Below are 57,671 nucleotides of genomic sequence, written 5' to 3' on the forward strand. Positions count from 1 at the left end.
CCCCATCAGAACTTCAACCTGCCGTAACTTCACAACAATATCTTCAGGTTTGGGGCGCTTGATAGCCATCTATGGTCCTCCGGTTTCCTAACTATAGGCGTGGACCACTTCAAAGGGGGAGGCTCAATTGAGTTTATCTTCATTGGTTTGGTCCAAGATAAGTAGAAGAAATTTATGTTTGAGAATGCAGTTTACGGCAGAAAATCAATTGATAACAACTAAGTGGGCTGGCTTGTCACCAATTGGAAGCACAGCCCAAGTTAGTTGCTTTACGAAAGTGCTCTAAGTCTGCATTTCGCTTTGAAGCTCGGCGAGCAGTTCTTCCAGTAGGCCCATACCGGCATTCCAGCCTTGGTTCATGCCGCCGATGGCTGCCTCGAAGCAGGCGATCTCGGCCTCTGTGGCGTCATGGGGAACCCATGTGAGGCACATTTTGGTTTGGTCGCCGTCTTCCTCGAAGGTAACGGTGGTCAGCAATACACGAGGCCAGTCCTGCATCATCGGGCTGGCAATCACATTCCAGTCAGCGTCAGACGTTGCATGCAGCCATACCAGTTTTGAAGGTTTTGAGACCTCTGTATATTCAACGCGTTGGAAGTTGGAATTGTCTCCCCACTTCATCTCATGCAGCCACAGGCCGCCTTGTTTGACATCCAGCTGGTGGACGATGCTTTCCACGTTAGGGCCGTACCAGCGCGAAATAAGATCCGGCTCGGTCCATGTACGCCAAACCAGCTCGCGCGGGGCGTTAAAGGTGCGTTCCAGTACATAGGTTGGTAGTTCACTCATTCCAATTCCCTCCTCAACTCTCGGATTTCTTCAATTCCTCCAGAAGATCATCCAGCTGATCGAAGCTGGACGACCAGAACTTGCTAAACTCTTCCAGCCATTTTACCGCCTCACGCATGGGCTCAGCTTTGAGCCGTGCCGGGCGGCGTTGCTTGTCTATGGCGCGTTCAACCAACCCTGCCCGTTCCAGAACCTTCAGATGCTTTGAGACGGCAGGCTGGCTCATGCAAAATGGCTCAGCCAGCTCGTTGACCGATGCGTCTCCATTGGCGAGCCGGGTCAGGATTGCACGGCGCGTAGGATCGGCCAGTGCTGCAAACACGGCATCAAGGTTTTCTGGTTGGGGTGTCTGGTTCACCTGTTGCATAACCGTATGGTTATATAATAATTGAAATTGGTCAAGCCCAAAGTCTTGAGAGTGTGTCAGAGCAAAAGAAAACCCCGCCGTCCTGATGGAAAGCGGGGTTTCATATCTCGTGATAACGCAGGAGACTAGGCCAGCTCTTCACTGCGTTTTTTGGCAGCTGCAACAGCGCGGGAAAGGAGTGGCGGCATACCGTCCTCTTCGTTCATAAGTACATCGAGCGCCGCGGCTGTGGTGCCATTTGGAGATGTCACATTGATGCGCAGCTGGGTAGGGTCGTCGCTGGCATCTTCTGCCAGCTGTCCTGCTCCGCCAACGGTGGCTTTAGCCAGTTGCATCGCCAGTTCTTCCGGCAGCCCTTGCTCTGCGCCTGCTTTGGCGAGGCACTCGATCAGGTGGAACACATAGGCAGGTCCAGAGCCGGAGACTGCCGTCACAGCATCCATCTGACTTTCGTTTTCCAGCACAACGGTCTTCCCGACAGCGGCGAGCAGTTCCTGTGCCATAGCCAGATTGCTTTCCGAGCAATGGCTGTTTGGAATGAGTGCGGTAATGCCGCGTCCAATAGCTGCCGGTGTGTTTGGCATGGCGCGGATGATCGGACTGCCCTCACCTACCAGGGAAAGAAGTGTGGTCAGGTTTGTGCCTGCTGCAACGGAAATGAAAACGGTGCTGCCACCGCCTAGCGCGACGACCTGAGGGGTTGCATCCCCCATCATCTGTGGCTTCACAGCCAGAATGCACACTGCGGGAGCTGCTGGCAGTTGCTTGTTCAGGCTTAGGCCGTGATCTTCCAATGACCTCAGCCAGTCAGATGGATAAGGATCAATCACAGTTGTGCTGGAAGGCAGAACGCCTGCTTCCAACCAGCCCTTCAGCATGGCTGAGCCCATCTTTCCGCAGCCAAGCAAAACGAGGCCGTTTGTGTTTATCTGTTCAATCTGACTAGGCTTCGACATCGATTAATTTCCGTAAGTCGCTAAATTCAAACGCGGGTCATCCAGTTCCAGCGGGAACTTACGCGGAACCAGACCGGATTGGAACCAGTTCACGAACGTGTAGATGGAATAGACGGGCAATCCGGTGAGTTTGCGGATGTCGTTGGCGTAGGGCACCATATTGGTGCATTCCAGAACGATGGCGCCAATGCCTTCGTTTTTAGTTACCAATTCTGCGGCAGCGTCCAGCAGATCCAGACGGGCATCTTCAAAGTTGATGGCGTCATAGTCATCCAGCACTTCGCGGGTGAAGTTGCGCAGACCATCTGTGCCCACAATCACCGTATCTTCGGGCGCGCCTGCCGCTTTCAGGTGCTCTTTGGTCAATGTTTCTTTGGAGATGGTGATGACGCCGACGCGCTTGTTCTTCGGCAGAAGCTGCTGCACGCCTGGGATTTGCATCAAGGAAGACGTTGCGACGGGCACGCCAAGCGCTTCCTTCACCTCGTCCTGAATGAGAGCCAGAAAACCGCAGTTGGTGGTGATGCCATCGCAGCCTGTCCGCACCAGATCGCGGCCAGCTTCAACAAACAGATCCACCAGCTCACGCGGATCATTGCGCACCACCTTGTTTGGGGTCGCACCGCGGACCACACGGTAATGCACTGGAAACGGCCATGTCTGGGCATTGCCGATGTCGCCGTAAATGCGCGGGAACTTGGTTTCCAGCATGAGAATGCCGACTGAGGCACCAAATACGGTCTTGCCTCCATACTCAACGGACATAATTCAAAACCTCTTCTATAAAATTGGAGGGCAAAGCAGGTTAAGTGTTGGGGACCTGCGACCTGCTTTGCTTTTGGTACTCGCGTTAATCTGCTGGAACGTAGAGCTGCGAATAGGCGATGCGCACGGCTTCGGTGGCCTCGTCGCGGCGGCGTTCAATATGGTGGCGCATGGTGGAAACGGCTTTGTCTTCATCCCGGTTGATCAGGGCGGTCAGCACCACACGGTGGGCCGAAAGCTGGGCTTCCTCCTGCGTAGAAACAGGTGTCTTGCCGCGCAGGTATTTCAAGTCGACAAGACGGATGTAACGCACGCGGTCATTCAGGTTTTCCAGAATGCGGACCAGCTCGTTGCTTTGAGACAAGGCAGCGATGCGCATGTGATACGCCTCATCCATGCTCAAAAGCTCCATCGGGTCTTCGCAGCTGTCGTAGTCCGGTTCAGTGGACTTCAAAAACTCCATCAGGTCCTGAAGTTCTTCATCACTGGCTCGGCGGCAAACAAGGCGGACAATCTCCGTCTCAATGGCGACACGCGCTTCATAAAGGTCGAGAATAAGCTTCGGGCTCAGGGGGCGGCAAAAGAAACCGCGGCCACTCTGGAACGTGAGGAAGCCTTCTGCCACGAGTCGATTCAACGCCTCGCGCAGCGGTGTCCGGCTTGCGCCCAACTCTGTGGATAACGCGCTTTCGTTGATACGGGCATCCGGCTTAAGTTCGAAATAGGCCGCCATTTTCCGTAGTTTTTCGTAGATGCGGTCCACGTTGCTATCAGCTTTTGTCATTCCAAAATCGCTCTCAATCCTGCCGTCGCAGGCCCCAAAAATTGGCTCAGCACTTACCACGTCATAGATGAACTGTACATTCCATTTGACCTGCGCTCAATATTGAATATGGTACTGTATACAATTTTGAGTGCAATCGATTCTGCATTCTTCGGGTTTAGTAAATTGCCTGCTTAACAGGTGGGACGGGTCTGATAGGTGACACTGTGACGAATAAGATGAATGGTGCAGAAGCCATGGTAAAAATGCTGGAGGCGCAGGGCGTCCAGCACATTTTCGGTCTTTGCGGCGATACAACACTGCCGTTTTATGACGCGATGTATAAGCTTGATCACAAGATGACCCACGTTTTGACCCGTGATGAGCGCTGCGCCACTTACATGGCCGATGCGTATTCACGAGTGACCGGACGTCCGGGTGTGTGTGAGGGGCCGTCCGGTGGTGGCGCAACCTACATTTTGCCGGGTCTGATCGAAGCCTCTGAAAGCTCTTATGCTGTGCTTGGCATTACGACAGACATTTCTGTTGGGTCCTACGGCAAGTACCCACTGACTGAAGTGGATCAGGAAGCGCTGATGCGTCCGCTGACCAAGTGGAACACCGTGATCAAGCGCGCTGACCACATTCCGCGGATGGTTCGTAAAGCCTTCCGTGCCATGACAACCGGTCGCTCCGGTGCTGCTCATCTCGGCCTGCCCTACGACATTCAGTATGATGCGGTCGATGCCTCTGACATCTGGGCAGATCAGCAGCTGACGTCATATCCAGCTTACCCTCAGGCCCCTGCACCAGGTGCTGCTGAAGCCGCGGTTGATGCAATCCTGTCCGCCAAAAAGCCGCTTATTGTGTGCGGCGGCGGTGTTGTGATTGCTGGCGCGATGGAAGAGCTGGAGCGTCTGGCGTCCCGTCTCGATATTCCGGTTGCAACGTCTATCTCCGGTCAGGGTTCACTGGCTGAAACCCATCCAAACTGTGTGGGTGTAGTCGGGTCCAATGGCGGAACAGACGAGACATGGGAAGCCATGGCCAATGCGGACCTTGTGGTGTTCATGGGGGCTCGTGCCGGCTCCACCACCACCTCCCGCTGGGAAGCGCCATCTGCCAAGACCCGTGTGGTTCACTTCGACAACGACCCGATGGTGATCGGTGCGAACTACGAAGTGGAAGTTGGCGTTGTTGGTGACCTCAAGCTTTCCCTTGCGCAGGTCAACGCTGTTCTCGATAAACGCGATCAGGGCGCTGACACTTTCGGCGGTGCAGCTGCTGTTGCAGACATCAAGAAACGTAAGTTCGAGATCTTCAACAAACTGGCTCAAAGCGGTGAAGCGCCAATCCGTCCTGAACGGGTGATCGATGCGATGATGAAGGTGTTGCCGGTTGATGCCACAGTGATCTCCGATCCGGGCACCTCCTGCCCGTACTTCTCTGCTTATTACCAGCTGCCGCAGTCTGGTCGTTACTTCATCACCAACCGCGCGCATGGCGCATTGGGTTACTCGCTCTCTGCAGCGCTGGGTGCATGGTATGGCCGTCCAACCAGCAAAGTGGTTGCCATGATGGGTGATGGCTCCTTCGGCTTCACCTGTGGTGAGCTGGAGACTGTGTGCCGCTCCCGTGCGCCAATCACGTACATTGTGTTCTCTAACTCCAGCTACGGCTGGATTAAAGCGAGCCAGTATGCAGACACAGATGCGCGCTACTACAATGTAGACTTCAACCGCACTGATCAGGCCGCTGTTGCCGCTGCTTATGGTGTGAAGAGCTGGCGTGTCGAAAATCCTGATGATCTGGAGCGTGTACTCAAAGAGGCAATCGAACATGACGGTCCAACGCTGATTGATGTTGTGACGCAGCCTCTTGAAGAAGCAAACGCCCCTGTACGTCGCTGGATGGGATAAGAGCCATGAACGCTGCACAAAAAATTATCGGCCAAAAGATCGTTGGGATGGATGTCTGGCACGTACAGCTGCCAGTGAACGCCCGCCGCGACCATGGCATTGGTTCTGTTGAACACGCCGTTGATATTGTCATCCTCCGCTTAACGGCGGAGGGGGGCGAAACCGGTTGGGGGGAAGCCTCGCCGTGGTCTGTCTTCACAGGTTCTGCAGAAGCCACCTTTGCGGCGCTCGACCGCTACATCCGTCCGCTTGTTGTTGGCCGCACCATTGGTGAACGCGCCACGATCATGAAGGACGCCCAAAAGGCGGTTGCTCATTGTACTGAGGCGAAAGCAGCTCTGGAAACAGCACTGCTCGACCTACAGGGCCGAATCTCTGATTTGCCTGTCTGGGCGCTTCTGGGTGGCAAATGCCGCGATACGATCCCTCTTTCCTGTTCTATTGCTGATCCTGATTTCGATCGTGATTTAGCATTGATGGAACGTTTGAAAGAGGATGGTGTGCGCATCATCAAGCTCAAAACCGGCTTCAAAGGCCATGAGTTTGATATGATGCGTATGGAGCGCCTACGCATGAGCTATCCTGAGTTTTCCATTCGCGTGGATTATAATCAGGGTCTGCACCACGATAGTGCCCTAGCGTGCGTTCGCGACATCGCAAGTTTTCAACCAGATTTTATTGAACAGCCAGTTGCGCATAACCTTCGGGAACTTATGGCTACTATCCGAAATTCCATCGATGTGCCGCTTCTTGCAGATGAAAGCATCTTTGGGCCAGAGGATATGCTGACTGCGATTAATATGGGGATAGCTGACGGTGTTTCAGTCAAAATAATGAAGAGTGGAGGCTTGACTCGGGCCCAAACTGTAGCTCGCATGGCTGCAACCGCTGGTATGAGCGCCTACGGTGGTGACATGTTTGAATCCGGCCTCGCCCACCTTGCCGGAACGCATATGATTGCTGCAACGCCAGAAATCACTTTAGCTTGTGAGTTTTATCAGGCAAAATACTTCCTAGTAGAAGACCTTATGGAAACGCCATTTGAAACGAGTGGCGGCGATGTGATCGTTCCGCAAACGGCAGGCTTGGGAGGCCGTCCGGATCTGGAAAAAGTTGAACACTACGCGATTTCCAAAAGTGCGGTTATGGGGGCTGCATGAATAAAAATAATGTCGTTGTCATCGGTGCAGGGATCGTTGGTGTATCAGCAGCTTTATGGTTGAAGCGTGAGGGTCATGATGTGACCCTCATCGACAAGGGTGAGCCCGGCATGGGCGCGTCCTTTGGCAATGCGTGTGTTCTGGCCAGCTGCTCCGTGGCGCCAGTCACTGCGCCGGGTCTGATCCTGAAAGGCCCAAAGCTTCTGCTGGATCCAAATTTCCCGCTGTTCCTGCGTTGGAGCTACCTGCCGAAGCTGGCGGGCTGGCTGGCACGTTACCTGTCACACGCAACGGATAAGGAAACCCGCCGCATCGCGCAGGGGCTGACGCCGATTGTTGGTGACAGTGTGGACCAACACCATGCATTGGTGGACGGGACCAGCGCTGCAAAGTGGCTGCAGGAAAGCACCTACAGCTTTGCCTACAACGACAGAGCCGCCTTTGAAGCAGACGCATACACCTGGGAACTGCGCCGCAAAGCCGGATTTGTGCCGGAATTGATTGAAGGTGACGCCGTTCACGAGATGGAGCCAATCCTTGCCAAAAACATCAAACTGCTGGCGTTGATGCGTGATCATGGGTTCATTCAGGACCCAGGTGCGTATGTTCAGGATCTGGTGCAGATCTTCACGGAAATGGGCGGCACGTTTGTGCAGGCTGAAGTGAAGGATTTCGATCTGTCGGGCGGCTCGATTTCAGCCGTCATGACTGACAGAGGACGTTTTGAGTGTGATCGTGCCGTTCTGGCAACTGGCGTCTGGTCCAAGCCTTTGATGAATAAGCTTGGCATCAACGTGCCGCTGGAAGCTGAGCGCGGTTACCATATTTTATTCAAGAACCCGAGCGAGCAGCCGAGCCAGCCAATCATGGTCGCCTCCGGCAAGTTTGTGGCAACACCAATGGCACAGGGATTACGCTGTGCTGGTGTTGTTGAGTTTGGCGGGCTGGAAGCTGGTGCTTCCAAAGCTCCTCTGGCTCTACTACGGAAAAAGGTTCGCGAGAGCTTCCCGCATCTGGAAGCATCAAGCGAAGAAGAATGGTTGGGCTTCCGCCCTGCGCCATCGGACAGTCTCCCCCTCATCGGTGAAGTGGGCAAAAGCGGTGTTTATGCAGCGTTTGGGCACCACCACATCGGCCTGACGGGCGGTCCAAAAACCGGGCGGCTGGTCTCTGATCTGATCAGCGGTAAACGCCCCAATAACGATATAAGTCCTTACGATCCGCAAAGATTTATTTGAGGGCATCACTAATTTTCTTGGAGGAGAGAACATATGAAGAAGTCTAGTCTACTGGTCACCTTGAGTGTTTCCGCTATGGCGTTGGGGGCAACTGCTGCTTCTGCGGAAAAGTGGGACCTGCCAATGGCATACTCAGGGTCCAATTTCCATTCAGTAACGGGTGCAGAATTTGCAGCATGTATTACGTCTGGCACTGGTGGTGAAATCGAAGTAACCACTCATCCGGGGGGCTCCTTGTTTAAGGGCGGCGACATCAAGCGCGCAGTTCAGACAGGTCAGGTGCCAATCGGAGAGCGTCTGCTTTCCGGTCACCAAAACGAAAATGCCTTGTTCGGTGTGGATTCCGTTCCATTCCTCGCAACATCTTTTGATGATGCGGCAAAGCTTTGGACTGCTGCAAAGCCAGCGCTTGAAAAGGTTCTTGGCGAACAGAACCTGACCCTGCTGTATTCTGTGCCATGGCCTCCTCAGGGTCTGTACTTCAAAAATGCAGTCAACTCTGTTGCTGACATGGAAGGCATTAAATTCCGCTCTTACAACACCGCAACTGCGCGTCTTGCTGAGCTGACAGGCATGCTGCCAGTTTCCATTGAAGCAGCTGAAATCTCTCAGGCGTTTGCAACCGGTGTTGCTGACTCCATGGTCTCCTCCGGTGCAACTGGTTACGATCGTAAAGTTTGGGAAAGCCTCAACTACTTCTACGAAGTGGATGCATGGCTGCCACGCAACTACATGCTCGTCAACTCTGATGTGTGGTCTGGTGTTTCTGAAAAGAACAAAGGCATCATTCAGGGCTGTGCGGCAACAGCAGAAGCAGCTGGCCTCAAGCGTTCTATCGACTACACAAACTTCACCCTTGATGGCCTGCGTGAAGGCGGCATGAAGGTTGAAAAGGGTAGTGACCAGATGAAAGCTGACCTGCAGGAAATTGGTGCAACCATGACTGCAGAATGGCTTGAAGCTGCTGGTGACGATGGCAAGGCTGTTGTCAGCACCTTCAAAGCAATGAAATAAGCACGCAAAAGCCGGAGAACCTTTTGGAACTCCGGCTTTTCTTTTTTCGAGGGGGAGAACAATGAAGCTGACACGCGCACTGCGCTTAGGGCTGGATGGGATCTACAAGACAGCTGGAGTTCTTTCCGCGCTTTGTCTGATTGCCATCCTCGGACTGATTGTCGTGCAGATGCTGGCACGTTGGACGGGAGAGGTCTTTCCGGGCGCCGCAGAATATGCAGGCTATGCCATGGCCGCCGCCAGTTTCCTTGCATTTGCCAATGCCTTGAACAAGGGCATCCATATTCGCGTATCCATCCTGCACCAAATGCTGGGCAAGACCGCACAGCGCATTCTGGAAATCTGGTGTTTTGCCATTGGCTCCGCCACGATCTGGTACTTCGTGTACTACGCCTACCGTTTCGTTTACTGGTCCCACAAGTTCAATGACATCAGTCAGGGACAGGACCGCACACCGCTTTGGATCCCACAGGGCTTTATGTTCCTTGGTGCCTTGATCCTTGCGATTGCTCTCACAGACCACCTCCTTCAACTCATATTCACTGGCAAGCACCGTATTGCGCCTGAACTTGAAGAAGCAGTTGCCGGAGAATAAGAGCAATGGAAAATATAAGCATTATCATTCTGTTCCTGTTTGTCATGTTCACCTTGCTTGGCACCGGCGTCTGGGTCGGTCTGGCACTTATGGGTGTGGCATGGGTTGGCATGGAACTGTTCACCACCCGCCCTGTTGGCGACGTGATGTTGACGACCATTTGGTCGGCCTCCTCCTCCTGGACACTGACGGCGCTGCCGCTGTTCATCTGGATGGGTGAAATCCTGTATCGAACCCGATTATCGGAAGATATGTTCCGTGGCCTTGCCCCTTGGATGGCCCGCCTTCCTGGCGGTCTGGTTCACACCAACATTGTGGGCTGTACAGTCTTTGCAGCGGTCTCTGGTTCTTCTGCCGCGACACTGACCACCGTTGGCAAGATGTCTATCCCTGAGCTGCGTAAGCGTGATTATCCCGAAAAGATGATCATTGGCACGTTGGCTGGTGCAGCAACGCTGGGTCTGATGATCCCGCCATCTCTGACGCTGATAGTTTATGGTGTGACCATCAACGAGAGTATCTCCAAGCTGTTCTTTGCAGGCATTATGCCGGGCATCGTGCTGGCTGGCATGTTCATGGCGTATGTGGCCATCACCTCCAAAGTCTCTTCTAAATGGAATCCGAAAGCGGAACCTAAGATGAGCTTTACTGAGAAGGTGAAGAACACCCGCTTCCTGCTGCCTGTGATCCTGCTGATCCTCATTGTGATTGGCTCCATGTATCTGGGCTACGCAACGGCGACAGAAGCTGCAGCCTTTGGTGTGATTGGAAGTCTGATCCTTGCAGCTTCACAGGGTTCGCTGTCCTGGAAAAGTTTCACGAGCAGTTTGATGGGGGCGACCTACACCTCCTCTATGATTGCACTGATCCTTGCCGGTGCTGCGTTCCTGTCGCTTTCCATGGGCTTTACGGGTCTGCCGCGCGGTCTGGCTGACATGATCGCAACGCTGGAGCTCAGCCGCTTTGAGCTGCTGATGGTACTGCTGGTGTTCTACGTGATCCTCGGCATGTTCCTGGATGGGATTTCGTCCGTGGTGCTGACCATGGCGGTGGTGGAACCAATGATCCGTCAGGCTGGTATTGACCTGATATGGTTTGGTATCTTCATTGTGGTGGTGGTTGAGATGGCGCAGATCACGCCGCCGATCGGGTTTAACCTGTTCGTCCTGCAAGGCATGACCAACTATCAGATGGGGTTCATTGCGCGTGCAGCGTTCCCGATGTTCCTGATCATGGTTGCGATGGTCTTTGTTCTGATCGCGTTCCCTGAGGTTGCCACATGGCTGCCTGAGAACATCCGCAGCAGGCCCGGAGGTTAGCGCCTCCTGAACCACCTGCCGTAAGTGCCGATCTCTGGATACTCTGATCTACGAAAGTAGGTCGGGGTATTTACTTAGAGTAAGCAATCTGAAGTTCATCAGCTTAGTTTGATTAAACCATTAAGTGCGCACAGACGCTGGATTCCTCATTTCTAGATTTCCGGATTTGTCCTCTTCAACTGACACTATTATCCACTTTGATTGCCCTGATTTGCCGTTGTGTGGTCACTTTTAAGGTAAATATATGACCTAAACGGCACCTTGGTGATATATTTTCACTATAAAATGAGTGTCACCCTCATATTTTTTGTGTTGACACGCACATGAGTGTGACATGCATTACGTCACATGGGGTAACTTACTCAAACGTAAGGTGATTTTTATCGATAAATTTATATGTAAGATAAATTTAATATATCATGAGTATAAAAATACTGATATTTCAATAATACCTAGAGTTGTATTTACACTAAACATTTGGATAACATTTATTCTAGATCTAAGAGTATAGATTTCTTCGCCACATTTATGCCCCAATTACGGCCAAATATTGAACTCAGATCAGGTCACCTCCCAAAACGGGGATGTGTAACTGGCGGATTGCATCGTATCTGCAATGTGTATTCAAAGTGGTATGATGAGATTAATGCAAGTTATGCATAGGGGATTTGATTAGGACTTCAGGTAACTGAAGTTGGTTGGGTGACACTAAACGTTACTCAAAACGTTTGTCGCTATGAGGCATGCTCATTGTGAGCATTTAGCGAAGCTGGGAGGCTAGGCTATGACATGTATTCGTAGTGTAGACTTGCATTCCGAATGCGGCATTAGCAGTATTCAGGTGCGTCCAGGGACTTCTCCGAAATAGAGATCCGACTTGGATTGGGACCCTTTGAAGCCAACACGTGACGTGTAGCCATCTGAAGGACCTCCTGCCAGCGGTATCACACCAACAATTTAACATCACTGTACCTCGGAGTGCGCTCCGGGAGCGGTGAAACTTATCTAACTTTTGTCTGAAAGGGATAAAGACATGGGCTGGTGGAATCCATTCAAAGCAATCGCAAACGTCGTAACCAAAGCTGTTAGCGCAGTGATTGAAACCGTCTCCGATGCATTTGGTCAGCATGAGCTTGGTCAGAAGATCGCAGGCGTATTTGAAGCTGTGGTTGACACTATTGTTGACGTTGTTGTGGACATAGCCGTGGGGGTTGCCACATCAAACCCAGTTACGGCCGTTGTCAGCGTCATCACCAACATCGCTGAAGGTATTAAGGACGTTTATGACGCCCTCAACCCTGCATCTGAAACTGTGGAAGTTGCTGCAGCAGATGCACCAGTGCTGGAAGGCAATGCAGACTACGGTTCTGATGACATGTTGATGTAATCAGAACGGTTCGGGCGCCACGAGCTTGGGTGTGGCGCCCGAACCAACCCAGCATAAAAACAACAAGCTGGAGGGTATTTTGGGTAAGTCGTTACAAGAGCACACATCCTATATTTCCAACGCCTTTCGTAAACTTTATCGGGCGTTTTGGGGCATTGGTGGCATCAGCATGTTAATCAACCTGCTTATGCTGACTGGCCCTTTGTTCATGCTGCAGATCTATGATCGCGTCTTGTCCAGCAGCTCTGTGCCAACGCTTGTTGTTCTCAGCCTGTTTGTGGCTGTGCTTTATATCTTCTACGGAATTCTGGATGGTCTGCGGAACCGGCTGTTGCTGCGTGTTGGTCAACACGTGGATGAGCAGCTCACCGGTCTGGCATTTGAAACTTCGACCCGTGTCCCGCTGGTTATGGGTGCTGAGGGCGAACGCTCCAGACCTGTCAGCGATCTGGACTCCATCCGGCAGTTCCTGTCCGGCTCCGGTCCTTCCGCGATCTTCGATATGCCATGGATGCCGCTCTACTTGGGCATCGTGTTTCTGTTTCACCCGCTTTTGGGCACCACGGCTCTCATTGGCGCCTTGTTCATCTGTGCCTTGATTGCGCTGAACGAGTTGTCCTCTCGTCGCCCGGCTGCAAACACAGCTGTTGAAGCCAACAAGCGGACTACATTGATTGAAGCGTGCCGCCGCAATGCCGAGAGCATTGAGGCCATGGGCATGATCGACCACTTGCGTGACCGGTGGGAGGATAACAATGATGTCTTCCTTGGTCGCCAGCGGGCAGCCTCTGACCGGTCCAACATCTTCACCACCATGATCAAGACCCTGCGGTTCATGCTGCAGTCCGGTATTCTTGCCCTTGGGGCGTGGCTGGTTATTCAGCAGGAAGTCTCTGCAGGCGTTATGATCGCGTCCTCCATTATGACGGCCCGTGCACTGGCTCCGGTTGAGATGGCAATCGTCAACTGGCGTGGATTTGTGGCCGCCAGAGTTGGCATTTCGCGCCTTCAGGAAATCTTTGCCTCACAAGCAAAGCCTAAGGAACGGGTGTCCATTCCGTTCCCGCAGGAGTCGGTTGTTGTTGAAGGCTTGTCCTGTGGACCAATCGCAGCCAAAGAAGCCTTCGTCAAAAACGTTTCTTTGGAACTGAAAGCTGGCGATGGTCTGGGCATCATCGGGCATTCGGGGTCCGGCAAGTCAACGCTGACGAGAGCGATGGTCGGCATCACCAATCCTCTGAAGGGCTCGATCCGTTTTGATGGCGCTGAGCTGGACCAGTGGAGCGCGATGGATCGCGGTGATTTCATCGGGTATCTGCCGCAGGACATTCAGCTCTTTGATGGCACCATCGCCGAGAACATTCAGCGTTTCAAGCCGGATGAAGACAGCGACAAGCTGATTGAAGCCGCCCGCATGGCCAACGTACACGATCTGATTGTGAGCTTGCCGGAAGGCTACAACACCGTCATCGGCGCAACTGGCAACGGCCTTTCTGGTGGTCAGCGTCAGCGGATTGCACTGGCGCGTGCGCTTTATGGCAACCCGTTCCTGATCGTACTGGATGAGCCAAACTCCAATCTGGATGCGCAAGGTGAAGCAGCGCTGACCAACGCCATCCACGATATGCGTGAGCGTGGTTCCATCGTCATCGTGGTGGCACACCGTCCGGCAGCGACGTCAGCAGTCGATCAGATCCTTGTGATGAATGAGGGTGAAGCGGAAGCCATTGGTGCAAAAGACAAGATCATGAAGCAGGTGATAGCTCCGCTTCGCAAGCCGCAGGAGGTCGCGTTAAATGGCTAGAAATACCGACAATTCCTACGATATCGGCGCAAGCATCACCCGCCATCTCAAATGGGGCGGCGCTCTGGCAGCACTCCTCATCTTTGGTGCAGGCACCTGGACAGTTGTGACGGAAATTTCCGGCGCGGTTGTTGCTCCGGCAACCATCGTTGTTGAAACCAGCACCAAGAGCGTGCAGCACCGTGATGGCGGCATCGTCAATCAAATCCTCGTCAAGAACGGTGATCCGGTGAAGGCCGGAGAACTTGTCCTGCGGTTGGATGATACTCTCACCCGCTCCAATCTGGCTGTGCTGACCAATCAGCTTGATGAACTTTATGCGCAGGAATCCCGGCTGACCTCTGAGATACAGGGCCGCACTGAGATTACGTTCAAGCAACGGGCAAAATCTCCCTTGCACCGTGCACATCTGATGATGATTGAAGAAACCCAGCGCAATATGATGGAAGCGCGGAAGAAAAATCATCTGAGCAAGAAAGAGCAGCTGGAAACCCAGATCGGTCAGTTTGAAAAGCAGATCGACGGCCTAGAGCTGCAACGGGATGCAAAACAGAACGAAGTGGACCTGATCAACACCGAACTGGGTGGCTTGGAATCTTTGCGCAAAAAGAAGCTGGTGACCGAGTCCCGTGTCATGGCGTTCCAGCGTGAGCGTAGCTCTCTGGAAGGCGAGCTTGGCGGCATCATTGCCCAGATCGCCCGCTCCGGAGAGGCGATCAGCGAACGCCGGGTCATGATCATACAATCAGATGAAGAACTGCGCTCCAACAATCTGGAACAACTGCAGCAGACCCGTGCCCAGATCTCTGAGCTTGAAGAACGACGTATTGCAGCGCAGGACGAGCTGCGCCGGACGGAAATCCGAGCACCTCAAAACGGCAAGGTGTTTGATCTGGCCATTCACACCATCGGCGGCGTCATCATGGGCGGCGAAGTGGTGATGAAGATCGTGCCGGAAGAAGACCAGCTCATCGTGGAAGCTAAAGTGCAGCCGGTGGATGTGGATCAGATCAATCCCAATCAGGAAGCAACCATTCGCCTGCCCGCGTTTGACAAGCGCACCACACCGGAACTCAAGGCGCGGCTGAAAACCATCTCGCCCGATCTGGTGCAGGACCCGCGCACAGGCAGCACCTATTATCTGGCCGAGCTGGCCATTCCTGAAGAGGAACTGGAGCGTTTGGACGGCAAATCCCTCATTCCGGGCATGCCGGTTGAGGCGTTTATCAAGACAGAAGACCGGTCTGTTCTGTCCTATCTGATCAAACCAATGATGGACCAGATCGCACATGCGATGAGAGAGACTTGATGCTCCTGGGGCTGATCCGGGCATATCTCTGAAAGATGGGTTTTCAGGCAAAGATATACCCAAAAGCCATAGCCCCAGTGTGTTGTGAGAAGTTGAAGCAATGGCCGCTCCTGTTGCTTCAGCAACCTCCTCCCGAGAGCCCGGAACCCTAATTCCGGGTATGTGAAGGCCCGTGTGGTGCTATGCCGCCGCCCTGTGCGAGTACTGCACGGGCTCTTTCCCTCGCAAACTCTTGACGAAATCTCTATCCTGGAAATTTCTATTTGCTGATATATGAATAGACTTCAGGACGGTGGTGCTTTGGGTCTTATTTCGATCCCAAGGCTCACTGAGGTTGATCATTGTTTGAAATCCGGGCGGACGGGCAACATATTGACGAGTATAGCAAAACAAGGGCTGGTAAGCCGCGCAATTCAGGTTCCTCCATCCATCACGCGAGAGCTGGCAAATACTGCCATGAGCGTGGAGGGTCTTATTCCTTTGTGGTTTGGGGAGCCAAACATCCCTACCCCCAAATTCATTTGTGATGAGGCGGCACGGTCTTTGTCCGCGGGAGAAACGTTTTACGCAGAAGGCCTCGGACGGCCTTATTTGCGAGAGGCGATCTCAGGCTATATGAGTGAGCTTTACAACAAGCCTATCGGCGTGGATCGTGTTGCGGTCACAGTCTCCGGCGGCAACGCGCTCAATCTGGCCTTTCAGTGTGTGCTGGAAGAAGGCGATACCGTTGTCACGCTGACGCCCGCCTTCCCAAATCTGCTCTCCATTCCCAAGCTGCAAGGTGCCCGCACAGTCACCCACTCTCTTGAAGTGAAGGACGGCAAGTGGTCATTGGATGTGGAGGGTTTTTTAGAAACCGCCAGGGGCGCAAAGGTGGTGTTGCTCAACTCACCGTCCAACCCGACGGGCTTTATGCTGACCAAACATGAGATTGCGCGAATTATGGAAGTTCTGCGCGAACGTGGTACATGGCTGATCTCTGATGAGGTTTATGCCCGAACAGTTTACTCCGGCAAGGCAGCTCCGTCGTTTCTTGAGGTGTCCGAGCCGGAAGATCGCCTGATCGTGGTGAACTCCTTTTCCAAATCATGGGCCATGACTGGCTGGCGTTTAGGCTGGCTCACCTTGCCACCAAGCCTGACGCCTGTTGTCGAAAAGATCGCCGAGTTCTCCATCGCCAGTGCCCCGCCGTTCTCTCAGCGCGCAGCGGTGGTTGCACTTCAGCAGGGTGAGGAGTTTGTTGCGCAAATGGCAAAGAACTACCAGCACGCACGAGATCTGGTATGCTCGCGCCTGCTCACCCATGAGGGCGTGACCTGCCCTGTGCCAGAAAGTGCTTTTTATGCTTATTTCAAGGTGGAGGGCGTGACGGATTCCGTCGCTTATGCCCGCATGCTGATTGAAAAAGCCAAGGTGGGGCTCGCGCCGGGAGATGCGTTTCTTGTTGGAGAGCCGGGTTGGTTCCGTCTGTGCTTTGCGCAAACGGATGAGCAGCTCAACGAAGCCATGGCGCGGCTGTCACCATTCCTTGCCAATGCGCGGGAAACGGTGTGACTCTGTAAGTTAGAACCAATGATAGGAGGGCAGCGTCCCTCCTATTGTATGGAGAATAAGCGGTTCGATCTTCTCAAAGAGCTTCTCATTGTTGGAAAGTACCACAATCCCCATATCCTCCTGCGGATAACCAACTGTGTAAGAGCGATAACCCGGATTGCTGCCCCAGTGCCAGATGGAGCTGTTTGGCTTGGTGGCCTGAAGCCCCCATCCCATAGACCAGCCGATCTTGCCGGTCACAGTCTTGTGGGTTTGCAGCATGCGCTCTTTCAGCTCGGGCTCTGCGGCCTCATCCATCATAGCAACCAGAAAGCGGGCGTAGTCTCCAGCCGTAGTGTGCAGGCTCCATGCCGCATTGCCGATGGCGGGTTTCCGCTTGTCTTTTATCCGGTCTCCCTCTGCATCATACCCAAAGCGGATGCGATAATCGTAGGCTCGCTGCCAGAGATAGCTGGTGGATGACATGCCAAGCGGCTCAAACACATGGATGCGCGCCAGCGTCTCAAGGTTTAGTCCCGTTCGCCGTTCCAGCACCTGCTGCAACAAGGCATAGCCGGAACCGGAATAGGTAAACTCCGTCCCCGGATCAAACCGCAGTTTCAGCGGATCTTTCTCGTCAAAGTTGGCGAGGCCGGAGGTATGAGAGAGCAGCATACGAGCGGTGATGCGCTTCAATCGTGGGTCAGAGCCTTCAAACAGATCCGGAGCGTACTGGTAGAGCGGGCGTTCCAGCGAGAGGATATCCAAATCCACCAGTTTCAGCGTCAGATAGGCGAAGACGGGCTTGCCGAGGGAGGCAACTTCAAAAATAGGTTCTTGCGCCCCAACCACAGTTTTACCGCTGCTCGATTTGTCGTAGAGACGGATAAATTCGACCCTCCCCTGACGAACCACCGCCACGCTCAGGCTTGCATCCGGATTGCTGCGTTGGATACCTTTTGCGTGCTCGTCCAGCTTTGCAATCATATCTGCTTGTGGGGCTGATTTTTGCAGAGGCGTGGAGTCATTGCAGCCACTGAGCGCCAGAAGTCCTGCCAAAACTGTTAGTGTTCGTAGATGCATCAAGAAGCCGTTTTAAAATCAGGTGGTGCCAAGGTGTCTATGCAAATCGCCGGGGCATCGCACCGGTTTCCCTTGGAGCATACGCCTAAGAAGATGAATGAGAGATTGGTCTGGGCGGTTAATTTTGGCCAAACCTCTAAGCAAACAAAATGGCACCAATGCGTCAGGTTGTAATTTGCTACGAAAGATACAACCTCGGACCCATCAGAAAAGTCGAAATAGCTGTTGACCTCAACTTAGCTTGAGGACTTAAAAGCCCTGTTGTGAAACCGGAACCTTACATGTTTCGGTCAAAGAACAGAATGAGCTGATCATGAAAACAATTGCTAGTTTACCCCTTGGAACCTTGATGATTGCCGCTGCCGGCATGGCACATGCAGAAGGTTTGGAGCGCATCAACCCATCCACCATTTTCGATACCAGCCCTTGGGGCTTTACGCAGGTTGTTGTGGCTCCCTCAAACGCAAAAACGGTTTATATTTCAGGTCAATTCAGCGGCGACATAGACGGGAACGTTTTGGGTAAAACGGTTGGCAAACAAGCCGAGATTGCCTTCTCTAATCTGCGTAAGGCGATTGCAGCCTCTGGAGGAAAACCAGAGCATGTGGTCAAGATAAAAGTGCTTGTTACCGGTCATGGTGAAGATAAACTGCATGCGATTAAGGAACAGGCGGATAAACTTTTCGGGCAGCACCTTCCTGCCAGCACACTCATCCCCGTTGACCGTTTGGCATTGGACGGCATGTTGTTTGAGATAGATGCAACACTGGCAATCCCACAGAGCTAACCTGCATATGCTCCCGCCCGATTGTAAGGCGGGAGTTTTTTACTCACTTGCAGGTGTCTTTGGCGCGGGATTGTCCGGGGCTGGTGGCCTTCGCCGTGGTGTATGGCCCTTGAAGGCCCAAAGGGACATGACAGCGGCGCCTGCCAACACCAAAGCGCTGAAGAAAAAACCATCTGCAAGTGCACGGCTGCTGATTGCTTTGAGGATGTAAAGCGATTGCGGCCAGCGCTCGTGCAGCAAGGCGGCTGCAGCAGGTTGATCCCCCATGAACTTGTAGAGCAACAACTGCAACAGTTCCCGGTCTTTATCGTTGGGCTCCATCAGCTCAGCTGCGGCGGAAAACATGGTTTTTTCCCGCCAGTTGATGAGCGCCCCCACACAGGCAATGCCAAACACACCGCCCACTTGCCGGCAGGTTTGCAGCAAGGCCGTGGCGCGAGCACGGGCGAGCAGAGAAACGTGGGAGAGAGCTTCAGCTGAAACGGAACTGACGAGAAACCCCAGTCCGGCCCCCATCAACATCATTCCGGGAAAGAGCATCCAGAGGTTGTTGTAGTAGATCACAAGGGCCTGTATGAAGAAGCCTGTGCCCATGGCCAGACTGCCGCAAACTGCAAGATTGCGGAAACTAATTTTGCCCACCAGACGTCCCCCGAACTGAGCGCAAATGATGATTGTCAGCACCACTGGCAACATGGATAGGCCCGCTTGAAAGGGCGTCAGACCCAAGACGTTTTGCAGGAAAACGGCGCCGAACACCACCTGTGCTAACAAGCCAAACGGAATGCAGAAGAGCAGCAGGCAGCAGCCCAGATAGACCTTGTTTTCAAGTAATGAGAACTGGATGAATGGTTGCGCGACGCGGTGCCTGCGGGCAAATAGCAGGTAACAGATCAGGGCTACGAACCCGAGCGAGACAAGCCCTTCCCCCAATGTTAGGCGATAATCGCCAAACCGTTGAACCGCAACGGTGAACACCAGCAATGCCATGACAAAAAGAGCTGCGCCCAGAAAGTCAAAACTGCCGGTTTCTCGGGAAGTTTTACCCTTACCGATTGCAAAGGCCATGATCAAAACAGCGGCTCCAATGGGCACGTTGAGCAAAAACACCAGCCGCCACGAGAACAGCTGTACCAGCGTACCGCCCACCAGTGGCCCTGCTGCCATAAAGACCAGGCCAGCACCGACATAATGTGCCAGTGCCTTGCCCCTTTCATCTGCCGGATAAGCGGAAAACACGAGAGCCGTTGCCGCAGGCTGCATCAATGCGGCGCCGAGCCCCTGAAACACACGAGATGTGATGAAGATGTCCCCCGTTGGGGCATAGGCACAGGCGAGCGAAGCGGCTGTGAACAGGGCTACACCGATGCGAAGAGAGGTGAAGTAGCCGAACTTATCGCCCAGCCAGCCACCACACATCAACATGGAGGCAAGCGCGATCAAGTAGGCATTGACCGCCCATTGCAGGTGTACCGGACCAAAGGCATAGGTGCGCTGAAGAGACGGCAGAATAATGCCCAATACAGTCTGATCGATCATGACCAGAGCGAGTGCTCCGATCATATTCAACAAAACCAGATGTTTGCGGGCCATGCTTGTCTCCACTCGTTTACGGTTCAGGCACGGTTTTCAATTTGAGCCATGAAGCCCATCAGCGCTTCTATGCATTGCGGTTCATCCAACAAGGGACAGTGCCCGCGATTGGGAATATCCACCGATTGCATGTGAGGAGCCATGTTCTTCATGGAGCGGATGGTAACGGCAGTGGTGACATCCGACAGCTCACCGCGAATAGACAGGACAGGAAGCTCAAGGTCGGCGGCGCGTTGGTGCGCCTGCCACAGGTCACGGAAGTTCTCTTTGTTCTCGGAGAGTGCAACGCCGAGATTGTCGTCGTAGCGATGGTGCCATTTGCCGTTTTTGCGACCATACATGGACAGCGCCATGCGCTCCCACTGGTCCTCCGGTAAGTTTATAAATTGGTTGCCTACGTGCTCTTTGATGGTGTTGACCACCGCACTCAGCTCCTCTTCGTCCTCTAGCTGTCCGGCATACCCAAAGATGCGCGACATGCCAGCAAACTCTATTGTGGCACCAAGGTCATTAAGCACTGTGCCAGCCAGCATATCCGGGTGATCCTCCACCATCAGCATAGCAAGCAAAGCGCCGAGGGAGGACCCAAGCAGCACCACGGGCGGTTCTCCGGTGGACTTCCAGAACTCGTAGATATCGCGGAGGTAAACGGTGGTGTTGTAGTTGCTGTAATCCGGGTCATACTCCGATAAATCCCGCCCACGCAGGCTCAATGCGTAGATCTTGGAGGTTTCGCTCAGCTGGACGGCCATAGGGTCCAGATCGCGAGCACAGCGGGTCAGGCCCGGCAAAGCGATGATAGCGGGTTTTCGGGTGGTGCCGTTGCCATACACACGATAATTGAGCTTGATACCGTCGGACGCCTTGAACCATTTGTTCTCATAGGCGCCGCTGTCATATTTGCTTTCGTCAATCTCACTCATTGGCACCTCTTTTCGTCCGGGTGCGGTTTGTGCTCTGAGTGGGTGTTGTCGGTCATATGGCCTTCGTACGTCGCCGATATGATGGCCTCAATATGGTCGGCGTAATTGATCAACGCCTGATCCGCAGCCAAATATCCGGTCTTGATGCGCTCGTTGATGCTCTTGGGTTCAAAATCCACCACACCGGTCAGTGCATTGTGCTCAGCCTTTACGGTGATGATGTGGGAGATCGCACGCATTTTCATGAGCGAACGGTAGTGATCACAGTCTCTGATGGGAGAATCCTGAGGCACCAGTTTGTCCAGGGCGTAGAGCATATGCGAGTAATGCTGAGCGCACTTGTCGCCGTCTAGCATGAGCCAGAACTTGTCCTCAAACATGAGCTCCGTCATGCGGTAGACCGCTTCTTCTACTGTGGTGGGAATGATGCCTTCCGGACAGAACAGCTCGATCAGGAAGATTGGCATATGAGAGACTTGGTAGTCATCCAGAATGCGCAGAAGTGAACGGATCGGTGTATTGTCGTAAAGTCCGCCGTCCCAGTAATAATGACCGTCCAGCTCAATCGGTGGGAAACCCGGAGGCAGAGATCCACTGGCCATGATGTGCTTGGAGGTGAGGTAGTGATCCCGGTTGGAGAACCGCTCAATCTGCCCCGTTGCCACGTTGGTTGCTGTGATCACCAGCCGTGGTGCATCCTCGCTGTTGAGGCGCTCAAAGTCGATGAACTTTTCCATGGTCTCAAGCGCAGGGGTGATGTCGTAGATGCTGGGGCGATTTTCACTCATGAAAGACGGCGGATGCAGCTTGAAAAAGCGAGGGTGACCCATGCTGGCACGCAGCAGCTTCTGGCTGGAATGCCATATGAAGCCGGGCGCGTGGCTCAGATGCTCCCATAGGGCGTGGAGGGTCTCGATAGGGTCGCCGAGTTTTGGGGCCGCAATGACAGCCGCATTCAGCGCACCAATGGAGGTGCCAGTGATGATTTCCGGCTCGAAGCCTGCCTGATAAATGCGGGTGAGCGCACCAACCTCATAGGCTCCAAGAGCTCCACCGCCTTGCATGACAAGGCCAACTCCTTGTGTCATCTACCGTCCTTCCGACAGGGTTTCCTGCATTCCCCCGGCGCACTCCGGCTGTCAGAGAAAGACCTCTTTCTCACCCAACCCAGAGAACAGACGTGATGATGAGCGGCCCGAAAAAGCCCACCTCACGGTTGAAGCTTAGGCGCGAACCTCCAAAGAAAACATAAAGCCTTTCAGAAAATCGTGCTTTTGAAAGGCGAGAGAAATCACTCAGGCGTAAGCCTTTGCTGACACTATGGCTCATTACAATTTCGGCCTCGATGCAATGAAGTCATAACTCAATGAAAACAAACTATTATACAGCTTCGCACAGAAGCTGAAGAACCTGCGGAACGTAGCGGTGCTCGCTCTGGTTGGGCTTTCACTGGCAGCGTGCCAAACAACCATTACGGCTAAAGACATTGAAGCAGCGCGCGTAAATGTTGCAAAGCTGACTGTGACTGGCGATTGGAAATACCAAGGGCTCCACAACGTCTTGGGCAAAGACTACGATAAAGACATCATCGTTAAAGCCACAAAGAGGGCCTTAAAGACCAAGTTGAAAGACTTGCATGGCTCGACACGCGTCAACGTTGATGTCACGGTGCGGAGCTTCTTCATTTCCAACATGGGATATGATGTTCTCTTCGGTACTGGTGCATCCTCTATGGCTGGCACAGTAACGGTTATCGACGCAAGGACAGGTAAGATCATTATTAAAGACGAGTGGGTAGGCACTGCGGTGGCAAACCCCGAAGTATTTGCCGAACAGGTCATGGCTGAGATTTTGCGATCGACAAAGAAGCCCTAGTGACTTCAAATAGCAGCCGTTGCTCTATGCAGCGGCATGCTGCTGTTTGTTAGCCCGCTCTGGCTCAAACCAGTTGACGAAGCGGACCTATAACATCTTACGAGACGCTTACAATTCGTTGAGCCTGACCTGATAAAGCAACTATGGTGGGGGCACCGTTTGGCCCCTTCCTTTCTTAGGAGCTTCAGATGCCAAACAGCTCTTTACCTCCAGTCCTGCTTTTGACCGGCACCAACGCTGCGGCCTGGACGATGGATAATGTCCGCATGTCCTTCGAGGCTTCCGGGTATGTCTGTCACAGCCTTACCTATCGGCATCATGACCTGCCACCCGGATCGGAACGCGATGCCAAGCTTGTTGGAGTGAGCATCGCGGATTATGTGGAGGATGCCCGGCAAGCCATAGAAGAGATTGGCGAGGCGCCGGTTGTTGTAGGGCACTCGATCGGCGGGGTTATCGCGCAGCTTCTGGCAGCCGAGAGTGCCATAAAAGCAGGGGTTCTTCTCAACAGCAGCATTGTGAACGGCATTTTGCCGACGACGGACGGGGAGCGCGATCTTGGCAAGCTGCTCATTTCGGCTGGCGCATTTTGGGAACAGGCTCTGGAACAGGATTTCGAGCTTCTGACGAAGTATGGGTTCAACACACTGCCGCCCAATTTACAACGTGACATCCATGCGCGTCTCGGCTCCGAATCCGGGCGGGTGCTTTTCGAGTTTGTCTTCTGGATGTATGACGTTCGCCAAACCACGTTTGTTGACCCGAACAAGGTCTCTTGCCCCTTGCTCTTTGTTTCAGGAACCGAGGACAAGGCTGTGACGCCAAGCACCGCGCGATTGATGGCCGTGCGCTACGAAAACTCGGATTTCCTCGCGGTCAACGGGGCCTGCCACTACATCCAGTTTGAGGACCAGTGGCCAGAGACAGCTGCCAAGGCGCTCGACTGGTTGAGACAGAAACTCTGAGTGGACTGCTCGTTTCGGCTGAGCCAGATACCAGAGGATGGCTAAACCGGCGAGCTTCCTATGTGCTGGTTGGCTCGCTGTCGTCGCCCATCAGCATTTTCCAGATGGCTTTGATAGCCAGTTCCGGATCAAACCAGCTCACAAAGCGGGTATCCACCGGTTGGCCGTTGCGGATCGTCATGGCGGGGCGGATCAGGCGCAAGCCCTGCGGCATCATAACCTGAGGGTTGCCATTGAGCAGAGTAAAGTCGGCCTTCATGCCAACAGCAATCATTCCGAGCGTATCTTCCTGCCCCAGCTGGCGAGCAGCGTTGACTGTCATGGCCTGCAACGCTTCTTCAAGCGTAACAGCCTGATCTGCGCCAACCACCGTGTTGCCACTGGTAGATGTGCGGGACATGGCAGTCTCAACAGTTCCCATCGGGTTCATGGGCGTTGCAGGGTGGTCCCCATGGAAGGTTACCACAGCACCAGCACCCTTTGCATCACGCACAGGCATATAGCGATCCAGCCGCTCTTTGCCAAACAGACTTTCCAGCTGATCACCGTAATGGCTGATGTGATCGACAAAGAAACCAAGAGACACGCCCAGATCAGCTGCTCTAAGGATTTGTTCGTGGGTAATGAGCGCGTTGTGCTCCAGCCGGTGCTCAATGTCATCGCGTGGGTCTTCTGCCTGAATGGCTGCAATCGCCATCAATGCCTGATCGATGGCCCGTTCTCCCTGCGCGTGCATTGCCACTTGCCCGCTGCGTTTGTGCACGTCGCGGAATTTCTCCAACAGTTCAGCATCACTCATGCTGAGGTCACTCTGGTGACCCGTAGACAGGCCTAGACGTTCCAACACCAACTCAGAATCTTCATAGGGCTCATGGGTTGCGGCCCCGCCCGTAAACGGAGACCCATCCAGCCAGAACTTGGCACCCAAGATGGTGAACCGGTCATCCCCGCCAAAGCGCCAGTTGGGAAGCTGATCCTCTGTCAGATAAAGATAGGTTCGCACTGGTGGATTATCTTCCAGCCCAATACGCTGCAACAAACCGACAGGATTGGGATGGCGGCCCACAGCTCCCGTCACGCCAATGGTGGTGTAACCGGCCTTAGCATAGTCTGTGTAGGTCTTGCGCACCAGCAACTCGACCGCCTCATCCGAAGGGGCGGGAATGGCAGAGACAACATGGTTAATCTCTTCCAGCTCTCTCAGCATTGGTCCGCGGCGTGGGTCAACACCGGCTTCTTTCAGCGCAGCTGTATTGGCGTAGGCCTCGTGCATCATCTGGGTCAGAATGAGCATAGGTTTATCAGGAGAGATGGCGTCCAGCTCTGCGAGTGTCGGCGGAGACAGGTCTCTTATCGCAATCGGATCCCAACCGTAGGCGAGCACCCACGGGGTTACGCTGAAATCATCGGCAGAGTCCTGCAAGGCCTGCATGATCTGCATGCGGCTGTCGTATTTAAAAGCGCTGATGTCCGTAGCTGAGCCCAGCAGCGCTGCTGCAATCGGGTGGGTATGGGGTTCAATCAAGCCCGGGATCAATGTGCCTTTGAGGCGTATGATCTCAACATCGGCAAGGTCCTCCAACACCCGCACATCACCAACGGCCATGATCTCGTTGTCATGAACCAGCACGGCCTGCACCTGCGGCAGTTCCGGGTCCATGGTCAATACGTGGTCTGCGGTGACGATGTATTTGCCGGGATAGGTCGGTGGCAGAGAGTACCAATAGTAGCCCGCAGCAGCTCCGATGATGACAACAACCAACCCAGCAATCCAGCGCATACCAACCTCCCAGTTCTTACCCTAACGGAATGATGCATATAATTGGCAGCGATGCCACCCGATAGATTCGGGCTATTCGCAGGTTTTGACCTGCTATTGAGCCATATGATGGCGTTTGATGAGTTTACATCTGAGTTCTGAACGCGCCCGCAAGGCGATACCGGACTCCGGAAAGACCTCGTCAGGCTTCATAACTTTAAAACTGTAAAAGCGTGTCAGGCGGGCTAGCAAGACGATTGCTTGTACCGTTGCAAAACTGGCGCCTGCACACACGCGCGGGCCAACACCAAATGGTATGAAAGCGCTGGTCATGGGGTCGTCAGCGCGTTCAAACCGGTCCGGATCAAAGTGGTCCGGATTGTTCCAATAGGATCTGTGCCGATGCACGATCCACGGTGATATAATGATAAGAGCCCCGCGCGGAATTTTGTGACCGCCTATGGTGCTGTCCTCTTCTGCCATACGGGTCATGAACGCGATTGGTGGATACAATCGCATGGTCTCGCGGAAGACATCCCGTGTGAACGTCAGTTTGGAGATATGCCGGTATTCGATGTTCTCGCCATTGGTGACATTGTCGGTCTCTCTTCTGATGCGCTCCGAATAATCAGGCCGCTGGGAAAGAATGAAAAATGCCCAGTTGAGGATTGCCGATGTGGTCTCGTGTCCGGCAAGGAAAAAAGTTGCGATATGATCTACCAGCTGCTCCTTGCTCAGGGGCTGGCCCGTTTGGGGGTGCCGTACATCAAGCAGTCTCTGGCACATATCATTGTGCTGGCCAAATCGATTGGCGGTATGTTCCTCCACCAGCTCACGCAGCAAGAGACGCAACTCATTGCGAAGAAGCCCCGCTTCCTTTGGCATGGGAGTTTTGGGGGCGTCTGGCGTTCCGCGCAAGATCATCTTGCGCGCCCATGTTGTCGTGATGGATTGGTAACGTGAAGACAGCGAAAACACCATGCGTGCCCGATCATTGTCAACCGGATGCGAAAAGATAGTGCGGAAGATGATATCGGCTGTCAATCGGTTCATTTCATCGCGCAAGCTGATGGTCTTACCGAGCTGTGACATTTGATCCAGAAAAGAGAGAAACTGCGTGCAGGCACTCTGAACGTGCTTGCACGCACCACGAATGCTGACATGGGAAAACACGGGGGCAATCATTTCCCGCTGCTCTTCCCATTTAGGACCACTGACGAGGATGGTGCTCTCACCAATCACTGGCTTGAGCGTATCCACCATCACATCGGATTTGGGAAAGGAAAGGCGTTTCTCGACCAGAACCTCATTGACCAGATCAGGCGCGTTCACAAGGAAACAGGGGCGCCGGGTAAAATAGATCCTCTCCATCGGGCTGTTGAAGAATTCTCCGGGGATCAGCGTTAAAACGTTGCGCGCCCAGAACACGCGAAACAGACGCAGACCACGAAGTGGCTTGCAAGGCGTAGGAGCCGGTGGCTTATAGAGGATGGAGTCGGGCATGTGTTGCTGCTTCTCCGCGGTACATATCGATCGCGTGACAACTGTGTTTGCTCATTTTCTGCTCTGGAACGTGAAAAACAAAAAAACGCCAGATAACGCAAAAAACGCATAAACCTTTCAAAATCCACGCAACTAAAACTTCCTGTTATATTTCTAACACTTAGCTAGCTAATGCTGCCCTAAGGAAACCACGCAAAAATCTGCGTTTCTCTTCATAAATCCTCAAACAAGCGTGCACTTGTTCCCGTCTCCTCTGGTTAGGTTGACCATTACGTCAATATGGGTTTGACTGGGAAGGCTCTGACTCTCCTGCCTGTGTTTTAGGAGAACAAAAAGAGACACCGGGGAGGATAAGACGATGTCGACACCATATTCTGAGAAGTTGCAAAAGTGGCTGGATATGCTGGAGGGGGGCAAAGATCTGGCGAAGTTGTCCGCTTTGATTGCCAAGGACTGCGTGTTTTACAGCCCCGTGGTGCACACGCCGCAACGCGGACAGCAGATGACAGTCATGTACCTTTACGGTGCAGCGCAAGTGCTGGGCGTCAACAACACCTTCAAATACGTGCGTATTCTGGATTGTGGCGACAACGCTGTGCTGGAGTTCGAAACAGAGGTCGATGGCATCTACATCAACGGCGTTGATATGATCCATTGGAACGAGGACGGCCTGATTGACGATTTCAAGGTCATGCTGCGCCCGTTGAAGGCGTTGACCATGGTGCAGGCGAAAATGGCAGAAATGCTGGAAGGCCTTAAAGCTCCTGCAAATGCGGGGGGATAAATTGAAAGAGACGGGGGAGTAATTGATAACCATCTCTGTGCTCCCCTCAAAGAATTGGTTCCTGAAATCTCATGGGTATCAGGCCCTCGGGCAGAGACCTTAAATATTCTGTAATCCTCACCCCCTTGAAATATCCCCGTTAGGTCACCCACTCCTGCGCGGGATTACGATGAAACATTTCATTTCAAAACCTTTCATAACGGGAATAACTCTGCTGGGCCTCCTGCTTGTATTAGTTGGATGTGGCTTGCAGACCTCTCCTGTTGCCGACCCCAAAGGCCCCATCGCCATACTCGAACGGGATCTGCTTTACACCGCTTTCTTCATTATGCTGATCGTGGTTATTCCCGTTTATTTTATGGTGTTCTGGTTTATTTGGCGCTACCGGGCCAAAGGCGGGACGGGTGAATACAAGCCGGACTGGCACAAATCCAGCATTATCGAGGTGGTTGTCTGGTCCATTCCCGCGGCCATCATCATCACGCTTGGCTATCTGGTCTGGACGTATTCCTACAAGCTCGATCCCTACAAAAAGATCGCGACGCCGGAAAACACCATCAATGTGCAAGTGGTGGCGCAGGATTGGAAGTGGCTCTTCATCTATCCGGAGCTTGGCATTGCCTCGGTCAATGAGCTTGCCTTCCCCGTGGATAAGGCCATCAGCCTGCAACTGACCTCTGACACCGTCATGAACTCCTTTCTCATCCCCGCATTAGGGGGACAAATCTATGCCATGGCGGGGATGACCAGTCAGCTGAATCTGCAGGCCAATGAGACCGGACGCTTTCGTGGTCGCAACACGCAGTATAGCGGTGACGGGTTTTCCATGCAGTTTTTTGATGCGGTTGCCATGACGCAGGAAGAGTTTGATGAGTGGGTTGCCAACGCAAAATCTCAACCCAAACCACTTTCCACGGTCACCTACGGTCAATTGGCGCAGCCGACCATTGGGCACGATGTGGAGTACTTCTCATGGGTCAAACTCGGTCTATATGAGGAGATTTTGAAGAAGTATGCCCGACGGCCAGAGACCACCTTGCGCAGACATCCACCAGCGACAACCCAGCCAGCTTGTGAGGGGGATACACCATGTTAGGAAGATTAGGATTTGATTCCCTCCCCTTTTACAGCGCCGTCGCATTTAGTGGTGCATCCGTAACCGTGTTGGGCGGACTGGTTGTCTTTCTGCTGGTCACTTATTTCGGTAAGTGGCGGTATTTCTGGAATGAATGGCTGACGAGCCTCGATCACAAACGCATCGGCATCATGTATATCGCCCTTGCCTTAGTGATGCTGGTGCGCGGCTTTGTGGATGCGCTGATGATGCGCTCACAGCAAGCCATTGCGTTGAATAACGATGGTTATCTTGCGCCGGAGCACTTCGATCAGGTGTTCAGTTCACATGGCACGATCATGATCTTCTTCATGGCCATGCCGTTCCTGACCGGCCTGATCAATATCGTGGTGCCTCAGCAGCTCGGTGCCCGTGATGTGGCCTTCCCGTTTATGAATTCCATCAGTTTGTGGCTGACAGCATCCGGTGCTGCGCTGGTGATGGTTTCCCTTGTCATCGGCAAATTTTCGACGGCTGGGTGGACCGGCTACCCGCCGTATTCCGGCGCTGAGTATAGTCCGGGTGTGGGCGTTGATTACTGGATCTGGGCGCTGCTGGTCAGCGGTGTGGGCAGCACCATGACGGGGATTAATTTTGTTGTCACGATCATAAAGTGCCGTGCGCCCAAAATGCGCCTGATGCAGATGCCCCTGTTCACCTGGACCACTTTATGCACCAGCCTCCTCATGTCTTTCGCTTTTCCGGCACTGACAGTTGTTGCTGCGATGCTCGGATTGGACCGGATTCTTGGGTTTCACTTCTTCACCAATGACGCTGGCGGTAACATGATGAATTACGCCAATCTGATTTGGATCTGGGGACACCCGGAAGTTTATATCCTCATACTACCCGCATTCGGAGTTTTCTCCGAAGTGACTGCAACCTTCTCTCAAAAAAGGCTTTTTGGATATCGGTCACTGGTTTACGCAACAGCGGTAATTACCATTCTATCCTTCACCGTTTGGCTGCATCACTTCTTCACCATGGGTTCCAGTCCCAATGTGAACGCTGTTTTTGGTATTGCGACCATGATTATCGCTGTGCCGACGGGTGTGAAGATTTTTGACTGGGTGTTCACCATGTACAAGGGCCGAATCATCTTCCACCCTGCCATGTTATTCACCATCGGTTTTCTGATTACCTTCGTGCTCGGCGGTGTTTCCGGCGTGTTACTGGCAATCCCACCTGCAGACTTTTTGATGCATAACTCCACCTTCCTTGTGGCGCACTTCCACAACGTGCTGATCCCCGGCGCGGTCTTTGGGTACTTTGCTGGCTTCCAATACTGGTTCCCCAAAGCAACAGGCTTCACGCTCGACAGAGCGTGGGGTGTTCGTACTTTCTGGTTCTGGATTATCGGCTTCTACCTCGCCTTCATGCCTCTCTATGCGCTTGGTTTCATGGGTATGTCTCGCCGAATGGAACGCTATGAAATGGCTGAGTGGCAGCCGTTTCTGATCCTTGCAGCGGTTGGAGCACTGAGTGTGTTGATTGGTATTTTCTGTCAGGGAATGCAGCTTTATGTGAGCATTCGCGACCGTGAGAAGAACAAGGACATCACGGGTGACCCATACAATGCCCGGACTTTGGAATGGCAAACCTCTTCACCACCTGCCGAGTATAACTTTGCCAAGGTCCCGGACGTGCAGGACATTGATGCCTTCTGGGACATGAAGCAGCGCGGCGTGGCTTATGCCCCTGCGCAAGACTACGAGGACATTCACTTGCCGCGAAACACAGGCATTGGTGTCTTCCTCGGTGGCCTCGGGTTCCTCATCGGCTTTGCTGTCACATGGTACATCTGGTGGCTGGTGGCACTTGGCTTCCTTGGGGTGCTGGCGTGTTTGATAACTCGGAGTTCGCAAGATCACACCTACGAGATTATCCCCGCTGCCGAGATTGAGGCTCATGAAAAGGCCCGCATCAAAGCTTTGGAAGCGCACAAACCAACACCGGGGGATTTCTGGTCATGAGCACATACAGCCCCAAAACCACCGGTTCTCCCGGACCGACAGAAGAGACGTTAGATATCAGGGACTTGGGTTTCTGGCTCTACCTGATGACAGACGCGATCATCTTCTCGCTTTTGTTTGCAACTTACGTTGTGATGTTCCAAAACACCGCGACCGGGCCTCTGCCGATTGATGTGTTCGATATCAAACACGTCTTTGCCGAAACCATGTTCCTGTTGTTTTCAAGCGTAACGTTTGGCTTTGCCTCCCTCGCCTCCGTCAGAGAGCATAAAAGTCAGGCAGTGTTCTGGTTGATTGTCACCATCGTGCTTGGCTTAGGTTTTATATCGCTGGAAGTGATTGAATTTGTTGGCATGATTGAATCCGGTGCCGGACCGCAAACCAGCGGGTTTCTCACCGCGTTCTTCACGCTGGTGGGAACTCATGGCGCCCATGTGAGCCTTGGGATGATCGGGATCATGGTGATGATCTTCCAGATTCTCATCAAAGGGCTGACCTCTCCTGTCAAATCCCGCCTCCACCGCCTCGGTATGTTCTGGCATTTCCTTGACATCGTTTGGATCGGCATTTTCTCAATCGTCTACATGCCCGGCTGGCTTATTTAGGAGAGTAAGATGCACCCGCAATCTCACAGTGCAAAGAGGCTGATCACCGGGTTTATCCTCGCGTTGGCGCTCACACTCATTCCGTTTGCCATTGTCTGGACCATGGCGTTTCCGGTTGAACTGACCTTCGGTATCATCGCTTTATGCGCGCTTGTTCAGGTCGGTGTACACCTACACTACTTCCTCGGCATAGATAGCAGAACACCGATTGAGAACGTACTTGCCATATGTTTTGCTGGCGTTCTTATCTTCCTGATGGTCGGTGGCACGCTCTGGATCATGTTTGATCTGTATGAGCGGATGATGTGAGGATATCCTTGGTTTTCTGAGATTGCTCTGCAGAGAAGCTGACGAGGTTATTCAGAAAGTCCTGCGTTGCCCGCTCCCAGGAGAATGTCTTGGCATGGGCGATGCAATCCTCTGGTTTCATTGGTAAAGCACGTTGGATTGCAACTGCGAGATCCTCATCCATTGCCCCAACCGGCGCATCGCCAATGATGTCTTTGGGGCCTGTCACCGGATAGGCTGCGACGGGGATACCACAGGCCATCGCTTCCAGATTAACGAGGCCGAATGTATCGGTTTTAGATGGAAACACCATCACATCCGCCCCGCAATAAGCCTTGATCAGATCATCTCCGGTTTTTGCCCCAGTAAAGACGGCATCTGGGTACCGCTTTGTAAGGGATGCCAGATCCGGCCCATCCCCCACCAGAATCTTTGTTCCCGGCACGTTCAGGCCTAAAAACGCCTCCAGATTCTTCTCGGGTGCAATCCTCCCCACATAGAGCATTATTGGTTTGGGAAGGTCTGCAAACAGATCAGAAGGAACAGGCCGGAACTTCTTCAGCTCAACTCCCCGCCGCCAACGCACCGCACGCTTAATTCCGATACGATTGGCCGTTTCCAACATGGTCTGTGTAGTGACCATGGTGTGGGTGGCTTGATTGTGAAAGGTAATCAACCACTTGTAAAACCAAGCCTTAGGCAGTCCCGTACGCATGGAGGCATACTCCGGGAACTTGGAGAGCCATGAACTGGTGAAGTGATGCGCATTGCGGCGGCAGTATTTGCGAGCGGCCCAACCTAACGGCCCTTCGGTCACCACATGCAATGCATCGGGTTTCAGCTCGCGCAGCATGCAGGAAAGCTTGTAATAGGGGAACAATGCCAGTTTGATATCCGGATAAGTTGGCAGTGGCATTTGGTGAAACTGGTCGGGCGTGATGAGGATAACCTCATGTCCCAGGGCGGATAACTCGCGGCGTGTGATCTCTAAAACACGAACCACCCCGTTGATCTGCGGGTGCCAGGCATCGGAGACAATGACAATTTTCATCGGCCTATCCCCGTAACGTTACCAGAGGGACAAGCAAGGGATTTTAGTCGTATCGCAGCGATCAGAGTATTTTCTCGCAATATCAGTCACTTCCTCAAGCAACCGATCACTCAGCGTGATTGGCTCCAGTCCCATCTCCAAAAATTTATGATTGGCCACCATCAGATCGTTTTCTGCAGCTTCCTTGCGCGGATTTTCCAGATAAGCAATTTCAACATTCGCCATTTTGGCGAGCATCTCGGCCAGATCACGAACCCGGTGAACCTCTGTCATCTGGTTGAGGATCTTCACGCGATCTCCACGCTCTGGTGGATTTTCGACGGCGAGCTGAACGCAGCGCACAGTGTCCTGAATATGGATGAAAGCCCGCTTCTGGCCGCCTGTGCCGTGCACGGTCAGCGGATACCCAATTGCGCCTTGCATGAGGAAGCGGTTGAGTACGGTGCCGTAGTCGCCGTCATAATCAAAACGATTGATGAGCCGCTCGTCCAGTGAGGTCTGCTCGGTCTGTGTGCCCCAGACGATACCCTGATGCAGATCGGTTATCCGCAATCCATAATTCTTGGCGTAGAACTGGAAGAACAGCTGATCCTGCGACTTGGTCATGTGGTAGATGGAACCGGGGTTTGTGGGATAAAGGATCTCCTGCTCGCGCATATCTCCGTTCACATCCAGATGAACCCGCAAGTATCCCTCGGGAATTTCGCAGCCCACCGTGCTGTATCCATAAACCCCCATGGTGCCAAGATGAACGAGGTGCGTATCCAGTTCCGCTTCAACAATTGCAGAGAGCACATCGTTAGTCGCGTTGAGATTGTTTGAAACCGTATAGCGTCGGTGCCACGAAGATTTCATGGAGTAAGGCGCTGCCCGCTGTTCTGCAAAGTGAATGATTGCATCCGGCTTCTCGTGCTTGAGTAAGTGCAGGAGGCGGTCGTAGTCTGTGCCAAGCGTGATATTGGCGAAGCGAATGGTTTTGCCCGTCAACTCCTCCCAGATTGCCAGACGCTCGCTGATCGGCTCAATGGGAGTGAGAGAGGAAACCTCAAGCTCAATGTCGATCTTGCGGTGAGATAGATTATCGACAATGACAACATCATGACCAAGACTGGAGAACAACAGGCTTGTAGGCCAACCACAAAAACCGTCGCCGCCCAGTACCATAACTTTACCCACGAAATCGCCCTTCCCGCCGGCTCACTCATGTCTGAATGAGGTAGCTTCCGATTGGTACAGATTGATGCCCTCGCCTTTTGCCATGACGAAAGTCCTGCATGATTAGCCCACACTCTTTCCGGTGGTTACAATGCGCAGTGCAAACACACGCTAGATAAGCACGTGCGCAGGCTGGCTTCATCTCCATAAAATCAAGGGCAAAGACCGCTGAATATGCAGGGAGCAACGCTGTCGTGCGAGCTGTGCCGTGCACGTCATGTTTATAACTCGGGCTCCTTTCGTTTGAATTTGCCGAAATGTTTTGCGGCAGTCGAAACGTGATTTTCAGAGGAATTGGTCAGATGTGATCCCTGTTAGAGGTCACAGGAACGTAACGGTCACTGGGAGTTCGCCGCAAGGTCTCGCAGACAAGAGATGCCTTTCTAGCCAGCTGGAATTGAGAGATCTGGACAATATAATTACATTTTCTCAGCAATAACGGCCTGTACTTCCGCAAAAAACACTCTCTAATATACCACATATTTCAAAAGATTTGTTTTGGGAGAGGGACACCAATGAGAGTTAAACTAATTTCAATGCTGGGCGCAGCCGCGCTTTCCTTGTCATGCGCGACCGCAATGGCTGCGGAAACAATTCGCGTTACTTTACAGCTGCCTGAAAGCCATAGTCTTGGCCAGAACTGGAATGCCTTCAAGGAAATTATTGAGGAAAAATCGGGTGGTGAGCTGAGTCTTCAGCTGTTCCCGTCTGCGCAGCTGTTTAAGGACAAAGAAGTTCCGGAAGCGGTTGGTTCTGGCGCGATTGAAGCAGGTTCAGCGTTTCTTGGCCGTTTTGCAGGCTCCGTTCCTGCCGTTGAAATCGTCAACCTGCCGTTCTTCTTCCGTGATGAAGACCACCTGAGAGCAGCTGCTGCCAACGGCTCGCCGATGCGTGAGATTCTCGATAAAGCCGTACTGGAAGAAACCGGCGCCCGCGTTTTGTGGTGGCAGGCTTATGGCCGTAACATTTATCTCAACAACGGTGATCCGATCAGAACCCCTGAAGACATCAAAGGTGAAAAAGTTCGTACCTACGGCAAAGTTTTGGGCTGGACTGTTGAAGCACTCGGCGGTGCACCTACTATGATGTCCGGGTCGAAACAGTTCCTCGCTTATCAGCAAGGTGCAGTTGATGTGGGGATGACTGGCACCTCTGGCGTAACCAGCCGCAAACTTTATGAAGTGATGGAGAACATGACCCTCTCCTATGACTTTGCGATTGAGTTTGTTGCAGTGATCAACAACGAGTTGTTCGAGAGCCTTTCTGCTGAAAACCAGCAAATCATTCTGGATGCGGCAGCCGTGGTCGAAAAACAGCTGCGTGATCAGGTGTACTCTGGTGAGGATGCTTTGGTTGAAAGCGTCAAGGACAAGATCAACGTGATCCGCCTCAGCGATGAAGAACGCGCCAAATGGGTGGAAGCAACTGCGTCTGTTCAGGACCGCTTTGTTGAAGCTGCTGGCCCTGTTGGTCAGCAAGCCATTGATGCTGCAAAAGGCATGTAAGATCTACTGGTAGGTTCACCTGCTCAGATCTTCAACTTGATTTGGAAAGGGAGCCATTGGGCTCCTTTCCTGCCCATCCTGTTCTGGGTCCCCTTTATTTTGAGGGAGCCGACTGCACAAAATGATCATTCCAAACAGTGTGTGTCTGCTCTCCGGCAAGTCCATTTGGTGTTCAGCCGTGATTAAGCTCATCGATCATATTTCCGAATTCACCGGCAAATTGGCTGCCTGGGTGTTTTTCGCAATTGGTTTTTTCATCTGTTATGAGGTCGTCTCCCGGTACGTCTTCAACAGCCCGACTGTATGGGTGGATGAAATCTCTCGGATCGGTCAGATCTGGGGGGCTTATCTTGCCGCAGCCTTTGCACTGAAGCACCGCGAGATGATCGTCATTGATGTTGCCTTCCGACGTCCTGATACAGTGCTGCGTAAGGTGGTTGAGACCTTCTCTATTCTGGTGATCCTGCTCTTTTGCATCACTGCGGTTTGGTATGGTTACGGTCTCTGGCTCAAGTCCACATTGCGTGGCCACACCACAGATACTTATCTGGCTTTGCCGAAGTGGTTCACTCATGCCTCCGTATGGGTTGGCTTTGCCTTGTTGGGCCTTCAGTCCATTGCTGAGGCCGTGAAAATCTGGCGCGACGGTGTGCCAGCTGACGATACCTTGCAACATGAGATCTAGGGGCTAAGCATGACTGCGTTTCTCATTCTCGCGGCCTTGCTGCTGCTTCTTATTCTCCGTGTGCCGGTTGCGTTTGCGCTAGGTTCGCTGGGTGTCTTCTTGCTCTGGTATTTTCCGCTGCCACTGAATGCCGTCCCCCAGCGCCTTTATGGCTCAATGGACAGTTTTGAACTTCTGGCCGTGCCTATGTTTCTGCTCATGTCAAACGTGCTGCTGAAAGGTGGTGTGGGCAAGGATCTGTTTGCGGCTGTTCAAAGCTGGGTTGGCCATTGGCCGGGCGGACTTGGCGTGGCGACCATTCTGTCTTGCGGTTTGTTTTCTGCCGTTTCGGGCTCTTCTGTGGCGACCGCGGCCACCATTGCAACAGTTGCGATCCCCGAGATGACCTCTCGCGGTTACGAGCGCCCGTTTGTGCTGGGTATGTTGGCCGCTGGTGGCACATTGGGAATTCTCATTCCCCCTTCAATCCCATTGATCCTGTATGGCATCGTCACTGAGAGTTCGATCCCGAAACTGTTTCTGGCGGGTATTGGTCCCGGCTTGTTCCTGGCCAGCGTGTTCATCATCTACGGCATGCTCTATTCGCGCTTTAACAGCAAGTATGAGCGCATTGAGAAAGCGAGCTGGGCGGAACGCAGGCGCGCGACTTTCATGGCGCTGCCGACAATGCTATTGGCTGGATCAATCATCGGGTCCATCTACATGGGCATCGCCACACCTTCGGAGAGTGCTGGCATTGGCTTTGTCATGGCGCTTCTCATCACATTCGTCATGGGACGGATGAACTGGGAGAAGATGAAGGAAGCCAACCATAAATCCATGAAGACCACCACCATGGTGTTCCTCATCATTGCGGGGGCAAAGGTCTTCTCCTACGCCATCACTCTTTATCGGTTGCCGCAGGATATCTCCACACTGCTCACCACCAACATCTCTGAGCCGGGCCTGTTTATACTCGCCGTTGGTCTGGTGTTGCTGATCGTTGGCTTCTTTCTGGAATCTCTCAGCATGTTGCTGATCATGGTGCCAGTCCTGTTTCCTGCGCTAGTGGGAATGTCCATTGATCCGATCTGGTTTGGCATCTTTTTCGTGGTGCTCATCGAGACTGCGCTGATTACACCACCCGTGGGAATGAACCTCTTTATTATTCAAGCTGTTGGCGGGGCGAAATTGTCAGAGGTCGCCAAAGGTGCGTGGCCGTTTGCACTCATGATGCTGGCAACTGCCGCCCTGCTTTACTTTTGGCAAGGGCTTGCCCTGTATATCCCTTATAACACATAGAAGATGGGCCCATAAAAATGTCAAAAGCTCAGGTGCTTAAAGATCTGTTCGAGAGCGGCAAACTGAATGTAACGCCTTGTTGCTGGGATGCCCTCTCCGCTCGCCTGATTGAGCAAGCCGGTTTCCCCCTCGCCTTCATGAGTGGGTTTGGTGTTTCCGCGGCTCGTCTCGGGCAACCGGATGCGGGCCTTATCTCCTATGCTGAAATGGTTGATCAGGCCTGTAACATTGCCGGTGCGACCGACATTCCCGTGATTGGGGATGGTGATACAGGTTATGGAAACGCTCTCAACGTCAAACGCACAGTCAAGGGCTATGCCAATGCCGGTATGGCCTGTGTGATGATTGAAGATCAGTTGGCGCCCAAACGCTGCGGTCACACGAAAGGCAAACACGTGGTGGATCGTGAGGAAGCCTTCATGCGCGTTCGTGCGGCTGTAGATGCGAAGAACGAAGGTGCAGATATTCTGGTGCTTGCCCGCACAGATGCCCGCGCCGAGCATGGCCTGGATGAAGCCATAGAGCGCGCCAAAAACTTCCGCGAAATTGGTGCTGACATGACCTTTGTGGAAGCGCCGCGGACCGTTGAAGAAATGAAACGCTACTGTGATGAAGTTGAAGGTCCTAAAATGGCAAACATGCTGGAGGGCGGACTAACACCATTCCTTCAACCAGCTGAGCTTCAGGAGCTTGGTTTCGCCATCTCAACCTACCCGTTCACTGGCCTGATGGGCATGATCAAAGCGCAGCAGGAAGCCTTGGATAAGATGAAACAAGGCATCTTCCCTGACCCTGCCATGACCTTTGAAGACCTGCAAAAGGCTGTCGGCTTTGATGTGTATTATGAGGCTGAAGAGCGATATCGGCATTGAATATTTATTTGGAACGGTATGCGTCAGTGACAGCAACCTAACTTTGCAATGCACTGCGAATAATTAACTAAACTAATGAATTGAGCAAAGATGGAAATATGAGTGATTGCTTTGCAGTTATGCATGATCTTAGTATTATTAAAATATATCAATAACCTACGGAATATGACAACGCATTAAAACACAGCAAGAACTCGCGGATTTATTAGTCTGACATTTTCCATTCAAATTGCACCATCAAGTTTGTGAAATTTATTTTCTCAACAAAGTGGTGGTGCTTAAAATGTCAGAGAGTGTTCGGATATTCATTGGTTATGATTCCAATGAAACGATTGCCTATCATGTGCTTGTTCAAAGCATTATCGAGAACTCATCCCTTCCACTTTCCATTACACCCATCGCTCTGAATAACGTGCGCAGTATCTTCAAACGCGACAAACATCCGCTTCAGTCCACCGAGTTCTCATTCAGTCGCTTTCTGGCGCCGTATTTGTCCAATTATGAAGGCTGGTCGATCTTTATGGATTGCGACATGATCGTGCGAAAAGATATTGCAGAGCTTTGGAATATGCGCGATGACGACTATGCGGCGATGTGTTGCAAGCACGATTACACGCCAGTCAGTGACACGAAGTTCCTCAATAACGTCCAGTCCAAATATGAAAAGAAGAACTGGTCGAGTGTAATGATGTTCAATAACGCTAGGTGTAAAGCGCTGACACCAGAGTATGTGAACACTCGGTCAGGCCTCGAACTGCACCAATTTAAGTGGTTAGGAGATGACAACCTGATCGGCTCTTTGCCGCTTGTCTGGAACCATCTGGTTGAAGATTATCCATACAATCCAGAGGCCGCGCTCGTTCACTACACCTATGGTGGCCCTTATTTTGAAGAGTATCTGGATTGTGATTATGCCGAGGACTGGCAGCAATACAAACGCAGCACATTGCATGCCACTCAGCGCGCCAAAGCGGAACCAGAACTGGCATAGGCTGGTAACTCACTGACACATTCACACACCCCGCATGCGAATAACGCTTCCGGGATGTGTGAATCTAACTTGAAAATTGCCCAGAAGGGAGAAGATAAAGCCTCATTCTCCTACCCCGGTACCCTTTCCCCTTCCCGTAGTGTCAGCACTTCAAAGCCGGTGCTTGTCACCAGTACGGTGTGTTCCCATTGGGCGGAGGGTTTGCGGTCGAGGGTTTCGACGGTCCAGCCATCTTCTTTGGTGACGGTGAGCTCTGTGCCTGCGTTGACCATAGGCTCGATGGTAAAGGTCATGCCTTCTTTCAGCACAACACCAGTGCCACGTTTGCCGAAGTGCATCACGGATGGGCCTTCATGCATGTCCCGCCCAATGCCGTGGCCGCAATAGTCACGCACAATGGAATAACCTGAACTTTCGGCAACCTGCTGGATGGCAGCACCTACATCACCCAGTCTTGCACCGGGGTGCACTTCTTTGATGCCGGCCCACATGGCTTTGTAAGTGGTCTTGACCAATTTTTGTGTTTTGCGAGAGGCACCCGGCATCACAAAGGTGGTGCTGGAATCTGCGATGAAGCCATCCTTCTCCAATGTAATGTCTACATTGATGATATCTGAGGCTGTCAGCTTGCGTGCTTTGTCGGGGATGCCGTGGCAAACGACTTCGTTGATGGAAGAGTTGAGCGCAAACATATAGCCGTACTGGCCTTTGCTGGCTGGGCGGGCGTGCAACTCGTTGACGATATAATCTTCTACCCGGTCATTGATCTCAAGCGTCGAAACCCCGGGCTTCACAACGTCTTCCAGCATTTTGAAGACTTGAGCGAGAAGTTTGCCCGACTGGCGCATCAGTGCGACTTCATCGGTGTTTTTGATGATAATTGCACTCATGTCTCGATCACCTCTGGGGGAGCGACCTTGCAAGCTTTGAGCTGTTGTTGAACCAGTTCTGTGTAACTCAGCGTTGGGTTCAACTCTGCAAGCATGCCCATTTTGATCCAGAACTCTGCTTGCGCGTTGATGGAGCGAGACATGACCGTGCTCGCTTTTCTGATTTCCTCATGCAGGTCATCAGAGATTTTTACAATGCCCATGGAAACGGCCCTTTATATGATTGATATACATATCGTATACGAATCGCATAAAGGCAAGAGGCGAATGGCAATGATCGTAGTAAGTCAGAGCAATCTCATCTTCTCTATTCCTTCAGATCGTAGGTGAAGGGATGAAGACGGTAGTTTTGTTGGTACTGGCGTTTATGATCGTTGAGCGTATTTAAAAAGGTCCTCCAGTCCAGGTCAGGCTCTCCGGTCATATCGCTCAGTCTGGTGAAGCTCTCGAACACGCTGTTGTGGTACTCTTCCAGATTGGCTGGATTCTTTTGCAGGACACAACCACCATTGGCGATTTCCCGTTTGATCTCATCGGAAGGTGGTAGATCCAACTCACCATTTAAGATCTTTGCGCAGTAAATGCTTTGCAGATGAATGTTGGCGAAGTGGACGGTGAACCGCGGCAGACCAAGGAAAATAAGGGTCGGGTCTGGTGGGTAAAACATGTTCAGATACAGCGGCCCCATGGAGCACCCGCTCAGTTCTATGTCATCCAGAGAACCTTTCAGGAAGGGGAAATTGTAGATATATCCCGTACACAGGATGATATCATCCACGTCGTGCAGGACTTCCCCGTTTTGCAGGTAGACCTTACGACCTTCAATACGCTCTGGCCGTGCATGCTGGCTGATATTGAGCCCCTGCCCGTAAAGTCCGTCGCGGACATAGCATTTGTGTCCATTTGGGGGGAACGTACCGCAGATGTACACCTGCTCAGCATGCGGACTCAGATCCAGCGAGATATCCTCTGAAGAGACACAGGCTCCAATCAAGACAACACGTTTGCCGTCATAAAGATTAGGCAGGCGGTACGACTGGGAATGGGTGACAGGTCCTTCAAAACGATCCAATCCATCGATCTCTGGAAAGTTGGGGTAACTGTCCTTACCGGTTGCAACAATCACGTGGGTGAAGATCTTTTCTGTGCCTTCAGTGCTCACACGCCAACCATCGCCAGCTTTGGCAATGTGCTTGACCGGCGTGTTGAACTCGATGAGCGGTTGGATGCCGGCTTCTCTGGCGGTGGCGTCGATGTAATCCAAAACATCAACACGGCCCGGAAACAGCTGCAGATCCTCTGGCAGTTTGTAGTCGCTGATTTGCATGGCACGTTTGGGCAGGTTGGCCCAAAGCTTGGGGTACATAGCAGAATAGACGCTCTGGCTTTGCGGGTCGCGCACATCAACAGGCTCGTCGGTAAGTACCTCATAAGCCCACTGTCCACCCAGACAGTTGCGTGCTTCAAATATAGTTGGAATGATGCCGCGACGCTTGAGCTCAATCGCAGCAGTGAGCCCGGTTGGGCCAGCCCCGATAATGGCGATGTTAGGAGCCATGAAACCCTCAGCCTTATTTTTGTTGCGGCTACTATGGGCCTTGCGGGTTAATTGCCGGTTCGTGCGTTTGTTAGGATGCGAGATGAGTACGCGGCCCTAAAATGCCAAAAGGGAGAGCTGGTGCCCTCCCTTTTTTCGTTGATCTCAGATCCGGTGTGGTTACATGGCTCCGACGAGCCACAAAGAGAACCACGGGAAGGCGATCAGCAGCGCGAGGCGTACAAGGTCGGATACCCAGAATGGGAATACGCCCTTGAAGATCGTGGAGAGTTTCACATCCTGCAGCACGTTACGCAGCACGAAAACATTGAGCCCGACAGGAGGCGAGATCAAACTTATCTCTGTGACGACCACTACAATCACTGCAAACCAAATGAGCACGGCTTCTGGATCGTTCAGCACTTCGGTGCCAAAGTCCAGTTCCAGAATGAGCGGATAGAAAACCGGCACGGTCAACAGGATCATGGAGAGGCTTTCCAGCACACAGCCCAGCACGATGTAAATGAGCACGATGCCGAGGATTACCATGTAGGCGTTGACTTCAAGATCCAGCACCCATTCCGCCAGTGTGTCTGGCAAACCTGCAAAGTTCACGAAGTTGGAGAACACTTCTGCGCCAATGATGATCATGAAGATCATAGCTGTGGTGCGGGCGCTCTCCAGCATGGCGTGGTAGAGGTTTTTAATGGTCATACCGCCCATGAGCAGTGCGATCAGAAAGGACGTGCCTGCCCCGATACCAGCAGCTTCAGTCGGCGTGAAGAACCCGCCATAGATACCAACCATGATCACAGCGAACAGGCCGAGCACAGCAAAGACGCCGAGCTTTTCCTTGCGAGTGAATGGTTCAACACCTTCTGCCTTGGGAGCGAGAGAGGGGTTGATCAACGTGGCGACGTAGATGGCTCCAATGTAAAGCAGGAGCCCCAGAATGCCTGGAATAACACCAGCAACAAACAGTTTACCGATGTCGGATTCTGTCAACAGGCCGTAGATGATCATTACCACGGATGGCGGAATGAGGATGCCAAGCGTGCCGCCAGCGGCAATTGAACCAGAGGCCAGACTGTCTGCATAACCGTACTTGCGCATGGACGGCATTGCCACTTTGGACATGGTTGCCGCAGTTGCCAGAGATGATCCGCAAACAGCCGAAAAACCACCACACGCCACAACTGATGCCATGGCAAGGCCTCCGCGCGCGCCGCCCAAAAGGCGGTTTGCAGCAGCATAAAGGCCGTGGCTGACACCAGAGATGGTGAGTAGGTTGCCCATGAGGATGAACAGCGGAACAACAGAGAGCGAATAAGACAGGCTGGTTTCAAAACCCACGCTGCTGACAACAGACCATGTGGCAGACCAGCCGCGCAGCCACGCAAAACCAGCCGCTCCGATAAAGATCATAGCGAAGGCGATTGGCACGCGCAGGAAAATGAGGACGAGCAGAGCTGCAAAGCCGATAAGGGATTCGAACATGACTTTAAAAACCTCTGCGGAATGCTTTTTTGAAGAATACGAATGTGTAACAGGCGCTCAGCAGCGCACAGACAGCAGCGATCCAGGCAAGGGGTGCCAATGGGATGTCTAAAGCATTGGTGACGGCTCCATCTTCCATGAGGCGTTCTGCGTGTGCAGCCAGCCGCCAGGAGAGGATCAGGAGCGTGACAGTGGAAACAGACCAGGCAATGCCCTTCATCAGAGATTGCATGACTGGAGGAACCATGCCGTAGATCATGTCCACTTCAACATGTTCTTTACGAGAGGTTGTTAGCGGCAAAGCTGTAAAAACCAGAGCGCCAAGCATCAGCTGGGTGATTTCGAAAGCACCGCGAACAGGTGCGTTGAACCAATAACGGCCAACCACATCAACGACTGTAAGGCCAGTCAGACCCGCGAGGAGTAACGCGCAACATATTCCAAGGCCAAGCTCAATGAGGTTGGCGAGGGAGCGCACCCGCGATGCGCCCCCTGAAGAGTTGTTCGACCCGATCACTTTTCTACGCCTGTAGATTTGCGGAACTTTGTCAGAGCAGCAGTGCCGTCAAAGCCATCTTCTGCAACAGCCTTTGCCCATTCGGTCTCGTAGCCAGCAGCTTTTTCCTTGATGGCCGCAACCATTTCAGGAGATGCATCATAAATTTCGATGCCAGCTTTGTTGATGCGCTCGATTGCCTTCTCGTCAGCACCGTTCCAGGCTTTACCAACACGCTCAGCAAAAGCATCACCGGAAATTGCCATGATAGCGGCCTGATCTTCAGCGGAGATGCCCTTCCACTTGTCTTCGTTCATCACGAGGAACCATGTGGTGTTGTAAATGCCGCCAGGAACGCGCATGGAGTATTTGACGTGGTCCAGCAGTTTGAATGCGGTCAGAGCTTCATAGGTGAAGGTAACACCGTCGATGATGCCGCGAGACAGGGTCTCGTACACTTCACCGGATGGCATGAACAGCGGAGACGCGCCAAGATCACTTGCCAGATCAGCAATGTAACCGCCCGGCACACGGACCTTCAGGCCTTCGATGTCCGCTGGTGTGTTCAGCTTGCGCACGTTGTTGTGGAACACGCCTGGGCCATGAACGAAGAGACCAAGAACCTTGGTGCCTTTGTGCTCGGCTTGCGCATCCAGATCGTTTGCGTAAACATCCCAAAATGCTTTGGAACCGGAAACAGCGTCATCTCCGAGGAAGGAAAACTGGCCGATACGGGAGCGCTGGAAGCGGTTGTCTTTGGTGAAGGAGTGCAGACCATATGTGATGTCGACAACGCCGTCAGCAGCCATGTCAAAGTGCGCAGGTGGAGCGCCAGCAGGTTTTGCCAGAACGCGCACAGAAACGCGGCCATCAGTAACCTTCTTAACTTCCTTTGCCCACGGCTTGATTGCGTTGACCACAATCGGGTGGCGTGGTGGCAGCCAGCTGGATAGAACCAGTTTGGTTTCTGCGTAAGCAGCGGTTGCAAATGCAGTTGGCGCCAACATGGCAGCTGTTGCCATGCCAAGCAGCGTGCGGCGGGCAACTTTCGTCTTCAAGAATTCCATGGCTCCCTCCCTAAAGATACCAATAAAATTATTTTGTTGGATGAAGAACGGGAACCTCCCAGTCCCCATTCTTCAGGCGGTCCTAGTCCTAGGCTTTGCCGAGTTCTTTCGCGTGCAGCCAGTCAGCATGGTGCGGTGCTTTCTTGGTGCGGCTCCACTCTTCCAGCATGTCCCACTTCACAGCGTCGAGACGCTTCAGTTTTTCTTCTTCTGCTGGATCCGGACAAGCCAGCTCGACGCGGTGTCCGTTTGGATCGAAGAAGTAGATGGAATGGAAGATGGAGTGATCTGTCACGCCCAGCACATCAATGCCGTTGCCTTCAAGATGCTCTTTAAACTCAATCAGAGTTTCACGGTCTTTCACTTTGAAGGCAATGTGCTGCACCCAGATTGGTGTGTTCTCGTCACGGCCCATTTCCGGCTTGGTTGGCAGTTCAAAGAACGCCAGCACGTTGCCGTTGCCTGCATCAAGGAACAGATGCATGTACGGATCAGGCTCGTGTGTGGAAGGAACCTTGTCCTCTGCAATGGCCAGTACGAAGTCCATGTTGAGGTTTTTGGTGTACCACTCAACGGTCTCTTTTGCGTCTTTACAACGGTAGGCAACGTGGTGAATTTGCTCAATTTTCATAAGACTCTAACCGAGGCGACTAAGCCTCGCCTCCTCCCTGTATTCTGGCCTGTGTTTTGGCAGCCAGGTCCATTGCTTCACGAAGAACACTTGCATCCCCGATGTGGTTGGCAAGAATGAGAACCAGCTTGGCGTTGAGCGCTTCGCTTTCCTCTTCAGATCGTCCTTCATGCAGAACCAGAAGATCGTGATAAAACTCGTCCGGTTTGGCGATGTTTGCTTTTGTATTCAGATGGCTCATTGTGCGGCCTCCTGCTCAAAAATGCCGATAGCGCGGTTCAGGGCCTGTGCGACGTTGGCACCGTCATAGATTTCCCAACGGGCAGCAACGTGCTGGTCCGGGCGCATCAGATAAACAGCGGAAGACTTGTCTCCCAGATAACGATCCTTGATCTCATCGGTCGCATTTACACGCAGTGCAGAGATGGTCACGCCGCCAACATCGACAGTGTCCGGCACATCTGTGTTGATTGCCAGCAACTGAAATTTGTTGCCCAGCTGGTCCAGCAACCAACCATTCGCGGTTGGTGCATCTGCTGCCGGAGAGCCCGGACGAGAGCGCACTGGCATGCCAGCACAATCATCACTGTTCAGAGAAGACCCGTCATAAGTGGCCGGAACGGACAGACGACCGGAGTTGACCAGTGGGCGGGCAAACTCGGCAGCCTCGGAAAGGTCCAGCACAGCATTGCGGAACACACGGCTGATCGCAGATTTCGGCGTGATGAAGTCAGTGGAGCGGGAAGAGTTCAAAATATTCTCTTCAGCAGCAAACACACGCTCTTCATCATAGGTGTCCAGCAGGCTCATCGGAGCCGTACCGTCCATCACCAGCTTCAGCTTCCAGATCAGGTTGTCTGTGTCCTGCAAGCCGGAGTTCGCACCACGGGCACCAAATGGAGACACCTGATGGGCACTGTCACCAGCAAAGATCACACGGCCTTTGCGGAACTGTTCCATACGGCGGCATTGGAAGGTGTAGATGGAAACCCACTCAAGCTCGAAGTTTACATCCTCGCCCAGCATGGCTTTCAGGCGTGGAATGACATTTTCGGGCTTCTTCTCTTCTTCTTTGTCGACATCCCAGCCAAGCTGCAGGTCGATGCGCCACACATTGTCTGGCTGCTTATGAAGAAGAGCGGATTGACCACGGTTGAATGGCGGATCGAACCAGAACCAGCGCTCCGTCGGGAAGTTCGCTTCCATAACCACGTCAGCAATCAGGAAGTTGTCTTCAAAGATGCGGCCTACAAAATCCATACCCATCATGGCACGGATTGGAGAGGCTGCGCCATCACACGCGATCACCCAGTCGGCTTCAACGGAGTAGTTGCCATCTGGTGTTTCCAGCTCAACAGTTGCAAAGTCATTGCCCTGATCAACGGAGACAACCTTGTTGTTGCCCCGGATCTCGATAGGCTTGCCCTGTGCTTGCAGCTCTTTGACCCGGTCAACCAGATACTCTTCAAAGTAATACTGTTGCAGGTTGATGAAAGCCGGACGCTTGTGGCCGTCTTCTGGCAACAGGTCAAACTGATAAACCTGACGCTCGTCAAAGAAGACCTTGCCCACGTTCCACTGAACGCCTTTGTCGACAAACTGATCACCACAGCCAATGCGGTCGAGGATTTCCAGCGGACGCTTTGCATAGCAAACCGCACGGGAACCCCAGCTCACCTTGTCGTTGTCATCTACAACAACAACTTCAACGTCCTGCATGGCCAGCTCAATTGCTGCGGCCAGACCAATCGGGCCTGCTCCCACCACAACAACCTTATGGCGCACTGCCTTTTCCGCATCCTGATCCGGCGACCGGACATATGGATAAAGCGGAACTTCGAAAATCTTTTTTTTCGTCATACGCTGCCTCCCAGCAAGTGTGATGCCTCAGCCAGCATCCGGCAAAACATCAATCAACTTTGGAGAGCCGGTTGGAACTTGGGGTCCATCCGGCGCCCTGACGCATATGGGGTGGCTTTCGCCTGCGGTATTGAAGGTGGAAGGGACCAGCAAAATTGGTGTTCAGGATAAACACTGCCAAAATGCTGAGAGAGACAAGAACTCAAGCTGTTGCCGTGAGCCAGTATTTTCTATTTCTTGGATGCATTCGCTCTGATGCGAGTGACCCAAATTCTGTAGTTTCCTGTCATCTCTCTTTAGGTCTTCCACCTCGATTTGGTTTGAGCGTTGCGACCTTTATCTCTTCACTGGAGAAAGGTGGTGAGGAGGATTTTGTGCAGCTTGCAAGCCGCCAACAAAGGACACCCTCACCTCAGCTCATTCATATTAGCCCTGCAATGCTGCCCACATTTCCTGATCGCGTTCAGCGGTCCAGATACGTGGTGTTTCGATGCCGCGCGCTTCGTCAAAAGCGCGTGCGACGTTGAACGGCAGACAATGCTCGTAGATTGCGTAGTCAGCGAATTTTGGATCGCATTCTGCGCGCACAGCATCCCATGCTTCTTTCAAAGAGCCACCACGAACGGCAACGCGGGCTGCTGGCTTGTAGGTGCTTTCAACAAAGTCGCGGGTGTTCTCAATCGCTTTATTGACCATTTCCTTGCCTACAAGCGCATCACCGCGACCCGGTGCAATTGCGTCTGGATTGTAGGCTTTGATTGCGTCGAGCGTGTTGCCCCAATCTTTGAAGTGACCGTCGCCGCAGTAACAAGCGGAGTGGTACTCAACAATGTCACCGGTGAACATCACGCCTTCATCCGGAACCCATGCAACGATGTCGCCAGCGGTGTGGGCACGGCCCAGATGCATCAGCTCAACCTTGCGGCTGCCCATGTTGATGGTCATCCGGTCTTTGAAGGTCATAGTTGGCCACGTAAGACCCGGAATGGAGTCCGCTGCATCAAACAGGCGTGGGAAGCGACCGAACTCGGAGTCCCAGTCTTCCTGACCGCGCTCATAGATCATGCCCTCACACTTTTCAGAGGCAATGATTTCTGAAGCGCCGTAACCGGAAGCACCCAGCACGCGCACTGCGTGGTAGTGAGACAGGGTTACGTATTTGATCGGCTTGTCAGTGACTTCGCGGATTTTATCTACCACGAGCTGAGCCATGACAGGGGTTGCCTGCGCATCAACCACCATGACGCTGTCATCACCAATGATAACGCCGGTGTTTGGATCACCTTCAGCGGTGAACGCATACAGATCGCGTCCAACTTCGGTGAAGGAGATCTTTTTGGCTTCCATGTCGCCACTGGATGCAAATGCTTTAGCCATCGTCACTATCCTAAATTATGCTTTGAAATCTGGAGCTGGCAGAATTTTGCCGGTACATTCGCCGAAGCCGATGCGGAAGCCATCGCCCTGTGCCCAGCCTGTCAGCGTCAGGGTGTCACCATCCTCGATGAACGTGCGGCTTTCACCGCTGTCCAGAGTGATCGGCTCTTTGCCACCCCATGTGAGTTCCATCAGGGAACCAAACTCAGCCTTGTCCGCACCGGAAATGGTGCCGGAGCCGAGCAGGTCGCCCGTGTTCATTTTACAGCCGCCAATGGCGTGGTGGGTCAGCTGCTGTGCCGCAGAGTAGTACATGCGGTTGTAATTGGTGTGGCAGAGCAAAGTCGCTTTGTCAGCGCCTTCTGGCTGCATGTAGGCCTGCAGCTCAATGTCGTAGATCATCGGACCCGGCTCATTGAGATAAGGCAGAAGTTCTTTCTCACGCTCTGGTGTGCTGGTGCGGAAGGATTCCAGTGCTGCCTTCGTCACAACCCACGGGCTGATGGAGGTCGCAAATGCTTTCGCCTGAAACGGACCAAGCGGCTGATATTCCCAGCCTTGAATGTCGCGTGCGGACCAGTCGTTGAGCAGCACATAACCGAAGATCATATCATCGGCTTCCTGCACGGTGATCGGCTGACCCATAGTGCTTGGCGTACCAACAACCGCACCCATTTCCAGCTCGATATCGAGGCGTGCACAAGCCTTAAAGGATGGCACCTGAGCGGTTGGGGCTTTGGTCTGACCCAGAGGGCGCTTAATATCTGTACCGGATACAACGACCGTTGAGGCGCGGCCATTGTATCCGATTGGGATATGCAACCAGTTTGGTGGTAGTGCATTCTCAGCACCGCGAAGAATAGTGCCAATGTTCATGGCATGCTGCTTGCCGGCGTAAAAGTCGGTGTATTCAGAAACCGCGAAAGGCAGGTACATCTGCGCTGCACTCATTGGCACCAGCGCTTTTGCTTTCAGGATATCATTGCCGGAAAGGGCTTCATTGCCGCCTTTCGCAAACAGCGATGTCAGCTGCTTGCGAACGCTGTCCCAGGATGTTTTGCCAAGGCCCATGAAGGCATTCAGAGTTGGCTTATCGAAAACTGTAGTGGCGGCGCCCGCTTTGAGAAGGCCGGCAGATTCCAGCACAGCCATGTCAACAACCATGTCACCGATCGCAACACAACACCGTGGCTCTTCACCGTTTTTGGCAAACACGCCGTAGGGAAGATTTTGGATTGGGAAATGGCAGTGCGGTGCGTTCGCACTCTCGATCCAACTCGTCATAACACATCCTTGGCAATTGAAGATCACCTGCTGGTCCTCCCAGACTCAGGCAATCTGTAATTTATCTAATCTCAGAATAGTTTCACTTGTAACTTTGTCAATAACATTTTCCGCCAAAACAAATTCCCTAAGCGTAAGAAAGCAGGCTAAAATGCTGCAAAATGGCTAAAAATAGCTGATTATTCTACTTTTGGATATATATCAGAGGCGCTGATCATGCTCTTGACATATAGTTGCAGTTGATACTATCAGGATGATTGTGCAAGTATGAGTGCGCAATAGTTTCATTTTAAACCAACGAGACGTGATGATGGTGACTGCGAATAACACGATGGACAAGGAAGACTTCCAGCTTGGGTCGTTCTTTCCCTACAAGGTCCGTGTTTTTGGCACTGCCGTTAGTACTGCTGTCTCAAGTGTTTACCGGGAACGGTACGGCCTCAGCGTCTCTGAATGGCGCACCATGGCAATTCTGGGTCGCAATCAGGCGCTGTCCGCCTCTGAGATTGTTGAACGCTCCAGTATGGACAAGGTGAATGTCAGCCGCGCTGTGCAGGCTCTCCGCAAAAAGGAGTTCCTGCGCCGCGATATTGACGGAGAGGACCGCCGTAAATCCGTCCTGCGTCTGACCGAAAGAGGTCTTGCCGTGTTCAACGATGTCATTCCGCTGGTGCGGGATGTAGAAGCGGCACTGACTGAGAACCTTTCCGCAGAAGAACAGGCGGTTCTTCTGACATTGATGGAAAAGGTTCAAAAAAATGCAGAGGGACTTATTGGGGAAATGAGTGCCGAGGCTGCCAACGGGGCCTGAAGCGTATCTCCGAAAGATCAGAACCGATTTTCGGACAAGGATACGCGTAAGATCATGAATTGAGCTCTGGGAGGGGGCGCCAATACGATGAGCAACATTAGATTATATGATTACTGGCGTTCTTCCGCGAGCTACCGGGTCCGCATCGCATTGAACCTGAAAGGGCTCTCCTACGATATGGTTACGGTCAATCTGCTCAAAGGCGAGCAGAAGGCTGATGAAAACCTGAGCCGCAACCCACAGGGTTTTGTGCCGTCGCTGGACTTGGACGGCGATATGCTGATCCAGTCACTCGCCATCATCGAATATCTGGATGAGTTGCACCCAGCCCCTGCCCTGATGCCATCCTCAGCTCGCGAGCGTGCCCGTGTGCGAGCACTGTCTCATGCCATCGCCATGGATATTCACCCGGTTTGTAATCTGGGTGTGGTTCAGCGCATTGTAGAGCTGGCTGGCGGAGATGATCAGGTCAAAGTTGACTGGATGTGCGAGTTCATCGCCAAGGGCCTTGATGCTTTTGAGCAGATGCTGGCAGATGGGCAGAGCGGCAGGTTCTGTCATGGGAACCAGGTGACACTGGCGGATATCTGCCTTGTCCCGCAAGTTTACAATGCGGATCGCTGGGGTGTGGACCGGTCTCACCTCTCCCTCATCAATGCCATTATCGAGCAAACTGAGCAGATTGAGGCCTTTCAGAAGGCAGCACCAAAACAGGATGCGTGAGGGAAAATATCCCTCAGTTCAATGAATGGTGTTCATTTTTAACGCGGTGTTGGAAAAATATTCCTGCGCCGCGTTTCTTTGTCTGGAAAGCCGTATTCCAGAATAAATCAATTGTTTGGCTCCGAGATTGTTAGAAACACGCCAAGTTTCCTAGGAATAACGTGCGCAAGTTTCTCTCAGTGAAACTGTAATTTTAGCAATATTTCACTCCTAAACTATCTCCCTGTCTCGCTTTGTTGTCGTGAAAATTCTTCTTTACTGAGTTTTGCCTCTTGCAAACAGAGATATATCAGAGATAATACTGATATATCACCGGTGGCTAATGGAATTATTGGGAGAAGCCACCACCTGCGCGCCGCCATGCATCATAAAATAATAAGCAGGCCAGGCGTGTATCAATTGAGGGGACTATCATGAAGACTTTGTTGATTGCCGCGCTTGCAGGCGTGTCGATGCTCGCCATCAATTCGGCTCAGGCCGTAGAACGCGGTGGCACACTCACCTTCGCCCGCTATGATGATTCCAATCTGGTTGATCCAGTTTATGCAGATCGGAATCCAGATATCTGGATGGTCACAAACCTCTACGATACTCTGCTTCGCACCAAGGCAGATGGCAAGACCATCGTACCGGGTCTGGCGTCCGGTTATGAGGTTTCCGCAGATGGTAAAACCATTTCCATCACTCTGCGCGACGGCATTAAGTTTTCCGATGGTTCTGCAATTACACCGGCAGATGTAAAGTTCTCGCTGGAGCGCGCTACCAACCCTGATTTCGGTCCGTGGTCCGGCCTTCTTGGGTCAGTTGAGAGCATCACAGCGACCGACAATGGCGTTACGCTCGCCATGAAAAACCCTGACCCGACTATCATCTCCATTCTGGCAACTTTCAACACTGCGATCGTGTCCAAGGCCGCGTTTGAGGCGGCACCAGGAGCCAATGATCAAGAAAAAGCAACGGCTCTTTTCGCTTCGGGCACGCCGGTTTCCGGTCCATTCACGCTGAAGGACCGCACACGCGGCAGTACCATGACCTTCTCCGCCAACCCGCATTACTGGCGTCAGGGCGAAGATGGTAAGCCATTGCCGTATCTGGATGAAGTAAGCTTCGTCGTGATTCCGGATGATGCCACACGTATTCTGAAGTTGCAGGCAGGTGAAGTGAACGGTGCTGAATTTGTGCCATTCTCTCGCGTAGCAGAGCTGAAGGCAGATCCTGCAATCAACATGGAGCTGTATCCATCCACCCGTATCATCTACAGCCCGATCAACTCTCGTGAAACCCGGGCAGATGGCTCTCCAAACCCAATGGCGACCAAAGAGGCGCGTCAGGCGCTGAACTATGCCATCAACAAAGACGCGCTGGTTCAGCTGATCACGCACGGCACTGGCAAGTCCATGACATCCCCATTGATGGCATCGACAACCCAGCTGGCACATGATGGTGGCCCGCTTTACCCTTATGACGTTGCCAAAGCGAAAGAACTGGCAGCTGCATCAGGTCTTGAAGGTGCGGAAATCACACTGACCACACTTGCAGGCTCTTCTGATGATGCAACTCTGTTTGCTGCCATCCAGCAAATGTGGGGTGCAATCGGCGTCAATGTGAAAGTGGAGCAGGTTGATAACCCGACCCGCGGCGCGAAGAACCGTTCCGGCGAGTTTGACATTCACACCTACGGCTGGGTGAATGATGTGAACGATCCGGCACAGGTGGCAGGTTGGCTGGGCTATTACCCAACCCGTAAAGCTGTTGGCACTGGTTGGAACAACGCAGAATTCAACTCCCTGTTTGAAGCCTCCAATACCGAGATCGATCCGGAAAAGCGCAGCGAGCAATACAAGCGCATGCAGGAAATCTATGCAGATGCGGCCCCGCTTCTGTTCCTCTATGAAACGCCATTTGCTGTTGCTCTGTCTGCCAACGTGAACGGTTATCTCCAGACACCGTTGGGGAACAACGAGTTCTCCTCGGCGTGGATTGCAAAATAACTCCTCCACTGAGTGCGCCCGGTCTGCATCAACAGGCAAGCCGGGCGTGAAGTAAACAGAGCAGGTGGTCTGATCAGAAAACGGCAGGACCAGACCACCTGCCCCATGCAATCCGGAAAGCCGAAGCGTCAATCCCATAATTCTGTCGCTTCGGCTCTCAATACTCTCGCCCTATTAGGACTCAGGAATGTCGTCACTTTCCTATCTGGTGTCACGGCTGCTGCAGATCATTCCGACCTTTCTTCTTGTGATGGTCGTTATCTTTCTGCTGGTACGTATGCTGCCAGGGGATCCGGCCATCGCCATGGCCGATGCCAAAGCCACCGAAGCTCAGCTGGAACTCATCCGCCAAAAACTCGGGTTAAATGAACCGCTGGTCATGCAGTTCTTCTATTTTGTAAAGAACACTTTGAGTGGAGATATGGGCACATCCATTCTTCTCAAAGCGCCAGTCCTGGACGTTATTATAGAACGCATTCCAGTCACCGCGTTCCTCACCCTCTATGCCGTTTGTCTTTCCATTCTAATTGCAGGCCCATTGGCCTTTGTCGCCGCGCTGAACAAAAACCGTGGGCTCGACATTGCCATTCGCAGTGGTTTTCAGGTTGGCTTGTCGACCCCTGTGTTTTACATCGGCCTGCTGCTGCTCACCTTCCTTGCAGCGTCCCTGCGATTGTTTCCGGTTGGTGGTTACGGCACAACGTTTTTGCAGCATCTGCACCACTTGATGTTGCCCGCGCTGACGGTTGCTCTTTACACCTCTGCCATCATCATGCGGAACTTGCGATCTGCCGTGATTGAGGTGCTGGATGCAGACTATGTTCAGTTCGCCCGCTCCAAAGGGTTATCCCGAAGCGTTATTCTGGGTCGCCATGTCCTGCGCAATGCGCTCATTTCCACCGTTACATTGCTCGGCCTTTCCATCGGCAATCTGATGAGCGGAACGCTGGTGACGGAGACGGTGTTCGCGGTTCCCGGTCTTGGCCGGTTGATGCTGGAAGCGATCTTTGCCCGTGACTACCCGCTGATACAGGGCCTCACCCTCACCTTCGCTGTTATGGTTTCTCTCGTGTTTCTGTTCACCGATATGGTGCAGGCATGGCTTGATCCGAGGTTACGCCTGTCATGACCCAGCTCGATACTCTTCAAGCCACTACGCCGCAGAAGAAAAAGCTCCACCCACGGGTCAAAGCTCTGCTCCGCCCAGGGTTCTTGCTGGGCTTCTTCATCCTGTCCTCTTCCATCCTGCTGGCCGTGTTCCCATGGGCGTTTGCACCGTATGATCCCAACGCTTTTGACTTCAATGCGATCCAGAAGTCACCAAGCTGGGCGCATCCGTTTGGCACGGACAATCTGGGGCGCGACACGCTTTCCCGCGTGATCTGGGCGTATCAGGTTGATATGCAAATCGCGTTTTTTGCCACCTTCTTTGCCATGGTGATTGGCGTTGTGGTTGGCTCGCTGGTTGCTTATCACGGCGGCATTGCAGATGTGCTCTTTGGCCGCTTGGTGGATGTCACCATCACCTTCCCGTTTCTGGTGCTGGTCATTGCAGTTGTTGCAGTTTTAGGACCGGGGCTGACCAACATGTATGTGGCGGTGACGCTGGTGCAGTGGGTCTATTATGCCCGCCTCACCCGTGCAGAAATCATGACGCAGATGACCAGCGATTATGCCTCTGCCGGACGGGTGATGGGATACTCCTCCACTCGCATCATCTTCCGCCATTTGTTGCCCAACGCCACAACACCGCTGATCACCTATTGGATGACCGACATGGCGCTCGCCATCCTGCTTGGGTCTTCTCTTGGTTATCTCGGCCTTGGCGCACAGCCACCGCAGGCAGAATGGGGCGTGCTGATCGCAGAAGGGCGTAACTTCATCACCACCGCCTGGTGGATGAGCCTGATGCCGGGCATTGCGATTGTTGTGACTGGGCTTGGTTTCTCTCTTGTTGGAGACAGCCTTGCTGATGTTCTCAGACCACGGGGGGCATCATAATGACCAACCAAAACGAGAGCCTGCTACAGGTTCGAGACCTCACAACCACGTTTCACAGCAAAGGCCGCGCGTTGCGCGCTGTTGATGGCATCTCCTTTGACGTGCGCGCTGGCGAAGTGCTTGGTCTGGTGGGCGAAAGTGGCTCCGGTAAATCCATCAGTCTGCGCTCCATCATCGGCCTTGCCCGCGACTATGGCACAGTAGAAGGCAATGTTTACTGGAAGGGAGAGGACCTGCTCACTCGCACAGACAAGCAATTGCAGTGCGTTCGTGGCAGTCAGATCTCCATGATCTTTCAGGAGCCGATGACCTCGCTCAACCCGCTGCTCACCGTGGGCTTACAGATTGAGGAGAACCTGAAAGCCCACACGGATTTGGATCGCCGTGCCCGCAAGGCCCGCGCCATCGAGCTGCTGGACACTGTTGGTATTCCCAGCGCCTCGTCCCGCCTCAAGGATTTCCCGCACCAGTTCTCCGGCGGCATGCGCCAACGGGTGATGATCGCCATCGCACTGGCGTCCAACCCGGAGCTGTTGCTGGCGGATGAACCCACCACGGCACTGGACGTGACTATTCAGGATCAGATTCTGCAGCTGCTGTTGTCGCTGGCCAAAAACCTCAATATAGCGATTGTGCTGGTGACACATGATCTGGGAGTGGTCGCGCAAACCTGTGATCGCGTGGCGGTGATGTATGCTGGTCGCCTGGTAGAAACCGGTTCCGTTCGCGATGTGCTGAAACGACCTCAGCATCCTTACACGCTCGGTCTGCTGAAGTCGGTACCGGAGAACATTCCACCCCGCACACCACTCTACTCTGTTCCCGGTACACCACCGGCGCTGGATGCCCTGCCGAAAGGATGCGCCTTTGCACCGCGCTGCTACAAAGCGGAGGATGTGTGCCTTGGTAGTAAACCACTACTCTCCCAGTTGGGAGATGGAATTTCATCTGCCTGCCATTTCACAGCAGATATTCGTGAGGAGGTACTGGCATGACCTATGAAGCTCCTGTTCTGGAAGTTGAGGGCCTGCATTTACACTTTCCACTCAAAAGAACCCTCTTCGACGCAATTCAACGCAAAGAAAAACGCATCGTCAAAGCCCTCAATGGGGTGAGCCTTGAGGTAAAAAGGGGTGAAACCCTTGGCATTGTTGGCGAATCCGGCTGCGGAAAGTCCACTTTAGCCCGTTGTCTTGCCCGTCTTTATGAGGTGGACAAAGGCACCATTCGTTATGACGGGCAAGAGGTTGCGGCCAAAGATGCGGGTGCATTGCGAGAGTATAACCGCAAGGTCCAGATGATGTTTCAGGACCCTTACTCCTCCCTCAATCCCCGCATGACAGTCCGGCAAGTGCTCGCGGAAGCTCTGCGTGTTCATAATATGCGGCCTCTTGAACAGATCAATGACCGCATTGCCGAGCTGCTTGATCTGGTGCGCCTGCCGCAAGATGCTGCGGATAAGTTGCCCCATGAGTTTTCTGGCGGGCAACGCCAACGCATTGCTATTGCACGGGCTTTGTCGGTTGAGCCGGAGGTGCTAGTTGCGGACGAACTGGTGTCGGCGCTGGATGTTTCGGTACAGGCACAGGTGGTGAACTTGCTGCTGGAACTGCAGGACAAACTGGATCTGACCATTCTGTTTGTAGCGCATGACCTCAGACTTGTCCGTCATGTCTCCCACAGAGTCGCGGTGATTTATTTGGGCACAATTGTTGAGATCGGCGATTCAGAACAGC

54 protein-coding genes (1 of these 54 running past the window's edge) are annotated in these 57,671 nt (G+C 53.0%); 30 read left to right on the forward strand and 24 right to left on the reverse strand.

The features are described from left to right. Positions 1-282 precede the first annotated feature (282 nt). The 5 genes from PsAD37_RS16575 to PsAD37_RS16595 form a co-directional block, all read right to left on the reverse strand. Complete coding sequence (locus tag PsAD37_RS16575) at positions 283-789, reverse strand: SRPBCC domain-containing protein (protein ID WP_063297101.1); 507 nt, start codon at positions 787-789, stop codon at positions 283-285. A 13-nt stretch (positions 790-802) separates the two neighbouring features. Then, positions 803-1,156: a helix-turn-helix transcriptional regulator gene (locus tag PsAD37_RS16580; protein WP_057461380.1), complete on the reverse strand. Its 354-nt coding sequence runs from the start codon at positions 1,154-1,156 to the stop codon at positions 803-805. Positions 1,157-1,281: 125 nt separating this feature from the next. Next, on the reverse strand, positions 1,282-2,112 hold the full coding sequence (proC, locus tag PsAD37_RS16585) for a pyrroline-5-carboxylate reductase (RefSeq protein ID WP_063297102.1): 831 nt from the start codon (positions 2,110-2,112) through the stop codon (positions 1,282-1,284). Between the two features lie 3 nt (positions 2,113-2,115). After that, the gene (locus tag PsAD37_RS16590) at positions 2,116-2,877 is read right to left on the reverse strand and encodes an aspartate/glutamate racemase family protein (RefSeq protein WP_063297103.1); all 762 of its coding nucleotides are present in this window, start codon (positions 2,875-2,877) and stop codon (positions 2,116-2,118) included. Between the two features lie 85 nt (positions 2,878-2,962). Continuing rightward, positions 2,963-3,661: a GntR family transcriptional regulator gene (locus tag PsAD37_RS16595; protein ID WP_008551148.1), complete on the reverse strand. Its 699-nt coding sequence runs from the start codon at positions 3,659-3,661 to the stop codon at positions 2,963-2,965. 206 nt (positions 3,662-3,867) lie between these two features. Here PsAD37_RS16595 and PsAD37_RS16600 point away from each other — a divergent pair, with 206 nt between their 5' ends. The 10 genes from PsAD37_RS16600 (at position 3,868) to PsAD37_RS16645 (ending at position 16,939) form a co-directional block, all read left to right on the forward strand. After that, positions 3,868-5,559, forward strand: a complete 1,692-nt coding sequence (locus PsAD37_RS16600; RefSeq protein WP_063297104.1) for a thiamine pyrophosphate-binding protein — start codon at positions 3,868-3,870, stop codon at positions 5,557-5,559. A gap of 5 nt (positions 5,560-5,564) precedes the next feature. Further along, a complete protein-coding gene (locus PsAD37_RS16605; RefSeq protein WP_063297105.1) occupies positions 5,565-6,719 on the forward strand; it encodes an enolase C-terminal domain-like protein in 1,155 nt (384 codons plus the stop codon). Further along, the gene (locus tag PsAD37_RS16610) at positions 6,716-7,957 is read left to right on the forward strand and encodes an FAD-binding oxidoreductase (protein ID WP_063297106.1); all 1,242 of its coding nucleotides are present in this window, start codon (positions 6,716-6,718) and stop codon (positions 7,955-7,957) included. The genes PsAD37_RS16605 and PsAD37_RS16610 overlap by 4 nt, the downstream gene beginning before the upstream one ends. A gap of 33 nt (positions 7,958-7,990) precedes the next feature. Next, on the forward strand, positions 7,991-8,971 hold the full coding sequence (locus PsAD37_RS16615; protein ID WP_063287563.1) for a TRAP transporter substrate-binding protein: 981 nt from the start codon (positions 7,991-7,993) through the stop codon (positions 8,969-8,971). Between the two features lie 61 nt (positions 8,972-9,032). After that, positions 9,033-9,566 carry a TRAP transporter small permease gene (locus PsAD37_RS16620; RefSeq protein ID WP_057461374.1) on the forward strand — a complete coding sequence of 178 codons (534 nt, stop codon included), beginning with the start codon at positions 9,033-9,035 and terminating at the stop codon, positions 9,564-9,566. 5 nt (positions 9,567-9,571) lie between these two features. Beyond that, the gene (locus tag PsAD37_RS16625) at positions 9,572-10,885 is read left to right on the forward strand and encodes a TRAP transporter large permease (protein WP_063297107.1); all 1,314 of its coding nucleotides are present in this window, start codon (positions 9,572-9,574) and stop codon (positions 10,883-10,885) included. A 1,033-nt stretch (positions 10,886-11,918) separates the two neighbouring features. Next, positions 11,919-12,272, forward strand: a complete 354-nt coding sequence (locus tag PsAD37_RS16630; RefSeq protein WP_063297108.1) for a hypothetical protein — start codon at positions 11,919-11,921, stop codon at positions 12,270-12,272. A 79-nt stretch (positions 12,273-12,351) separates the two neighbouring features. Continuing rightward, positions 12,352-14,076: a type I secretion system permease/ATPase gene (locus PsAD37_RS16635; protein ID WP_063297155.1), complete on the forward strand. Its 1,725-nt coding sequence runs from the start codon at positions 12,352-12,354 to the stop codon at positions 14,074-14,076. Continuing rightward, positions 14,069-15,385: an HlyD family type I secretion periplasmic adaptor subunit gene (locus PsAD37_RS16640; protein WP_063297109.1), complete on the forward strand. Its 1,317-nt coding sequence runs from the start codon at positions 14,069-14,071 to the stop codon at positions 15,383-15,385. Before PsAD37_RS16635 ends, PsAD37_RS16640 begins: the two co-directional genes overlap by 8 nt. A 372-nt stretch (positions 15,386-15,757) precedes the next feature. Continuing rightward, on the forward strand, positions 15,758-16,939 hold the full coding sequence (locus PsAD37_RS16645; protein WP_063297156.1) for a pyridoxal phosphate-dependent aminotransferase: 1,182 nt from the start codon (positions 15,758-15,760) through the stop codon (positions 16,937-16,939). A gap of 9 nt (positions 16,940-16,948) precedes the next feature. Here PsAD37_RS16645 and PsAD37_RS16650 read toward each other — a convergent pair whose 3' ends face one another. Further along, positions 16,949-18,001, reverse strand: coding sequence for a serine hydrolase (locus tag PsAD37_RS16650; RefSeq protein WP_063297110.1), 1,053 nt, complete (start codon positions 17,999-18,001; stop codon positions 16,949-16,951). A 313-nt stretch (positions 18,002-18,314) separates the two neighbouring features. Between PsAD37_RS16650 and PsAD37_RS16660 the strand changes: the two genes are divergently transcribed. Further along, positions 18,315-18,788, forward strand: a complete 474-nt coding sequence (locus PsAD37_RS16660; protein ID WP_063297112.1) for a RidA family protein — start codon at positions 18,315-18,317, stop codon at positions 18,786-18,788. A 39-nt stretch (positions 18,789-18,827) separates the two neighbouring features. Here the strand turns inward: PsAD37_RS16660 and PsAD37_RS16665 are convergent, their stop codons facing one another. Genes PsAD37_RS16665 through PsAD37_RS16675 form a run of 3 tightly spaced genes read right to left on the reverse strand, consistent with a single transcriptional unit; the run spans position 18,828 to position 22,392 of the window. Next, entirely contained in the window at positions 18,828-20,381 is a 1,554-nt protein-coding gene (locus tag PsAD37_RS16665) for an MFS transporter (protein ID WP_063297113.1), read from the reverse strand. 23 nt (positions 20,382-20,404) lie between these two features. Continuing rightward, positions 20,405-21,304 carry an alpha/beta fold hydrolase gene (locus tag PsAD37_RS16670; protein ID WP_063297114.1) on the reverse strand — a complete coding sequence of 300 codons (900 nt, stop codon included), beginning with the start codon at positions 21,302-21,304 and terminating at the stop codon, positions 20,405-20,407. Next, a complete protein-coding gene (locus PsAD37_RS16675) occupies positions 21,301-22,392 on the reverse strand; it encodes a patatin-like phospholipase family protein (protein ID WP_208991921.1) in 1,092 nt (363 codons plus the stop codon). The genes PsAD37_RS16670 and PsAD37_RS16675 overlap by 4 nt, the downstream gene beginning before the upstream one ends. 337 nt (positions 22,393-22,729) lie before the next feature. On the opposite strand from PsAD37_RS16675, the gene PsAD37_RS16680 reads away from it, so the two are divergent. Further along, positions 22,730-23,179 (forward strand): hypothetical protein, encoded by a 450-nt coding sequence (locus tag PsAD37_RS16680; RefSeq protein ID WP_208991922.1) that lies wholly within the window; start codon positions 22,730-22,732, stop codon positions 23,177-23,179. A 188-nt stretch (positions 23,180-23,367) separates the two neighbouring features. Continuing rightward, entirely contained in the window at positions 23,368-24,144 is a 777-nt protein-coding gene (locus PsAD37_RS16685; RefSeq protein WP_063297116.1) for an alpha/beta hydrolase, read from the forward strand. A 58-nt stretch (positions 24,145-24,202) separates the two neighbouring features. Here the strand turns inward: PsAD37_RS16685 and PsAD37_RS16690 are convergent, their stop codons facing one another. Beyond that, positions 24,203-25,924: an amidohydrolase gene (locus tag PsAD37_RS16690; RefSeq protein ID WP_063297117.1), complete on the reverse strand. Its 1,722-nt coding sequence runs from the start codon at positions 25,922-25,924 to the stop codon at positions 24,203-24,205. 93 nt (positions 25,925-26,017) lie between these two features. Then, positions 26,018-27,406 carry a cytochrome P450 gene (locus tag PsAD37_RS16695; RefSeq protein ID WP_063297118.1) on the reverse strand — a complete coding sequence of 463 codons (1,389 nt, stop codon included), beginning with the start codon at positions 27,404-27,406 and terminating at the stop codon, positions 26,018-26,020. Between the two features lie 358 nt (positions 27,407-27,764). Between PsAD37_RS16695 and PsAD37_RS16700 the strand changes: the two genes are divergently transcribed. From PsAD37_RS16700 to cyoD, 5 genes are all read left to right on the forward strand, one after another. Beyond that, positions 27,765-28,190: a nuclear transport factor 2 family protein gene (locus tag PsAD37_RS16700; RefSeq protein ID WP_063297119.1), complete on the forward strand. Its 426-nt coding sequence runs from the start codon at positions 27,765-27,767 to the stop codon at positions 28,188-28,190. Positions 28,191-28,359: 169 nt separating this feature from the next. After that, positions 28,360-29,286 (forward strand): ubiquinol oxidase subunit II, encoded by a 927-nt coding sequence (cyoA, locus tag PsAD37_RS16705; protein WP_208991923.1) that lies wholly within the window; start codon positions 28,360-28,362, stop codon positions 29,284-29,286. After that, complete coding sequence (gene cyoB / locus PsAD37_RS16710; protein ID WP_063297120.1) at positions 29,280-31,277, forward strand: cytochrome o ubiquinol oxidase subunit I; 1,998 nt, start codon at positions 29,280-29,282, stop codon at positions 31,275-31,277. The genes cyoA and cyoB overlap by 7 nt, the downstream gene beginning before the upstream one ends. After that, on the forward strand, positions 31,274-31,882 hold the full coding sequence (gene cyoC / locus PsAD37_RS16715) for a cytochrome o ubiquinol oxidase subunit III (protein ID WP_063297121.1): 609 nt from the start codon (positions 31,274-31,276) through the stop codon (positions 31,880-31,882). The genes cyoB and cyoC overlap by 4 nt, the downstream gene beginning before the upstream one ends. Positions 31,883-31,891: 9 nt before the next feature. Further along, positions 31,892-32,191, forward strand: a complete 300-nt coding sequence (cyoD, locus tag PsAD37_RS16720; RefSeq protein WP_063297122.1) for a cytochrome o ubiquinol oxidase subunit IV — start codon at positions 31,892-31,894, stop codon at positions 32,189-32,191. Here cyoD and PsAD37_RS16725 read toward each other — a convergent pair. Together PsAD37_RS16725 and PsAD37_RS16730 are read right to left on the reverse strand one after the other, a co-directional pair. Continuing rightward, positions 32,160-33,221 carry a glycosyltransferase family 1 protein gene (locus tag PsAD37_RS16725; RefSeq protein WP_063297123.1) on the reverse strand — a complete coding sequence of 354 codons (1,062 nt, stop codon included), beginning with the start codon at positions 33,219-33,221 and terminating at the stop codon, positions 32,160-32,162. The genes cyoD and PsAD37_RS16725 overlap by 32 nt on opposite strands. An 18-nt stretch (positions 33,222-33,239) precedes the next feature. After that, positions 33,240-34,385 carry an NAD-dependent epimerase/dehydratase family protein gene (locus PsAD37_RS16730; protein ID WP_063297124.1) on the reverse strand — a complete coding sequence of 382 codons (1,146 nt, stop codon included), beginning with the start codon at positions 34,383-34,385 and terminating at the stop codon, positions 33,240-33,242. Between the two features lie 566 nt (positions 34,386-34,951). On the opposite strand from PsAD37_RS16730, the gene dctP reads away from it, so the two are divergent. From dctP to PsAD37_RS16755, 5 genes are all read left to right on the forward strand, one after another. After that, positions 34,952-35,941: a TRAP transporter substrate-binding protein DctP gene (dctP, locus tag PsAD37_RS16735; RefSeq protein WP_063297125.1), complete on the forward strand. Its 990-nt coding sequence runs from the start codon at positions 34,952-34,954 to the stop codon at positions 35,939-35,941. Positions 35,942-36,062: 121 nt separating this feature from the next. After that, positions 36,063-36,626: a TRAP transporter small permease gene (locus PsAD37_RS16740; protein ID WP_208991924.1), complete on the forward strand. Its 564-nt coding sequence runs from the start codon at positions 36,063-36,065 to the stop codon at positions 36,624-36,626. Positions 36,627-36,635: 9 nt separating this feature from the next. After that, positions 36,636-37,907, forward strand: coding sequence for a TRAP transporter large permease (locus PsAD37_RS16745; protein ID WP_063297126.1), 1,272 nt, complete (start codon positions 36,636-36,638; stop codon positions 37,905-37,907). A 17-nt stretch (positions 37,908-37,924) separates the two neighbouring features. Further along, entirely contained in the window at positions 37,925-38,779 is an 855-nt protein-coding gene (locus tag PsAD37_RS16750; protein ID WP_063297127.1) for an oxaloacetate decarboxylase, read from the forward strand. Between the two features lie 283 nt (positions 38,780-39,062). Continuing rightward, positions 39,063-39,770, forward strand: a complete 708-nt coding sequence (locus PsAD37_RS16755; protein WP_063297128.1) for a glycosyltransferase — start codon at positions 39,063-39,065, stop codon at positions 39,768-39,770. 110 nt (positions 39,771-39,880) lie between these two features. On the opposite strand, the gene map is transcribed toward PsAD37_RS16755, so the two are convergent. The 11 genes from map to fahA form a co-directional block, all read right to left on the reverse strand. After that, positions 39,881-40,660 carry a type I methionyl aminopeptidase gene (map, locus tag PsAD37_RS16760; RefSeq protein ID WP_063297129.1) on the reverse strand — a complete coding sequence of 260 codons (780 nt, stop codon included), beginning with the start codon at positions 40,658-40,660 and terminating at the stop codon, positions 39,881-39,883. Continuing rightward, positions 40,657-40,863, reverse strand: a complete 207-nt coding sequence (locus tag PsAD37_RS16765) for a ParD-like family protein (RefSeq protein WP_057461352.1) — start codon at positions 40,861-40,863, stop codon at positions 40,657-40,659. Before PsAD37_RS16765 ends, map begins: the two co-directional genes overlap by 4 nt. Positions 40,864-40,967: 104 nt before the next feature. Then, complete coding sequence (locus PsAD37_RS16770; protein ID WP_063297130.1) at positions 40,968-42,218, reverse strand: NAD(P)-binding domain-containing protein; 1,251 nt, start codon at positions 42,216-42,218, stop codon at positions 40,968-40,970. A gap of 159 nt (positions 42,219-42,377) precedes the next feature. Next, positions 42,378-43,694 carry a TRAP transporter large permease gene (locus PsAD37_RS16775; RefSeq protein WP_063297131.1) on the reverse strand — a complete coding sequence of 439 codons (1,317 nt, stop codon included), beginning with the start codon at positions 43,692-43,694 and terminating at the stop codon, positions 42,378-42,380. Between the two features lie 4 nt (positions 43,695-43,698). Beyond that, positions 43,699-44,211 (reverse strand): TRAP transporter small permease, encoded by a 513-nt coding sequence (locus tag PsAD37_RS16780; protein WP_208991925.1) that lies wholly within the window; start codon positions 44,209-44,211, stop codon positions 43,699-43,701. Continuing rightward, positions 44,208-45,257, reverse strand: coding sequence for a TRAP transporter substrate-binding protein (locus PsAD37_RS16785; RefSeq protein ID WP_063297133.1), 1,050 nt, complete (start codon positions 45,255-45,257; stop codon positions 44,208-44,210). The genes PsAD37_RS16780 and PsAD37_RS16785 overlap by 4 nt, the downstream gene beginning before the upstream one ends. Positions 45,258-45,345: 88 nt before the next feature. Next, positions 45,346-45,888 (reverse strand): VOC family protein, encoded by a 543-nt coding sequence (locus PsAD37_RS16790; protein WP_063297134.1) that lies wholly within the window; start codon positions 45,886-45,888, stop codon positions 45,346-45,348. Positions 45,889-45,907: 19 nt separating this feature from the next. Further along, positions 45,908-46,129, reverse strand: a complete 222-nt coding sequence (locus PsAD37_RS16795) for a DUF2783 domain-containing protein (protein ID WP_057461347.1) — start codon at positions 46,127-46,129, stop codon at positions 45,908-45,910. After that, positions 46,126-47,748 carry an FAD-dependent oxidoreductase gene (locus PsAD37_RS16800; protein ID WP_063297135.1) on the reverse strand — a complete coding sequence of 541 codons (1,623 nt, stop codon included), beginning with the start codon at positions 47,746-47,748 and terminating at the stop codon, positions 46,126-46,128. The genes PsAD37_RS16795 and PsAD37_RS16800 overlap by 4 nt, the downstream gene beginning before the upstream one ends. Positions 47,749-48,174: 426 nt before the next feature. Next, the gene (locus PsAD37_RS16805; protein WP_063297136.1) at positions 48,175-49,125 is read right to left on the reverse strand and encodes an MBL fold metallo-hydrolase; all 951 of its coding nucleotides are present in this window, start codon (positions 49,123-49,125) and stop codon (positions 48,175-48,177) included. Between the two features lie 15 nt (positions 49,126-49,140). Next, the gene (fahA, locus tag PsAD37_RS16810; RefSeq protein ID WP_063297137.1) at positions 49,141-50,409 is read right to left on the reverse strand and encodes a fumarylacetoacetase; all 1,269 of its coding nucleotides are present in this window, start codon (positions 50,407-50,409) and stop codon (positions 49,141-49,143) included. 310 nt (positions 50,410-50,719) lie between these two features. Here fahA and PsAD37_RS16815 point away from each other — a divergent pair, with 310 nt between their 5' ends. From PsAD37_RS16815 to PsAD37_RS16845, 7 genes are all read left to right on the forward strand, one after another. Beyond that, on the forward strand, positions 50,720-51,220 hold the full coding sequence (locus PsAD37_RS16815; protein ID WP_208991926.1) for a MarR family winged helix-turn-helix transcriptional regulator: 501 nt from the start codon (positions 50,720-50,722) through the stop codon (positions 51,218-51,220). 87 nt (positions 51,221-51,307) lie between these two features. After that, positions 51,308-51,943: a maleylacetoacetate isomerase gene (gene maiA / locus PsAD37_RS16820; protein ID WP_063297139.1), complete on the forward strand. Its 636-nt coding sequence runs from the start codon at positions 51,308-51,310 to the stop codon at positions 51,941-51,943. Between the two features lie 413 nt (positions 51,944-52,356). Beyond that, positions 52,357-53,934 carry an ABC transporter substrate-binding protein gene (locus tag PsAD37_RS16825; protein WP_063297140.1) on the forward strand — a complete coding sequence of 526 codons (1,578 nt, stop codon included), beginning with the start codon at positions 52,357-52,359 and terminating at the stop codon, positions 53,932-53,934. Between the two features lie 187 nt (positions 53,935-54,121). Continuing rightward, positions 54,122-55,063, forward strand: coding sequence for an ABC transporter permease (locus tag PsAD37_RS16830; RefSeq protein ID WP_063297141.1), 942 nt, complete (start codon positions 54,122-54,124; stop codon positions 55,061-55,063). Next, entirely contained in the window at positions 55,060-55,935 is an 876-nt protein-coding gene (locus PsAD37_RS16835) for an ABC transporter permease (protein WP_057461340.1), read from the forward strand. The genes PsAD37_RS16830 and PsAD37_RS16835 overlap by 4 nt, the downstream gene beginning before the upstream one ends. Beyond that, positions 55,935-56,930 carry an ABC transporter ATP-binding protein gene (locus PsAD37_RS16840; RefSeq protein WP_063297142.1) on the forward strand — a complete coding sequence of 332 codons (996 nt, stop codon included), beginning with the start codon at positions 55,935-55,937 and terminating at the stop codon, positions 56,928-56,930. The genes PsAD37_RS16835 and PsAD37_RS16840 overlap by 1 nt, the downstream gene beginning before the upstream one ends. Next, a protein-coding gene (locus PsAD37_RS16845) for an ABC transporter ATP-binding protein (protein ID WP_063297143.1) crosses the window boundary here: on the forward strand, positions 56,927-57,671 show its 5' portion. Its footprint extends 257 nt past the window's final position; 745 of the gene's 1,002 nt are visible here — the first part of the coding sequence; it begins with the start codon at positions 56,927-56,929; the stop codon falls past the right edge of the window. Before PsAD37_RS16840 ends, PsAD37_RS16845 begins: the two co-directional genes overlap by 4 nt.

Origin of the sequence: Pseudovibrio sp. Ad37, assembly GCF_001623075.1 — a bacterium.
In the GTDB taxonomy this organism is placed as follows: Bacteria; Pseudomonadota; Alphaproteobacteria; order Rhizobiales; family Stappiaceae; genus Pseudovibrio.

Bases quoted from the DNA above. Each gene is read 5' to 3' on its own strand.
- PsAD37_RS16575 (WP_063297101.1), bottom strand. From the start codon at position 789: ATGAGTGAACTACCAACCTATGTACTGGAACGCACCTTTAACGCCCCG.
- PsAD37_RS16580 (WP_057461380.1), bottom strand. From the start codon at position 1,156: ATGCAACAGGTGAACCAGACACCCCAACCAGAAAACCTTGATGCCGTG.
- proC (WP_063297102.1), bottom strand. From the start codon at position 2,112: ATGTCGAAGCCTAGTCAGATTGAACAGATAAACACAAACGGCCTCGTT.
- PsAD37_RS16590 (WP_063297103.1), bottom strand. From the start codon at position 2,877: ATGTCCGTTGAGTATGGAGGCAAGACCGTATTTGGTGCCTCAGTCGGC.
- PsAD37_RS16595 (WP_008551148.1), bottom strand. From the start codon at position 3,661: ATGACAAAAGCTGATAGCAACGTGGACCGCATCTACGAAAAACTACGG.
- PsAD37_RS16605 (WP_063297105.1), top strand. From the start codon at position 5,565: ATGAACGCTGCACAAAAAATTATCGGCCAAAAGATCGTTGGGATGGAT.
- PsAD37_RS16610 (WP_063297106.1), top strand. From the start codon at position 6,716: ATGAATAAAAATAATGTCGTTGTCATCGGTGCAGGGATCGTTGGTGTA.
- PsAD37_RS16615 (WP_063287563.1), top strand. From the start codon at position 7,991: ATGAAGAAGTCTAGTCTACTGGTCACCTTGAGTGTTTCCGCTATGGCG.
- PsAD37_RS16620 (WP_057461374.1), top strand. From the start codon at position 9,033: ATGAAGCTGACACGCGCACTGCGCTTAGGGCTGGATGGGATCTACAAG.
- PsAD37_RS16625 (WP_063297107.1), top strand. From the start codon at position 9,572: ATGGAAAATATAAGCATTATCATTCTGTTCCTGTTTGTCATGTTCACC.
- PsAD37_RS16630 (WP_063297108.1), top strand. From the start codon at position 11,919: ATGGGCTGGTGGAATCCATTCAAAGCAATCGCAAACGTCGTAACCAAA.
- PsAD37_RS16640 (WP_063297109.1), top strand. From the start codon at position 14,069: ATGGCTAGAAATACCGACAATTCCTACGATATCGGCGCAAGCATCACC.
- PsAD37_RS16650 (WP_063297110.1), bottom strand. From the start codon at position 18,001: ATGCATCTACGAACACTAACAGTTTTGGCAGGACTTCTGGCGCTCAGT.
- PsAD37_RS16660 (WP_063297112.1), top strand. From the start codon at position 18,315: ATGAAAACAATTGCTAGTTTACCCCTTGGAACCTTGATGATTGCCGCT.
- PsAD37_RS16665 (WP_063297113.1), bottom strand. From the start codon at position 20,381: ATGGCCCGCAAACATCTGGTTTTGTTGAATATGATCGGAGCACTCGCT.
- PsAD37_RS16670 (WP_063297114.1), bottom strand. From the start codon at position 21,304: ATGAGTGAGATTGACGAAAGCAAATATGACAGCGGCGCCTATGAGAAC.
- PsAD37_RS16675 (WP_208991921.1), bottom strand. From the start codon at position 22,392: ATGACACAAGGAGTTGGCCTTGTCATGCAAGGCGGTGGAGCTCTTGGA.
- PsAD37_RS16685 (WP_063297116.1), top strand. From the start codon at position 23,368: ATGCCAAACAGCTCTTTACCTCCAGTCCTGCTTTTGACCGGCACCAAC.
- PsAD37_RS16690 (WP_063297117.1), bottom strand. From the start codon at position 25,924: ATGCGCTGGATTGCTGGGTTGGTTGTTGTCATCATCGGAGCTGCTGCG.
- PsAD37_RS16695 (WP_063297118.1), bottom strand. From the start codon at position 27,406: ATGCCCGACTCCATCCTCTATAAGCCACCGGCTCCTACGCCTTGCAAG.
- PsAD37_RS16700 (WP_063297119.1), top strand. From the start codon at position 27,765: ATGTCGACACCATATTCTGAGAAGTTGCAAAAGTGGCTGGATATGCTG.
- cyoA (WP_208991923.1), top strand. From the start codon at position 28,360: ATGAAACATTTCATTTCAAAACCTTTCATAACGGGAATAACTCTGCTG.
- cyoB (WP_063297120.1), top strand. From the start codon at position 29,280: ATGTTAGGAAGATTAGGATTTGATTCCCTCCCCTTTTACAGCGCCGTC.
- cyoC (WP_063297121.1), top strand. From the start codon at position 31,274: ATGAGCACATACAGCCCCAAAACCACCGGTTCTCCCGGACCGACAGAA.
- cyoD (WP_063297122.1), top strand. From the start codon at position 31,892: ATGCACCCGCAATCTCACAGTGCAAAGAGGCTGATCACCGGGTTTATC.
- PsAD37_RS16725 (WP_063297123.1), bottom strand. From the start codon at position 33,221: ATGAAAATTGTCATTGTCTCCGATGCCTGGCACCCGCAGATCAACGGG.
- PsAD37_RS16730 (WP_063297124.1), bottom strand. From the start codon at position 34,385: ATGGTACTGGGCGGCGACGGTTTTTGTGGTTGGCCTACAAGCCTGTTG.
- dctP (WP_063297125.1), top strand. From the start codon at position 34,952: ATGAGAGTTAAACTAATTTCAATGCTGGGCGCAGCCGCGCTTTCCTTG.
- PsAD37_RS16740 (WP_208991924.1), top strand. From the start codon at position 36,063: ATGATCATTCCAAACAGTGTGTGTCTGCTCTCCGGCAAGTCCATTTGG.
- PsAD37_RS16745 (WP_063297126.1), top strand. From the start codon at position 36,636: ATGACTGCGTTTCTCATTCTCGCGGCCTTGCTGCTGCTTCTTATTCTC.
- PsAD37_RS16750 (WP_063297127.1), top strand. From the start codon at position 37,925: ATGTCAAAAGCTCAGGTGCTTAAAGATCTGTTCGAGAGCGGCAAACTG.
- PsAD37_RS16755 (WP_063297128.1), top strand. From the start codon at position 39,063: ATGTCAGAGAGTGTTCGGATATTCATTGGTTATGATTCCAATGAAACG.
- map (WP_063297129.1), bottom strand. From the start codon at position 40,660: ATGAGTGCAATTATCATCAAAAACACCGATGAAGTCGCACTGATGCGC.
- PsAD37_RS16765 (WP_057461352.1), bottom strand. From the start codon at position 40,863: ATGGGCATTGTAAAAATCTCTGATGACCTGCATGAGGAAATCAGAAAA.
- PsAD37_RS16770 (WP_063297130.1), bottom strand. From the start codon at position 42,218: ATGGCTCCTAACATCGCCATTATCGGGGCTGGCCCAACCGGGCTCACT.
- PsAD37_RS16775 (WP_063297131.1), bottom strand. From the start codon at position 43,694: ATGTTCGAATCCCTTATCGGCTTTGCAGCTCTGCTCGTCCTCATTTTC.
- PsAD37_RS16785 (WP_063297133.1), bottom strand. From the start codon at position 45,257: ATGGAATTCTTGAAGACGAAAGTTGCCCGCCGCACGCTGCTTGGCATG.
- PsAD37_RS16790 (WP_063297134.1), bottom strand. From the start codon at position 45,888: ATGAAAATTGAGCAAATTCACCACGTTGCCTACCGTTGTAAAGACGCA.
- PsAD37_RS16795 (WP_057461347.1), bottom strand. From the start codon at position 46,129: ATGAGCCATCTGAATACAAAAGCAAACATCGCCAAACCGGACGAGTTT.
- PsAD37_RS16800 (WP_063297135.1), bottom strand. From the start codon at position 47,748: ATGACGAAAAAAAAGATTTTCGAAGTTCCGCTTTATCCATATGTCCGG.
- PsAD37_RS16805 (WP_063297136.1), bottom strand. From the start codon at position 49,125: ATGGCTAAAGCATTTGCATCCAGTGGCGACATGGAAGCCAAAAAGATC.
- fahA (WP_063297137.1), bottom strand. From the start codon at position 50,409: ATGACGAGTTGGATCGAGAGTGCGAACGCACCGCACTGCCATTTCCCA.
- PsAD37_RS16815 (WP_208991926.1), top strand. From the start codon at position 50,720: ATGGTGACTGCGAATAACACGATGGACAAGGAAGACTTCCAGCTTGGG.
- maiA (WP_063297139.1), top strand. From the start codon at position 51,308: ATGAGCAACATTAGATTATATGATTACTGGCGTTCTTCCGCGAGCTAC.
- PsAD37_RS16825 (WP_063297140.1), top strand. From the start codon at position 52,357: ATGAAGACTTTGTTGATTGCCGCGCTTGCAGGCGTGTCGATGCTCGCC.
- PsAD37_RS16830 (WP_063297141.1), top strand. From the start codon at position 54,122: ATGTCGTCACTTTCCTATCTGGTGTCACGGCTGCTGCAGATCATTCCG.
- PsAD37_RS16835 (WP_057461340.1), top strand. From the start codon at position 55,060: ATGACCCAGCTCGATACTCTTCAAGCCACTACGCCGCAGAAGAAAAAG.
- PsAD37_RS16840 (WP_063297142.1), top strand. From the start codon at position 55,935: ATGACCAACCAAAACGAGAGCCTGCTACAGGTTCGAGACCTCACAACC.